Here is a 57120-nt window from a genome sequence, read left to right on the forward strand (position 1 = left end):
GGTGGGTACTGAGGGGTGTTGCACGGATGTCAAGGGGATGTCCTCGGACTCGACGGGCCTGGTGACTCGACGCTATGACGCCGATTCGCCCCGAATGACTTGTCCGTGCACAGCTCTGTGACCCGGAGTGCACGGTGTGCCTCCACACGGCGGCCCGGCGGAGTCCGCCGGGGTGGTGGCGCGGTCTGGATCAGATGTTGAGGAACCCGGGACGCACGCGCCTCGCGCCGTACGCGGGTTGGCAGACGTACGGCCGCGCGTACGTCACCGTGATCACGACCGCGGCCGGAGGGTGCGCCGGCGCAGGAAGCGGCGCACACGGGCCCGGGCCGCGGCCATGGCCGGCAGCACCTGGGCGGCGGCCGGTGGCAGGTCCAGATCGTCGGTCACGGACACCTCGACGCCCCCGCTGTACAGGGACGACAGGTTGTAGAGGAAGGTGCCCAGCGTCGCCAGGCCCGTGCCCAGGGCGACCTCCACGGTGACGACGCCGATCCCGATGGCGAGGACGGTGCTCAGGTCGGGCAGGACGTCCGGCGCCATGGCCTCCATCAGGACCCACAGGACGACCGTGGTGGCGAGCGCCAGGATGCCGACACCCGCGAGGAGCAGGAAGCTCGTCACCATCACCGACCAGGGGTCGCCCTCGGATATGCGCATCCGGATCGTCCGGGGCCCGGGGGCGGCGGCCGCGCCGGACCCGGCCGGACGGCTCCCGGCAGGGCGCCCTGTGTCCGGTCCGCCGGGAGGGACGGACCGTGGAGCGGCTCCGGCCGGGGCGGGGAACGCCGGCACGGACCCGACGCGCTCGGCTACGCCGGACTCCTGGGACTTCCGAGACTCCTGCGGCTCCTCTTCGGGGAAGCGGTGGGTTCCGTCGCACGGTGTCACCGCCGCCTGTTCTCCGGCGGTGGTCGGGGGCCTGCACTTGCCTCGAAACATGCCTGTCTCCCTGACTGGCCCGGCAGCTTCCGCAGTGCCCTCCCCGCAGCGAGTAGTGAGCCTCGGTCGGCCGCCCGGCGGCCTCCGGGGCCTGCTGGTCCGTGGCTACGACCGTATCGGCGACAGGGCGCCCCCGCACCTGGACGAGGTCCGGGGACCGGCCCCGCGAACCGGCCGCGACGGCGCGGGAACCGCCTCACGGCGGGCCGGACCGCGCCCGCCGGGCGGCACCGGACCACACCCGGACGACACGGCCGAACGGGTGTACGGGCGTGTCGGCCGTAGGGCGGACACGTGCCCCGAAGGGCGGAATCCCGACGTGCGCGGTGACGGCCGGTGTGCGGGTGCCCCGGCCGGCGTCCCGGCTCAGCCCGACCGAGCGCCCTCGGAGTCGCGCGCCCTCCACTGGTCCTGGGTCATCCGCCAGATGACGTGGAGTCCCACCTCGCCGGGGGCTGCGGGCCCCTCGGGCGCCGGTACGCGTCCGACCTCGGTGAAGCCCAGGCGGGCGGCCACGGCCCCGCTGGCCGGGTTGGCGGCGTCGTGATGGATCTCGATGCGGTCGATGCCGGCCAGCCGGAAGCCCTGGCGGACGAGCGCCCCGGCAGCCATCGTGGCGATCCCCTGTCCCGTCCAGTGGCGGTGGAGCCAGTAGCCGATGTCGAACCCGCCGGCACCGATGCGCCGGTGCAGACCGCAACTGCCGGTCACCACGCCGTCCACGGTGATCGCGTAACCGAAGGCCTGTCCGGTCTCCCACTCCTCGTGGGTGTGGGCCAGGAAGCCGGCGGTCCGCTGCCGGCCGGGGTCGGCCGCCCAGGGCATCCACGGCACGAGGTGGTCCAGGGACTCGGAGACGGCCCGGTCCAGGGCATCGAGATCGGTCGTCCGCCACCGGCGCAGTACGACCCGGTCGGAGGTGAGCGTTTCGGCAGGCTTGTCCATGCCCGGATGCTCTCGCAGCCAGGCTCGGAGCCACAACGCGATATGTCCGGGCCGCAGTTCGCGCGGGCGCGGCCCGCGGGGCGCCGTGGAGGCGCCCGGTGGGCAGCTGGCGAGGGGCGCATCCGCCGCCGGGCCGCGGTGTCCGAGGCCGGTACCGCGGGGCGTGCGGGGCGGGCTGGGCCGTATCCGGGCGGCCGTCACCCGACGCCGGTGCTCACCAGCGGCGCACTCCCGGCCGCCCTCATGAGCCGCGCGGCTCCAGCCGGCCCGGACGGGTCTGCCACCACGCCGGTCCACCGGACGCCACGGCGTAGTCACCCCTGGCGAAACGGCCTAGGCATCCGGCCGGGTGCCGCGGGTGGCGCCCGCCGACGCGGCCACCACGCACAGCACCGCCAGCCACTGCGACCAGAGCAGCGACTCGCGCAGTACGACGAGGCCGATGAGCGCCGCCATCGCCGGTTCGAGGCTCATCAGGATGCCGAACACGCGCGGGGGCATCCTGCGCAGCGCCTCCAGATCCAGCGAGTACGGGATCACCGACGACAACAGTGCGACGCCGAGCCCGGCGAGCAGGATCCACGGCTGGAGCAGCGCCGTACCGCTGTCGGCCACACCGAAGGGCACGGCCACCAGCGCCGCGACGGCCATGCCCAGCGCCAGGCCGTTGCCCTCCGAGGTGTGGCGGCCCAGTGCCGCGCCGAGCAGGATGTACAGACCCCAGCACGTTCCCGCGGCGAGGGCGAACAGGAACCCGACGAGGTCGAGGTCGCCGCGTCCCTCCATCAGCAGGACCACACCGCCTGCCGCGAGCAGGGCCCAGAACGCGTCCGGCCATCGCCGCGACCCGGCCAGCGCCACCACCAGCGGCCCGAGGAACTCCGTGGTCACCGCGATCCCCAGCGGAATCCGGGCCAGGGACAGGTAGAAGCACAGGTTCATCAGGCCGAGGACCACGCCGTAGCCGAGCACGACCGTCCAGGCGCGACGGGGCATACGCGGCGACGGCCGCCACAGCGCCACCAGCACCGCCGCCGCGAAGAACAGCCGTAACGCGACGGTCCCGAAGCTGCCCACCGCGCTGAACAGGTGCTTGGCCAGTGCCGAGCCCACCTGCACGCTGACGATGCCGAGCATCACCAGCGCCGTCGGCGGGAGCGCGCCGAAGCCACGTCCGGCCGACGCGGTCAGCGAGAACCGGGGGGAGGTGCCGCGTTCCGCCGTGTCGACGTTCATCATGGCCACGTCGTGATTATCGGCGGCCGGACGTGACCCGTCACATGTTTTGTCCGGCCGCGCCCGTGGCCTCCTGGGCGGAGGTCCTCGCGCAGGTCAGGACGGCATCCCCCTCGCGCCTGCGTTCGCGCCCGGCCCGGCAGCGGGCGGTGCCGTCGCTCACCGCCCGCTGAACACCAGGCCCGCACGCTGATCGCCGGCTTCCCGGACCGCGCGCGAAGGTGACCGGTGCCGGGACCGGGACGGTCAGAACGTCCACCGCGTGTGCGAGTACACCCCGTCGTTCCGGCCGAAGCCGTACGCCGTGGCCGGGGTCAGCGCGAACACCACCGCGTCCCCTCGCCGGAACGCGTCGCCGATGCCGTGGAAGGGGCCCTCGGGCGAGGTGATGTGCGGCCCGTACTTCGCCTCGTACGCCGTGATGACCTGTTCCAGAACCGCCCGGTCGGTGACGGGCTCCGCCGTGCCCTCGACGACCAGGTCAAGTCCTCGGGTGAGGGAGTTCCCCCCGGTGGTCAGCGCGCAGTGCGCGTCGTGGGCGAGGTTCCGGGCCTTCTGCTCGCCGGGACCGGTGGCGAAGTACAGCACTCCGTCGTACCAGGCGGCGATGACGGGGGTGACGTGCAGCCTGCCGTCGGGCCGCACCGTGGAGACCCAGAAGACCTCGGCGGCCTCCAGCCCCCGCTCGGCCTCGGCCCACTCGGTGGCGGTGACGTCCGCGGCACCCGGGCGGGGGTTGGTCGCGGAGCTGTAGCGGGCGTCGAGCTCGGCCGTGGGGTGGGTCGCTGGGCCTTGTGCGGGCATGGCGGATCTCCCTTCTCTCCCGGAGACACCTTCCCCTCCGCAGACACCCGTCCTTCCGGATCCCGCGCCGGACACGCCGCCCGGGACCCCGGCCGGCTCACGCGTCTCGCCGTGCCCCCGGGAGCCCGTCGATCATCAGGCCGATGGTGAAGTCGAAGCGGTCCTGCACGGTCCCGGCGGTCAGCTCGGCGGCGTAGCGCTTGGTCCGGGGGAAGGTGTCGGGCAGCGCGGCGAACCGGCGCAGCAGTTCCTCGCGGCCGACCACCCAGGTGTCGTCACTCCGGCTGAGCCGCTTGTTCGCCAGGGAGACCTCCAGGCTGTAGGCGTTGACGTAGAGCTGGAGCGAGTCGATCGCCCAGGCGGCGACCTGCGGGTCGATGCCCCCGGCGAGGAGGATGGCGAGCATCCCCTCGCTGACGCGCAGCGTGTCCAGATGGGACGGGGCGGCGGCGAAGGCCGCCCGGGAGATGCCCGGGTACCGCAGGTACTGGTCGCGCAGCTGGGCGCAGACGCCGGTGATCTGCTGCCGCCAGCGGGCGGGGTCCGGCTCGGGCAACTCGATCCGGGCACACAGGCGGCCGATGAGCAGCTCGTCCAGGTCCTCCTTGTTGACCACGTGGGCGTACAGCGACGACGGGCCCGTCTCCAGCTCGGTGGCCACGCGCCGCATCGTGAGGGCGTCGTAGCCCTCCTTCTCCACGATGGCGAACGCGGTGCTGACGATGGCCTCGACCGTGATGGGCTTCTTGCGCCCGCCGGACCCGCGCCGGGCCGTGGGTGCGGCCGGATCGGTGGCGAGCTGGTGCCGTGCTGCGCGCCGCTGCTGCGGGGTCGGTGACATACGGAGCAGTCTACCCAGCCGGCGAACGGTGTTCGGTGGGACCGCGAACAGCGTTCGGGCAAGGCGGTGGGCCGCGGGCGGTAGGCGGAGCGCGGTGGGCGGTGGGCGGCGCGGAAAACGGTGACGAACAGTGTTCTGAGTCACTCTGAACGCCGTTCCTGTTGTAACGAACACTGTTCACCTATAGAACAGTGTTCGTGTCCATCGACCAGCAGCACGCATCCCAAGCGCCCACCACCCCAGCGCCACCGCGCACCGCCTGGCTCGTCCTGGCCGTCGTGGTCCTCGCCGACCTCATGGATCTGATCGACTCCGGCATCGCCAACCTCGCCGGCCCCTCCATCCGCGCCGACCTCGGCGGCGGCGAGGTGACGGTGCAGTGGGTGCTGAGCGCCTACACCGCCGCCTTCGCGCTCGGCCTGGTCACCTCGGGACGGCTCGGGGACCTGCTCGGGCGCCGTCGGCTGTTCCTCCTCGGCATGACCGGCTTCACCCTGGCCTCGCTGGCCTGCGGCCTCGCCCCGGACCCGGTCTTCCTGATCGTCGCCCGTACGGCGCAGGGCCTGTGCGGATCGGTGATGATCCCGCAGGGCCTCGCCCTCGTGAAGGTCGTCTTCCCGCCCCAGCACCTGCGCAGGGCGCTCACCCCGGTCGGCCCGCTGATGGGCCTGACCACGGTGGGCGGGCCCATCCTGGCCGGCTGGCTGCTCCACCTGGACCTGTTCGGCAGCCAGTGGCGCCCCATCTTCCTGATCAACGTCCCGTTCGGCGTCGCCGCCGCCCTCCTGGGACGGCGCGTCCTGCCCCGCCACGGCGGGGAGGACCCGGCCGCCCGCCTCGACCTCACCGGCGTCGGCCTGCTCACCGCCGCCTCCGCCCTGCTCATCGTCCCGCTCATCCAGGGGCGCGATCTCGGCTGGCCCGTCTGGACCTACGTCATGATGGCCGCCGCGGTCGTCCTGCTCGCCCTGTTCGTCGTCTCCCAACGGCACAGCGCGCACCCGGTCATCGCGCCGTCGCTGTTCCGCAAGCGCAGCTTCGTCGTCGGCCTGGTGATCGTGGCCGGCTTCCACGCCTCGCTGAGCGCGTTCGTCCTCGTCGTCAACCTGCTGCTGCAACAGGGCATGCGCTGGACCCCGCTGCACACGGGCCTCGCGCTGGTCCCCTGGGCCCTCGGCACCGCCGTCGCCGTCCTGCTCTCCGGCGCCGTGCTCGCCGAGAAGCTGGGACGGGCCGGCCTGCGCGGGGGACTGGCTGTCGCCGTCCTCGGCCTGCTCGGCCTGTGGTGGTCCGTCGCCCACTGGGGCGCCGGCATCACCGTCTGGAGGCTGGCGCCCGCCCTGCTGCTCACCGGGTTCGGTTCCGGACTGGTGTTCGTGCCGCTGGTCGACTTCGTCATCGGCGACGCCACCGCCGAGGAGGTCGGCACCGGCGCGGGTCTGCTCAACGCCGTCCAGCAGTTCGCCGGGGCCCTCGGCGTCGCCGCCCTCGGCACGGTGTTCCTCGCCCGGGCCGGACACCCCTCCGGCCCTTCCTCGCTCGCCGCCGCCGAACTGGTCTTCGCCGTCGCCGCGTGCCTCGACGTCCTGACGTTGCTGCTGGTGGGCCTGCTGCCCAGGCACGCCCGGCGGGCGCACGGTTAGGCCCCGGTCAGGGACGACCGTCCGGCCACGCTCCTCCAGAAGTCCCGCATCAGCGGCGTCGGCGTCGGGTTGTCCATCGCCACCTGTGTGAGCAGGATCGCGACCGTGCCCGTGGCCGGGACGAGGTGCGCCGTCGTGCCCGTGCCGCCCACCCAGCCGTAGCGGCCGGGGACGTTCCAGGGGTCGGCCGGGGTGACGTCGACCTGGCCGCCGTAGCCCCAGCCCTGGCCCTCCAGGAACAGCGTGGCGCGGGCGCGCTGCTCCGCCGTGAGGTGGTTGCCGGTCATGCGGCTGACCGAGGTGCGGGTCAGCAGGCGCCGGCCGTTGCCCTCGCCTCCGTGCAGCAGCATGCGGGCGAAGGCCAGCCAGTCGTCGGCCGTGGAGACGAGGCCCCCGCCGCCCGAGTGGAAGCGCGGCAGGCGGCTCCACATCCCGTCGGGGGTGTCCGCCGGTTGCAGGGTGCCGTCCGGGGCCGGGTTGTACGACGAGGTGAAGCGGCGCCGCTTCGTCTCCGGGACCTCGAAGGCCGTGTCCCGCATGCCCAGCGGCTCGAAGAGGCGTTCCGCGAGGAAGTCGGGGAGCGTACGGCCCGACGCGCGGGCGACCAGGATGCCCTGGAGGTCGGAGGAGGTGCCGTACAGCCAGGCCTCCCCCGGGTGGTGCAGCATCGGCACCCGCGCGAGGAGGCCCAGCCAGGTGTCCGGGTCCGGCCAGTCCTGCAGGGCGCGGCCGTCCTTCTGCACCGTGAACAGGGACCGCACCGCCGGGAGGGAGAAGTCGTCGGGGAAGCCCCAGCCGGTGCGCGAGCTGAGCAGGTCCTCGACCGTGATCGGGCGGGCCGCCGGGACGACGTCGTCGACCGGGGCGTCGGGGGTGCGTACCACGACCGGCTCCGCCAGCTCCGGCAGCCACCGCTCGACCGGGGCGTCCAGGGCGAGCCGTCCCTCCTCCACGAGCATCAGCACCGCCGCCGCGGTGACGGGCTTGGTGAGGGACGCGATCCGGAAGAGCGAGTCCCGCGCCATCGGCGCCGTCCCGCCGGTGTCCAGCGAGCCGGCGGTCACCACCTCCACGTCGTCCCCGCGGGCGACCAGGCCGACGGCGCCCGGCACCTTCCCCTCGTCGACATACCGGTGCAGGGTGTCGCGCAGCGTGTTCATCGGTGGCCTTCCGGTCGAGTGGTCGTCATGTGTACGACTCCGCGGCCGACGGAAAATCACCGCTCCACCATGACGGTTCCGCGCCTCGGACGCCGGCCCTCGCGGGACGCGTGGTGCGTGGAACTCGGCGCAGCTCGAGAGTGCGGAGAGGTCGTGGTCGCGGACCTGCTCGGGCGCCCTCAAGCGTCCCGGAAGGCACGTTCACAGCGCCGCTGCCGACGCGTGACCACCCCAACGCCGCCGCGCTCGCCCGGCACCCGCGTCCCGCGAAAGCCCGTCCGGCCTGACCAGCGGTTCGCTGGCCGATGCGACGACATGAGCATGCCCGGTGTCGCGGACCCTTTCGGCTCCCGGTCAGAGCTGCGGCTCACCGTACTGTCCGGACCGGTGACCTGTTCACCGAGGCCGCCGTGACACCGGCCCCGCCGGCCGAGCCGGGTAGGCCGCGCCCGCGCGGAGATCCGGACGGGCGGCCGGACGTGTCGCGCACCCGCCTCCGCGAGGCCCTGCTCCGCTGACGCGCCTGCCCGCGCGAGCGGACCGTGACCGCGCCGCCCCGGGGACACCGGCACGGCCTCGACGCTCGCCGTGGGTGCCTGTCCGCCCGAACGCCGCCCCGGCCCGGTCACCCTGGCGATAGCGTGATCGTCATGACGGCTGAGAAAGAGGCGCTGGTCGGCGGCATGGCGAACGCGGGGGCGGTCTTCCGCCGGGGCGCGCTGGTCGAGCGCCCGGCCCCGCGCAACGCGCGCGCCCTGCACGCCTGTCTCCTCGCGCTGAAGGAGCGCGGCTTCGACGCGGCGCCGACCCCTGTCGGTCTCACCGCGGACGGTCGTGAGCGGCTGACCTTCATCCCGGGGGACGTGGCACTGCCGCCGTACCCGGACTGGGCGATGACGGACGCCGCCCTCGAATCGGTGGGGATCCTGCTGCGGCGCCTGCACGAGGCCGCCGCGGACGTCGTGGTGGACACCCGTGCCGAGTGGCCCCGGGACCTGGCCGATCCGGAGGGGGGAACGGTGCTGTGCCACAACGACGTGTGCCCGGACAACGTCGTCTTCCGCGACGGCCGTGCCGCCGCCCTGATCGATTTCGACCTGGCGGCCCCGGGCCGCCCCCTGTGGGACATCGCCATGACCGCTCGTCAATGGGTGCCCATGCTCGATCCCGTATCGGCAGCCGCCGTCCACCCACCGGGGCTGGACGTGCCCGCACGGCTGCGGATCCTTGCCGACGGCTACGGTCTCCCGGAGGAGGGGCGCGCCGAGTTGCCCGGCGTCGTCGAGCAGGCCACGGAGGTCTGCCGGGCCTTCGTCGCCCGCCGCGTGGCCGACGGCGATCCCGTCTACCTCCAGGCGCTGGCCGAGCGTGGTGGCTGGGAGCGCTGGGACCGTCTGCAGACCTGGCTGGCGGATCACCGCGAGACGTTCACGGCCGCCCTGCTGCACTGACCGGGTTCGGTGATGGGCGGATCCGGAACACCTCCGACCGTCCCCCAGCCCCTTGGCCTGCTCTTCGCCTGGGCCCCTTGGCACATATGCTCGTCACGGTGTGAGGGAGGCCGCCGCTCGGGGGCCGCCCCGCCCGCGGTTCGGGGCGGGGGGAACTGGCACCACCGGGGCGGCGTCCACTGGTGCACAAGAGCACCAGTGCACGCAGAGGGTGCAGAGGGTGCAGGAGACGCAGAGGAGCCCCACATGACCGGCGCGGCCACCCGTTACCTGTATCTCGTCCGGCACGGCGAGGCGACGCCCGACGAGAGCGGACTGACACCGGCCGGTCGGCGGCAAGCCGAACTGCTCGGCCGACGCCTGCGGGACATCCCCTTCACGACCGTTCACCACGGCCCCCTCCCACGGGCCGAACAGACCGCACGGCTGATCGGCGACCACCTCGAGAACGTGCCTCTGCGCGTCTCGGAAGTCGCCGGTGACTACGTGCCCTACATACCGCAGCGGGACGAACTTCCGGCCGGCCCGGCGGATTTCTACCTCCGTTTCCTCGCCGCCGCCGGCGAAGAGGAGCGCGAGCGGGGTCCCGCGCTCGCCCGCCAGGCGCTGGACCTGTTCACCGGGCCGGTGGACGGCGATGAGGACCGGCACGAACTGGTCGTCACGCACAACTTCCTCATCGCCTGGCTCGTCCGGGACGCCCTGTACGCACCGGAGTGGCGCTGGCTCGGACTCAACCACGGCAACGCCGCACTCACCGTCATCCGCTACGCCCCCGGCCGAGCCGCCTCCCTCCTCGTCTCCAACGACATGCGACACCTGCCCGCCGAACTTCGCTGGACGGGCTTTCCCCCCGAACTTCACATCTGAGGGCGCCCCCGGCGGGGGAGGGGAACGTCCGGCCCCGGGGGTTCGGCTTCCGTCGAGCCGCCACCGCGCCACGGTGTGAGGAGCCGTCACCGCGTCACGGTGATGAGGAGCCGCCACCAGGACCGTGATACTAATACCGGTATAAGTATTGGTTCGACGTGCTCCGTGGAGACGAACACATGGTGGAGATCAAGACCGATGCCGCACTGGAGGCGATGCGGGAAGCCGGGCGCGTGGTGGCCCGTGCCCTGGACGCGGTCCGGGAGGCAGCGGACGTGGGGGTGTCCCTGCGGGAACTCGACGAAGCGGCCCGGTCGGTGCTGGCCGAGGCCGGGGCCGGTTCCCCGTTCCTCGGGTACCGGCCGTCCTTCGCCCCGGTCGCCTTCCCGGCCGTGATCTGCACGTCCGTCAACGACGCCGTCTCGCACGGCATCCCCACCGGCTACCGGCTGCGCGACGGCGACCTGGTGAGCATCGACTGCGGTGCCGAACTCGACGGCTGGACGGGCGACGCCGCCATCAGCTTCACCGTGGGGACGCCGCGCCCCGGCGACCTCGAACTGATCGACGCCACCCGGCAGGCCCTCGACGCCGGCATCGCAGCCGCCCGGGTCGGCGGTCGCATCGGTGACATCTCCCACGCCATCGACACCGTCGCCCGCGGGGCGGCCTGCGGCATGCCCGCCGACTTCGGCGGCCACGGCATCGGCCGCCGGATGCACGAAGACCCTCACGTCCCCAACCGCGGCCGCCCCGGCCGGGGCTTCCCCCTCCGTCACGGCCTGGTCCTCGCCATCGAACCCATGCTCATGGCCGGCGGGCGGAACACCTACCGCACCGATGCCGACGGCTGGACCCTGCGCACCGTCGACGGCAGCAGGGCCGCCCACTTCGAGCACACCGTCGCCGTCACCGACCAGGGCCCCCGTGTCCTGACCCTGCCCTGACGCCCGCTGAGGCGCACGGTTCGGGGATGCCGGCCGGGTCGGCGCCGGCCTGCGGTGCGGCGACTTCGGACAACCCCCTGCGCGACCGACCGGATTCGGAGAACATGGGTGACCGTGATCGAAAGTCTGAGCGAAAAGATTCCGGACGATGAGGTCGGGGCACTCCTCCGGGTCCTGCACGGACAGCGGCGCCACGTTCTCGGCATCCTCGAAGGGCTCGACGCCGAGGATCTGCGACGGCCCGTGCTGCCCTCCGGATGGCACTGCCTGGGGCTGGTCCAGCACCTCGCGCTGGACGTGGAGCGGTTCTGGTTCCGCGCGGTCGTCGCCGGGGACGAGGAGGTCGTCCGCACTCTGACGAGCGGCGACGAAGCGTGGAGGGTGGAACCGGGGGTGCCGGCCGCCGACGTGCTCGACCGGTACCGGCAGGAGACGGAACTCGCCGATGCCGTGATCGACGGCACCGCTGCGGACGCCGGACCGGCCTGGTGGCCCCACGACCTGTTCGGTGAACCGCACCTGCACACCCTGCGCGACGTCCTGCTGCACGTCATCACCGAGACCGCCTGCCACGCCGGCCACCTCGACGCGGCCCGAGAGCTCATCGACGGCCGCCGCTGGCTGGTTCTGACCACCTAGACACCCCCCTTGGGACCGGCTCCCCGCCCCACCGGACCGTCGGGCGCGGACCGCCCGGCCGATCGGTCCCGGCTCCGCTCCTTCACAGGCTGCGAGCGGAGATGTCCCCGTGGGAGGTGGTGGCGCGGACGTCCAGCGCGGTGGTGCCGTCGTTCTTGAAGGCGTTGTGCACGCGGCCGAAGCCGGTTTCGGCGTCCAGGGTCGCCGAGACCCCGTTGGCGGCGGCGACCGAGATGTCGCCGGACTGGGTACGGAGCACGACCGTTCCCTTCGCGGCCTCGTCGATCCGGATGTCGCCCCTGGCGGTGCTGATGTCCGCCGACCCGTTCAGCCGGCCGACCTCCACGTCGCCGTCGACCGCGGTGAGGCGGACGCTCGCGGCCTCGTCGGCCTTGAACCGGCGGTACGCGCCGTCGAAGGTGACGTCGCCGAGGCGTCCGACTCCCCGGAACTCGGCGCCGGCGGCCCTGCCCTCGATGCCGGAGCCCGCGGGCAGCTGGACGGTGACCTCCAGGGAACCGGAGGGACCCAAGAGCTGGTTGCCGCCGGCCGGGGCCGTGATCCGCAGGACGCCGTCGGCGTAGGTGACGCTGGTCCGCTCGGCGGCCTTGGTGTCCCGGGACCTGGAGGGATCGGCGGGCCGGACCTCGACGGTGGTGTCGGCGCGGTCCGAGGCGATGACCTGGATGAGTCCGGCCGGGACGTCGATGACGGCGGAGACCGGGGCGGGGGTGTCGAACTTCTGCATCGTCTCTCCTGCGTGCGTTGATGTTTCCGACATTGGAAAAGCTACGTTGCTTTCCATAGTTCGGCAACGCACTTGTTGCACTTGAATGACAGACATGCAGCTCACAGGCCATCAAGTGTTGCAACGAGTTCGCAGGTAACGCAACGGGCATCGCTCACGCCATTGCAATGAGTGAGGGGTGAACGCTATGCTGAGGATCACCGACCGCCGTGACAGATCCCCATCTCCGAGGAGGCCCCGTTGCCGGGAGGCAGGCTCACCCAACAGGAACGCCGGCAGATCGCGCTCGGCCTGGCCGACGGCCTCGCCTACGCCGAGATCGCCCGGCGCCTCGGCCGTCCGACCTCCACGATCACCCGTGAGGTGATGCGCAACGGCGGCCCCACCGCCTACCGTGCCGAGCTGGCCCACCGCGCCACCGAACGCCGCGCACGCCGGCGCGGGCCCGCCTCCGCCCGGGACCCGCGGTCGGTCCCCCAGCCGCACGGACGCGACGCCGAGGCCGTGGCCGAGTACGAGGAGACGCTCACCACCGTCCTCATGGCCTCGGGACTGCCCAGGATGACGGCCCGGGTGCTGACGTGCCTGTTCACCACCGACGCGGGCAGCCTCACCGCGTCCGAACTCGCTCGGCGTCTCCAGGTCAGCCCGGCGTCCATCTCCAAGGCGATCACCTTCCTGGAGGGTCAGAGCCTGGTCCGCCGGGAACGCGACGAACGCCGCCGCGACCGCTACGTCGTCGACGACGAGCTCTTCTATCAAGCGACGATCGCCAGTGCCCGCGCCAACGACCAGCTCGTGGAAACGGCACGCCGAGGCGTCGCCGTCCTCGGCCCTCACACCCCCGCCGCCACCCGCCTGGAAAACGTCGCCCGCTTCCTCGACTTCATCAGCGAGAGCATCACCCGCGCCGCCGAGCAGGCCCGCGAAGTCCTCCACACCAAGCCCCTGACCACCCCGGACGACCCGGCCCGGCCCGGCCTGAACGACGGATAACCGCCCGGCCCACCCGCATACCCCTTCCCGCAGGCCGACCGGAGCCGACCGGAGCCGACCGGAGCCGGTCGGGACGTCGCCGTGGCGTCGCCGTCAGACGGTGTGGTCGCGGATGCGCCCCAGCAGGGCCCGCAGGTGTGCGCGGTCGTCCGCGTCCAGGGCGGCGGTCGCCTCGGCGAGGGCGAGGCGGTCGATCTCCTCCGCCTCGCGGTGACAGCGCAGGCCCTCCTCGGTCAGCCGCACCAGGAAGGCGCGCCGGTCCTGCGGATGGCGCACCCGCTCCACGAGGCCGTCGCGCTCGAGGCTGTCCACGATCGTGGTGGCGGTACGGGCCGCGATGCCCGCCATCTCGCTCAGGTCCCGCATCCGCAGCGGCTTGCGGGCCTGGGCCAGCATGCGCATGGCGCGCAGCCGGGCCACGGAGGCCCCCTTCTCCCTCAACCGGGTCTCCACGAACTGCCGTAGCCGGTACGTCGTCTCGTACAGCTCGTCGATCAGGATGTCGCTGCTGCCCTGCACTGCCATGGTGCCCAGTCTCCCCTGTCCCGCAGCGTGAAAGCCATATGCTGAGTAAGCACATAGTGCGTATGCTCAGCATATGCGCCGACGTCACTCCGTGCTGTCCGCCCTGCCCGCCCGCATCAGCCAGCGTCTGGTCGTCCCCGTCGTGTGCGTCAGCGTGACGTTCATCGCGATCGTCGACGGAGCGATCACGACGGTGGCCCTGCCCTCGATCGCCCGTCAGTTCCGGCTGACCACCGCCGCGCTGGACGGGGTGGTCGTGGTCTACCCGGTCTGCCTGGCCATGGCCGTACCCGCCTCGGCCTGGCTGGTCGAACGCTTCGGCGGCAAACGCGTCCTGCTGACCGCCCTGGCCGGTTTCCTCGGCTCGTCGCTGCTGTGCGGGGCGGCGGCCGGACTGGGCCAGCTCGTCGTCTACCGTGCCGTCCAGGGGCTGTCGGCCGGCGTCCTCTTCCCGGCCTCCGCCGCGCTGCTGTTCGGCACCTTCGACGCCGCGGAGCAGGTGCGCATCTCCCGTTACATGATCATTCCGCAGCAGATCGCCCCGGCCGCGGCCCCCGTGCTGGGCGGGCTGCTGGTGGACCACCTGTCCTGGCGGTGGGTCTTCTACGTCAATCTGCCGGTCGGCCTGCCGGCGGTGCTGTTCGGCACGCTGTTCCTGGCCGGTGACCGCGGCGGCCGGCCGGGCCGCTTCGACCTGCCGGGCCTGCTGCTGAGCGCGGGGGCGCTGGGCACCGCGATGTTCGGCGTCAGCGAGGGACCCAACCGCGGCTGGACCTCCCCCGCCGTCCTCGTCTCCCTGGTCCTCGGCGCGGTGCTGGTGGCCGCCGCCGTCGCCGTCGAACTGCGCACCGCCCACCCCCTGCTGCGGCTACGGCTGTTCACCGACCGGCTCCTCCGGGACACCAACCTGATCAATCTGGTCGGCCTCGTCCCCATCATGGGCGCCCTGTACCTGAGCCCCCTCTTCCTCCAGCAGGCCCAGGGACGCACGGCACTGGAGTCCGGACTGACCACCTTCCCCGAGGCGTTCGGCGTCCTGCTGACCGTGCAGATCGCCGGCGTCCTGTACGCCAGGGTCGGTCCGCGCCTGATCGTCGGCTGCGGCATGACCGGCGTCAGCGCGGTGCTGGTGCTCCTCGCCACCTGCGACGCGGACACCGGCCTGTGGGCCTTCCGGGGCTGCATGTTCCTGTTCGGGGCCGCGATCGGCTGCTTCTTCATACCGACCACGGTCGCCTCCCTGGCCACCGTCGACCGGGCGGACCTCGCGCAGGCCACCATGCTGAACACGGTCGTCCGCCAGACCGGCGGCGCGCTCGCGCCGGCCGCGGTGACCACGGCCCTCGTCCTCGGCACCGCGCCGGACACCGGCGCGTCACCACCCGTCACCGCCTACCAGCACGCGTATCTCGCCCTCGCCGCGATCGCGGCGGCGACGGCGGTCTTCACCTTCACCCTGCCCGACGGCCCCGCCCGTGCCGCCGCCCGCGGCAGCGGGGCCGGGACCGGCCGTCCCGTCGTCCGCGGGCGCCGACGCGACCGGGTCGGCTCCTGACCGTCCCCGGGGCGGTGGACACGGGCCGGGCGTCGCGGGTCAGGCGTCCGCCGGGCTCACGGAGCCGCGGGAAGGCACTCCTTCACCGCGCAGCCGGACGCCGGTGAAGGCCGGAAATCAGTGCTCGTCCCCGGACAGGTGGAAGTAGACGGTCCCCGACCACCAGGGCCCGTGCTCGGTCGTCTCCGACGAGAGCACCACGTCCTGGACCTCGGCCGGGCCCAGCCCCTCGATGGCGTCCGCCAGTCTCCGCAAGAGGGTCGGGACGCTGTCGCAGCCGGGGCCGGCGGGGTTGGCCTGCGAGAAGTGGCGCACGGTCCAATGCTTCGTAGTCTCCCTCACGGACCGATCGTAGAAGCCGCCGACATCGTGGAAGCTGCCGACGGCCCGTCAGCACGCGATGGCAGGGACCGGCGACCCGGCCCGGACCGACGAGACACCGGCCGGCCCACCCGCTCGTCACGGCCGCGTCCCGCCGGTGTTGGTGGCAGGTTCCGGTCAAAAGCTTCCCCAAGTGCCGGACACCTCCCGTCGCCGGTGGTCGGGTTCTCCACGACGGCTGTACAACCACCCGTTCTGGGAGGCCCGGTGTCAGCACCGACCCGCAAGAGACGATGGCTCACGATCTGCGCCATCACCGCGTCCGCCGCACTCGTCGTCACACCCGTGAGCGCCGCGTCCGGCAAGAGCAGGAAACCCTTCGGGGCGCGCGAACTCGCCCGAATCGCCGCCGAACGCGACACGTCCGCACGGGCCCTCGGCCCGCGGGCGAAGGCCGAGGACGACGACGGCAACGAGGCCGACGAGATAGCCGAGGGGGCCGACCAGTACGCCGAGGCCCGCACCTCGCCCGGCATCGTCGCCCCCGGCGCGTACGGCGCCGCCTGGACCGGCTTCACCCGCCTGCCCGGCACAGGCGGAAGCTGGCGCCACGTGACCGGCCTGCCGTACGACTCCGACGACTCCCGCTACCGGGACGTCGACTCCAACTCCAGCGGCGGTTCGGGCAAGGTGACCGGCCGGATGGCCGCGATCGCCGCCGACGACGACGGGTACGTGTACGCGGGCAGCGCCGGCGGCGGCGTCTGGCGGTCCGGGCGCGGCGGCGGCCACTGGAAGCCGATCAGCGACAGGCTGCCGTCCCAGTCCACCGGCGCGCTCGCGCTCGACGGCGCCGGACGGCTGTGGCTGGGCACCGGCGAGGCGACCACCAATGCCGACGCCTACCTCGGCAGCGGTGTCTACGTCCTGTCCCACCCGCACGACGGCACCTTCTCCTCCCGTGACCGGGTCGGCGGCGACGAGCTGGAGTCCACCACCATCCACGAACTGCGCTTCGGCGGCGGGAAGGTGTGGGCGGCGACCAGCGCCGGCGTGTGGAGCCACTCCGCGAGGACGCCGAAGGGCTCCTGGAAGCTGGAGTACGCGCCCAACCCCGACTACCTGCCGGGCGGCCCGAAGGACGACGACCCCGACGCCGCGTACAAGAACATCGCCAACGACATCGCGATCGACCCGAAGGACCCGGGCAAGGTCGTGCTCGCGGTCGGCTGGCGCAGCGGTGACGACTACAACGGCTTCTACACCAGGGTCCGCGGCACCTGGACCCGTATCACCAGCGGTTTCGGTGACCTGCCGACCGACGCGGACGGCGTCGGCAACGTCACCTTCGCCCGGTCCGCCGACGGCTCGCGCTACTACGCCGTCGACCAGTCGCCGGAGCAGCTGAACACCAACCCGGACAGCGGACTCGAGGGCGTCTTCGTCTCCCGGTCCGGCTCCCCGACCGGGCCCTGGACGAAGATCGCCGACTACAAGCGGCTGGCGGCCTCCGGCTCCGCGCTGACCACCGCCGGGTACATGCCGGGCGTACAGGCCTGGTACAACCAGTTCCTCACCGTCGACCCCAGTGACCCCGAGCACGTCTACGCGGGCCTCGAGGAGGTCTACGAGACCAAGGACGGCGGCAGTACCTGGTCGACCGTGGGCCCGTACTGGAACTTCCCCTTCAGCTGCTGGAGCATCGACCCGGCCAAGCAGACCGGCGACTGCCACCAGACCCCCCACTCCGACCAGCACGGCGTCGCGATCGGCCGCTACCACGGCGGGAGCTTCGTGTACGTCGGCAACGACGGCGGCGTCTACAAGCGCCCGGTCAACGGCTCGCAGGACGCCTCCGGCCACGCCACCGACTGGACCTCCCTCAACGACGGCACCATCGACACCCTCCAGTACTACTCGGTCGGCGTCGGCGAGGACCTCGACCACGGCGGCCTCTCGGTCACCGGCGGACTCCAGGACAACGGCCAGTCCATCCTGCGCGGCGACGACGCGGTCATGGGCTCGGACTTCGGCGGCGACGGCGGCGACACGCTCACCGACCCGGCCAACGGCTGCCACATCGCGGAGGAGTACGTCTACCTCGCCGTCCAGGTGACCCGTAACTGCGCGGTCAACGACGGCAGTTGGATCACCGATCCGGGCAAGGCCACCTCGTACGACGTCGCGCCGGCCGACAGCGCCACCGGCGAGGCCCGCTTCATCGCCCCGCTCGCGGCCGACACGAAGGACAGCTCGACGTGGATCGCCGGCGGCCGGCACATCTGGGTGCAGACCCACGGCTACGCCATCCGCGGCGGCGACGAATGGAAGAGCGTGTACGACCTCGGCGCCGGCCGTACGGCGACCGCCGTCGCGGCCTCGGGCGGCACGGTGTACGCGGCCTGGTGCGGCCCCTGCAACAACCAGGGTTTCGCCCGCGGCATCTCCGTGGGGAACGAGGACGGGAGCGGGTGGCACGACATCGCCCTGCCCGTGGACGGGACCGTGCCCAACCGCTACCTCAGCGGCTTCGCCGTCGACCCGAAGAACGCCGGCCACGTCTTCCTCGCGGTCAACGGCTTCTCCCGGCACTGGACCGAGGGCCCCGGCGCCGGCGTCGGCCACGTCTTCGAGTCCACCGACGGGGGAACCACCTGGAAGGACATCTCGGCGAACCTGCCCGACGTACCGGCCAACTCGGCGGTCGTCACGCCGAACGGCGGTCTCGCCGTCGCCACCGACCTGGGCGTCGTCTACCGCGCGCCCGGCCGCGGCACGTGGCGGCGGGTCGGCAGCCTCCCGGCCGTCGCCGTGCTCCAGCTGAAGCTGAGCCCCGACGGCCGCACCCTGTACGCGGCCACGCACGGCCGCGGCATCCACGCCATCAAGGTGCGCGACCTCACCTGACCGGCACCGCGTGGTGAAGGCAGGGGTGGCCCCGGGCCGTCCGGGGTCACCCCTGCCGCGAGTACGGGGTGACCGTCATGCCGAGGACGCACGCGACCCGTGCCGCTCCCGCCACGGGTCCAGGGAGGATTCCGGTGGCGGGTCGACCAGGTGGCCCGGCAGCTCGGCGGCACACCCCCCCGGGCCCGACGGCCCACGGGCGTCACTTCACGAGTTGCGGGTGAAGGGTCTCGATGCCCGTGGCCAGGCCCGCCTTGACGCGCTGTGACAGGTCGTCGGGCGGCACCTCGTACGCTCCGGACTCGACTCCGCCGAGAGCGAGCGCGGCCACGTCCTGCGGGCTGGACGTGGGCGCGTCGACGTCCGCCGCCATGTCGGTGTCGACGTACCCGTGAGGACCCCTCACACCGAAGCCGCGGGGCTTCAGCTCCGGCCGCAGGGAGTTCGTCTGCGACCGCAGGGCCGACTTGGCCGCGCTGTAGGAACATCCAGGAGAGGACGGGGTGCACGTTGTTCGGCGGTGTCGCCGAGTCGCCGCGTACGTGCGCCTGCACGCACCCGCGGTACCCCGACGCCGGAAGCCCGGCCGGCGCCGGCGGGCTGCGACGGCGCCCCCGCCGGCCCCGCCCCAGCCGCTGTCGGACCCGGGCGTAGCCGGCGACCGTGCGAAGCGCAGCGGGGAGCCGTCCGCTTTCAGTGGCCGGCGGGCGTGACCTCGGGAGCCAGCAGAACGGCGATTCCGCCCGCGTGCGCGACGGCGTCACTGACCCGCGGGTTGAAGAAGGCCGCGACCGCGCCCCGGTGATGAGGGCTGACGACGAGCAGGTCCGCCTTGAACTCCTCGGCCGCGGCGGAGATGACGGAGGGCACCTGCTGCGTCAGGCTGTGCGCGAGGTGCCCCTCCGCCTCCACACCGAGGCCGCGGAGGGTGGCCAGGGCCTCCTCCAGGATCGCCTCGCCCTGCTGCTCCTCCTCCAGGTTCACGACGGTGTCGCCGGCGACCATGGACGTCACGACGTGGAGCACGTGCACGGTGGCGTTCGCGGGTCGGGCCAGTTCGCCGGCCATCAGGAGTGCCGTCTCCCGGGCGGCACTGGGATCGATGGCCACCAGGATGCGTTCGAACACGGCGTTCTTCCTCTCTGCGACCGCTGCGACCGGGGGCCACGGAGGCCGGGGCTCGGGCGGTGTGGTGATGATGGACGAGGAGGGCGGGTCGACCTCAGATGTACAATATGACTGGTCGTCTTGGAAGTCAACATCGACAAAGCCCTCCCGGCCGCCCGTCAGGGCAGCAGTGGCGGGCCGACTATCCGGATGCCGTGCGCGGCGGCGCGCCGGGTCAGTTCCTCCGGGTCGGGACCCGGGCCGGCTTCCGGCTGGACGGTGCCGTCGAACGGCACACCCACGTCCGCCACGAACGCGTCGAATCCTCCGCCCGGAGTGTGCAGCGTCAGAAAGCGGGCCGTCGGGGAGGTCACGACGAAACCGTGCGCCAGTCCGCGCGGCAGCAGCGCGAGCCCGCCCGCCCCCACGCTGCGCACCTCGTTGCCGACCTCCACCCGCAGCGTCCCGTCCAGGATCAGAAACGTTTCCTCGTCGGACTCGTGCAGGTGCAGCGGCGACATGTAGCCGCGCTCGCCGGTGTGCTCCAGCAGCGCGTAGGCGCCCGCGGTGTCGGCGGCCCGCGCCCGCATCCGGACGAGACCGCCCAGGAACCGCACCGCCTGCTGGGTGTCGGGGTCCGTCAGGACGGGGGATGTGATGTTGCCGGACAGGGAAGTCACTGCTCTCCTCGCTTCCGCTGGGGTTCGGGTGACATTCGAGCAGAGAGCGGATCAGGTCGTCCAAGACGTATGTGTCATCGCCCCATGCCGAATCGGCATGTGCCGGAACGCCTGCCGGAACGCCTGCGCCGGCGCGTCTGCCGGCGTCTCCCGCTTGTCCCCGTGCCGTTCACGGACTTTTGACAACTTCAAGCAGACCGGCCATATTGAGACCATGCCTCAGGTGAGCGTCAGGGGAAAGCTGATCGAACACGCGGAGACCGTGTTCCGTCGTCAGGGCTTCAATGGCGCCAGCGTCGCGGACATCACCAATGCCGCGGGAGTGCCGAAGGGGTCCTTCTACAACCACTTCAAGAGCAAGCAGGAACTCGCCGCCGAGATCATCCGCCGCTACAGCCACGGCACGGATGTGACCATGCTCGCCACCGAAGGACTCTCGGCGATGGAGCGGCTGCGCGCACACTTCGCCGCGCAGGCCTCGCGTACCAGCGCCACCGGCGTCGAGTACGGATGCCTGCTGATGACCATGGCGAGCGAGGGACCCACGGTCGGCGACGAGGTCGGGGACGTCGTCCGGCGCAGCCTCGCCGCGTGGGTCGGCGTACTGGCCCCGGTGATCGAGGACGGGCAGCGGTCGGGGGAGATCACTCCCCGGGAACCCGCGACCGACCTCGCCGCTTTCCTGATCGACGCCTTCGAGGGCGCGGGGCTGCGTGGCAAGGCGACCCGGGACGAGGACGCGGCCATGCGGTCCCTGAACCTCGCCCTCAACGCCATCAGGGCCTGACCACCGCGCTCTTCGGTGAACGGGGCGACCGGCCCACCCCTCGTCCCGCGTGCCGGTGCGTGAGCCGGTGGCCAAGCGGTGGCCCGCGCCGGGCGAGCGCACCGGTGGGCCTCTCGACCGTCAGGGGCGCGGCGCTGCCAGGGCGATGCTCATCTCCTCGCCCAGGTGCGCGTGATCGGCCCCGGTCTTGGCCCGCAGCGCGGCGCCCTCGAAGAGGTCGAGCAGGAAGGCGGCCAGGGCGCCGGCGGGCCAGGCACCGGTGATCTCGCCCGACGCCTGGCCCTCCGCGATCGTGGCGGTCAGCGCGTCGGACCAGCCGTCCAGGGCCTCCCGGACGGCCTCCCGGACCTTCTCGCCGGCATGGGGGCCGTCACCGGCCGACGTGCCGAGCAGACATCCGCACTCGATTCCGGAGCCGCGGATACGCTCGACCTGCGCGGTCAGGTGTCTGCGCAGGCGCTCCACCGCGGGGCTCTGACCCCCAGGAACGAGTGGTCGGCGGCGCGCGCGTAGCGCAGGACGATCTCCACTGGGGAAGTCAAGTCGGCCTCCCCGGTCAAGAGCGAGGTCACAAACGTTCCACTACGGCACGCCATGCTGGGGCCGACGACCGGTGTGACGCACACGGACCATGCGCCCTCCGCGCACACTCGCCCCCTCACACATGGAGCTGCCCATGGCCACGTACAGCGCAGTCGAGGTCGCCCCCGACGGAACCCTGCGTCTCACCGAGCGGGAGCTGGTCCCGCCGGGTCCGGGGCAGGTGCGTATCCGGGTGGAGGCGTGCGGCGTCTGCCACAGCGACTCGATCGCCGTGCGTCCGCACGACGAGGGGGAGGCCGGCAGGGTTCCCGGACACGAGGCCGTCGGCCGCATCGACGCCCTCGGCGCGGGCGTCACGGGGTGGAGCGTGGGCGACCGGGTGGGTGTGGGCTTCCTCGGCGGCCACTGCGGAGTGTGCGCGGAGTGCCGGCTGGGCGACTTCGCCGGCTGCACCGACCAGCCGTACACGGGTGTGCACGTCGACGGCGGCTACGCCGAGTACATGTACGCCCGGCAGACCGGCCTGGTGGCCGTGCCGGAGGAGATGAGCGCCGCCCGGGTGGCGCCGCTGCTGTGCGCGGGGTTCACCGTGTACAACGCCCTGGTGGAGCACGTCCGGCAGCCGGGCGGCCTGGTGGCCGGTGACCTGGTGGCCGTGCAGGGCATCGGTGGCCTGGGGCACCTGGCCCTGCAGTACGCGCGTGCCCTGGCGCTGCGGGTGGTCGCGATCGCGCGCGGGGCCGACAAGGAGGAACTCGCCCTCCGGCTGGGCGCTCACCACTACGTCGACAGCAGGGCCTCGGACGCCGCCGAGCAGCTCACGAAGCTCGGGGGTGCCCGGATGGTGCTGGGCACGGCGGCGGGCGGGGACGTGAGCCCGCTGCTGGGCGGCCTGGCCCGCCGGGGACGGCTCGTCCTGGTGGGAGTGTCACCGGAGCCGGTCCGTGTGGCGCCGCGCCGACTGATCTTCGACGCCGTCCAGGTGTCCGGCTCCCTCACCGGAACCTCGGCGGAGAACGAGCAGAACCTGGCTTTCGCGCAGGCGCACGACGTGGTCCCGATGGTGGAGCGGACCTCGCTGGCCGACGCGCAGGCGGCCTATGACCGGATGCTGCGCGGTGAGGCACGGTTCCGCATGGTCATCGGCATCTGACGCCGGACAGCCCGACGCCTCGGACACGTCGGTGTACCGCCGGCGGCGGGTCGTGCGGTCACCGGCGCCCACACCAGGTGTGCCACATCGGCCGGGGACGGCCGAACCGGCACCGGTGGACCGGGTCAGGCCGAAGCATGGCCACATGTGCCGTGCACACACCGGGGCGTGGTCCCCTCGGGCACGGCCAGCACGAAGTGGAGTACGTCGTCGCCGTCCTCCGTGCCGTCCCGCGTACCGCCCGGGGCCCCCGCCGGCTCGACGTGTGCGCCGAGGGCGTCGCAGATGGCGGTCATACGGTGGTTGTCGCGCGTCGTGACGACCACCGCTCGCCGGACGCCGAAGAGCGGCGCCCGGGACACCGCCCAGCGTGCCAGCGCCGTGCCGAGGCCCACGTCCTGCCAGCCGTCCTCCACGAGCAAGGCCAGCTCGCCGCGGCCCTCGGTGCCGTGGGGCAGCAGGTGTGTGACGGCGACGACCACGTCAGGACGGTACACGGGACTCGTCACCCAGCTCGTCCCCTGCCGGGTCAGCCGGGCCCACTCGTGCGCACGCAGGGCGAAACGCCCGGTCTGGTAGCGGCCGAAGAGCGTCTGTGGGGAACAGCGGCCGTGCATGGCGTTCACCGCCGCGAGATCCGCCGCCTCGGCTCGCCGGGTCACGGTCGTCCGGCCCGAACGGGTGCGGATCCGGTGGCCCCCGGCTCCGGCCGTACCGGCGGAAGGGGCTGTCAGCGCATCAGGTGTCACGGTGAGGTCCTGTATCGGGCGCAGACGTCCGCGCCGTGGTCGACATGTGGGAACAGTCCAGCGGGGAAATGGGCCGCCCGCTTCCGTCGAACGACTGTCGATGGGGGGAGGAATGACTGACGCCCCGGCCGGTGTACCGCGGGAATGTGCCCTATCGGGCACCGATGGCGTCCGGCACCGGTCCCGGCACGCCAAACCCCTTAGTGTCGGGGTCGGTCGCCCGGCCGCCTGTGTCAGGCCGGTGTACCACTTCTCCCGTGCACACCCTACGAACCGGGACTTCACCATGTCGAACAGCGCAACCGCCTCCCCGCACGCCCCTGTGCGCGCCGAACAGCAGAGCCCCGGATACTGGAGGGTCACCTTCGACAATCCGCCCCTCAACCTCTACGACCCCGAGGTGGAGTCCGCCCTCGGGGAGGTGGTCGACCGGCTGGAGGCGGACCCCGACGTCAAGGTGGTCGTCTTCGACAGCGCCGTTCCCGACTTCTTCATGGCACACCTGAACCTGGGCAGGATCGCGGAGTTCGGGGAGGGGATGCCGGCCTGGTTCGACATCATCGGCCGCTTCGGCAACGCCCGCTACCTCACGGTGGGTTCTCTGCGCGGGCGTGCGCGAGGCATCGGCAACGAGTTCCTGACCACGCTCGACGTGCGGTTCGCCAGCCGGGAGAAGGCCGTGCTCGGCCAGCTGGAGATCGGTACGGGGATCATCCCCGGCTGCGGTGGCATCCAGCGCCTGGTGCAGCTCACCGGGCGGTCGCGGGCCCTGGAGATCATCGCCTCCGGTGAGGACTACGACGCCGACACGGCCGCTCTGTACGGCTGGGTCAACCGTGCCGTCCCCGACGCCGAACTGGACGCGGTCGTCGACCGGTTCGCGCGACGGATCGCCTCCTTCGACGCCGACGCCCTCCGCGCGGTCAAGGAGATCGTCGACGAGGAGGCCCCGCTGCACGGCCCGGACGATCTGGCGGCCACCCACCAGCGCTTCGCCGGGCTCCTCGCCCGGGACTTCGTCCAGCAGCGCCTGCGGCTGTCGGCGAAGGCGAGCCCGGAGACCGTCTACGACCTGGAACTGAACATGGGCGAGCGCCTCGGGCCCCGCGACTAGTCCAGGCGCTTCCCGGTTACGCCGCAGGGCCGCGTGCCGCAGGGCCGCGGAGTGTCCCGCGCACCAGCGCGGGCGCGACGGGTCGCCGACCGCCGGTCCGCGCCCGCGCTCCCGCCCGATCCCCCCCCGTCCGCCCATCAGTGTCGAAAGGCGCCCACCGTGGCCACCGAATCCACCCACAGCCAGATCACGACGCCCAACCTCCATGTCGAGGCCGCCGACGGCGTCACCTACCGCTACCGTCGCTTCGGCCGCCCCAACGCGAGCGACCTGCCGGTGGTCTGCCTGGTGCACTTCCGCGCCAACCTCGACAACTAGGATCCCGAACTCGTCGACGCCCTCGCCGCCCAGCGCGAGGTCGTCCTGGTGGATCTCGCCGGGGTCGGCGGTTCCACCGGGACCACGCCGAACACCGTGGAGGAGATGGCGCACAACGCGATCGCCTTCCTGGACGCCGTCGGACTGCGCCGCTTCGACCTGCTGGGCTTCTCCCTCGGCGGCTTCATCGCCCAGGAGGTCACCCTCTTCCGCCCGTGGCAGGTGCGTCGGCTGGTCCTGGCCGGTACGGCACCCCGGGGCGGCCGGGACATCCACCAGTACACGGCGGGCGCCATTCGCGAGGCTGCCCTGCACGACGCCCCCTCCGCCGCGAACCTGCTCACCCTCTTCTTCGAGAAGAGCGCGTCCAGCCAGGCCAAGGGCGTGGAGTTCCTCAAGCGCCTGGGACTGCGTACCGCCGAGCGGGACACCGCGACCGACCTGGCCGTCCGTGACGCTCAGTTGACCGCCATCTCCGCGTGGGGTGTCCGGGACGACTCGCGCCTGCAGCGTCTGGAGTCCATCCGGCAGCCGGTTCTGGTGGCCAACGGCGACAACGACGAGATGGTCCCCACCCGGAACACCTACCTGCTGGCCGAACACCTGCCCAACGCGAAGCTGAGCATCTACCCGGACGCCGGTCACGGATTCCTCTTCCAGTACCCGGCCGAGTTCGCCGCAGAGGTGAACGCCTTCCTCGGCGGCTGACGGCCCTCGTCCGACGAGCCGCGGCCGGGAGGGGACATCAAGGTGACCCCCTCCCGGCAGGCGACGTGCCGGGTGGGGGCGTCAGCGACGGGAGGTCGGTGGCAGGGGTGGTTCGAGGGTGCGCAGCAGACCGCGGGCGGGCGGCCCCGGCGGCAGCGGCTCGTCGTCCGTCACGGCGCAGGCGCGCAGGACGAGAGCGATCAGCCGGCGGGACGCCTTGTCCGCGTGGGACCCGCTGCCCATGACGACGCCGGCGTTGGCGAGCAGCAGCAGCGGCAGATCGTGCGGGGAGAAGTCGGGGCGCAGGACCCCGGCCTCCTTGGCACGCCGCACCAGCCGGGTGAAACCGCGCATGGCGCGGCGCCGGTGGGCCTCGAGTTCGTCGGAGGTCGGGAACGTCGTGTTCAGTACGACGGCAAGGCCCTGGTCCGCGCACTGCAGCGCGGCGACGTGCTCGACGTAACCGCGGAAGCCCACCCAGGGATCGGGTTCTTCCAGAGCCTTGTCCACGGCGTCGGCGTAGGCGCGTACCCGGGGTGTGAACACCGCGGCGACGAGTTCCTCGCGCCCGGCGAAGTTGCGTTGCAGCGTGGCGATGCCCACTCCGGCACGCCGCGCGATCTCGTTGAGCGAGACGTCCAGACCGCGCGTCGTGTACAGCTCGGCCGCGACCGTGAGGATCTTGGCGCGGTTGGCCTGGGCGTCGGCGCGGCGCTGCCGGAGTGGTGAGGTGTTGTCGGTGGGTGGCACGGTCCGACAGCTTACGGTGGTCCGTCAGGTGGGGACCGGGTGCGGTCCACCCTGCCCCCGCGCACGGCGTCAGGCTCGCGACGCACCGGGCCGGGACCAGGCCGCCGCACCGGCGAGCCGGCGCAGTGCGGGCGCGACCGCGGTGGCCAGGTGCCCGACGGACGAGGCGACCGCGTCGTCGGGCAGACCGCCCCAGTCCACCAGGGCCTGGAGGCGGTCGAAACGCACCGCTTCGTAGAGGGCGGTCGCCTTCTCGGTGACGCGTTCGGGTGTGCCGATCAGGAGATGTCCGGACGGGTCCAGGCCCGCCCGGAACTGTTCCGGTGAGACGGTGAGGCCATTTCCCCCCGGCCGCTTGGGCCGAAGGAAGTCCCGGTAGTACGGGTAGGTGTCGAGGGCGGTGGCGGTGCCGTCGGCACTGAAGAAGTGCACTCCGACGCCGAGACGCAGCCGGTGGCCGTGCCCCTCCGCCTCGCCTGCCGCCCGGTAGACGGCGGCGAGGTGGGCCAGGCGCTCCACAGGCCCGCCGATGTACCCGAGCATCATGGGCAGTCCGAGGCGTCCCGCGCGTTCGGCGCTGGCGGCGGTTCCGCCGACCCCGATCCACACCGGCAGGGGGTCCTGCCGTGCCCTGGGGACGACGGCGGCCCCGGCCAGCGCGGAACGGAACCGTCCGTGCCAGGTCACCCGGGGTTCGTCGCGAACGCGTAGCAGCAGTCCCAGTTTCTCCGCGAAGACCTGGTCGTAGTGGCTCAGGGGGACGCCGAACAGTTCGAACGGTTCCGGGTGGGCGCTGCGCCCCACGGTGATCTCCGCACGCCCCTCGCTGACGAGGTCGAGCGTGGCGAAGTCCTCGTACAGCCGCACGGGGTCGAGGGCGCTGAGGGTGCTGACCGAACTGGTGAGCCTGATGCGCGAGGTCCGGGCGGCGATGGCGGCCAGCACCACGGCCGGCGAGGAGACGGCGAAGTCCACGCTGTGGTGTTCGCCGATGCCGATGTGGTCCAGTCCGAGCCGGTCGGCGGTCACGCCGAGGCGGATCAGTTGGCTGTGCCGTTCGCCGGCGGTCAGAGGACGGCCGTCGACCGTACGGGGCTGGAAGTCGGCCAGTGACGCGATGCCGACATCCATCCGCGGATCCTGCGCGCTCATGCCTCTCCTTCCGGGCCGGTGTCCACCGTTCAGGAGGCGGACGGGGTGAGCCTGGTCGCCGTCTCCTCGTCCACCGCTGTCCAGCCCTGGCCGAGGTCGAGTTCGCCGATGTGGTGATACGTGTCGGGCCCCAGCCGGGTGAAGGTGTCGCGCAGGGGAACGGTCGCACCGTTCATCGTCATGGTGCCCTCGAACACCAGGGTGTCACCCTGCCAGCCCGAGGAACGCTGCCGGGCCCGGCCGCCGTTGCTGTCGAACCAGTCCGCGACGAACTCGTCGGAAGCGGCGTCGAACCCCCACACGTACGTGGCACGCAGCGGGTTCGGGTTGTCCGCGGTGGGCTGCTCCTCCGTGCTGAGCCGCACGTAGTGCGGGGTGAGTTCCCCGGAACCGGTCACCTTCATCTCGATCGGCTTCCGCGGGCCGAAGGGGGTGGCGTGGAACTGCCCCGGCGCGTCCCAGACGCCCAGGAAGAAGGTGAGTTCGTCCATCCGCGAGTCACTCATGGCTGTCTGCCTCTCTCAGGGGAGCCCGGACGGCCGTTCGCCGTCCCGGCGCCTGTCAGCATAACCATAAGTGGAGTGGGCACACCACTTAGTGGCTGTCGCGGTGTCTGCTCGCCCACGACGTCGTCGCCCCGAGCCGAGCGGGGTCTGGCGCGTGCGGCTGCGAGGCGACGCACGCCACCGGACCCCCGCTCCCTGATCCGTCCTGATCCAAAGCGAAAGACCCTAGGACCCGGACGCGAGCGCCGCGTTCCCCGCGGTGAGTTCACCGAAGAGGCGCCGCTCCGTCGCCATCGCCTCGCCGAACGGAAGGCGAGAGCCGGCCACGACGGAGTGCTTCGCCGCGTGCAGCGCCGGCGCCGGGTTCCCGGCGATGGCCTCGACCCAGCGCAGCGCCTCCTGCGTGAAGTCGGCTCCCGTCAGGATGGTGTTGACCCAGCCGACGTTCAGCGCCTCCTCCGCGAGGACCGGCCGTCCCGTCAGGATGGCCTCGGCCGCGCGGCCGGAACCGATCAGCCGAGGCAGCCGGACACTTCCTCCACCGCCCGGGATGATGCCGACGGCGACTTCCGGCTGCTGGAAGCGGGAGCGCGGGGAGGCGATCCGCAGGGTGCAGGCGAGGGCGATCTCATTGCCTCCGCCCGAGGCGAGACCGTCGACGGCCGCGACGGTGGGCTGGGGAATCTCCTCCAGCAGGCGCAGCGCACGCGACCAGGAGCCGAGTTCCTCCTCGCTCGCCAGGCCCGCACCGGCCCGCGCCAGATCGGACAACTCGGCGTGGTCGATGAAGGTGTCGTCCAGCCCGCTCGCCAGCATGACGACCTTCACCTCGTCGGTCTGCCGGCCCAGGTCCTCCAGCAGCGAGCCGAGTCGCACCATGGAACCGAAGTCCATGAAGTTGCCGGGTTCCCTGGTGAACGTCAGGACCGCCACAGCGCCGAACCGGTCCGAGGTCCATGTAGACATAGCCCGCTCCATATACGTGTGCGGACCGAACGGGCTCTGCGTGTCCCGCTCGGTCCTGCCGTCGGTGTCCTGAGCAACCCTGTCCGATGGTCCCGGCGCGACCATCAGTCATGTGACCAGTCACGTCACGAGGAGCAGGCCCGGTCCCGTCAGGAAGCGCGGGCGGGTTCGGGCGACGCCTTCACCAGGCCGGCCCGCTGCCAGTCGGCCACCTGCGCGTGAAGGAGCCGGCGAACCGCCGAGACGTCGGCGTTCCACGCGCTGCCGAGCACCGCGGCGGCGGCCCGGACATTCCCACCGTGCTGCCGCAGGGCGATCCACATGGCGCTGGCCTCGGGCGCGTAGGAGTAGGGAGCGCCCAGGGGCGACAACAGCGTGAGCGCCCCGTCCTCCGCGATGCCCGCCGTCACCCCGGGTTCGATCACGATGTGCACGTCGTCACGACTTCCTTTCCGGCGGCGCTTGCGGAAGGCACGCCTCATGTGTCCGAAGCCGCTTCGCTCACGTTCCCCCAAATGAGCCGAAGACACCTGGGTCCGCCGTGGGCGAGGCACCAACGTGCAACGCCCCTGCCCGAACCGTCGGGACCCCGGGGCGCGGGCGCCCCGGGGTCCCGGCCGGCTCAGAAGCCGGTGAGGGTGATCTTGCCGATGGCGGTGCCGGATTCCATGATGCCGTGCGCCTCCCGCAGGTTCGCCGCGTTGACCGGGCCCAGGTCCCTGGTCGCGGTGCTCACCATGACGCCGGCGTCCACCAGACGGGCCACCTGGGTGAGGATCTTGCCCTGCCGGTCCATGTCCGCGGTCCGGAACAGGGAGCGGGTGAACATGAACTCCCAGTGGAAACCGATGCTCTTCGCCTTCAGCAGGCCGACGGGCAGGTTCTCGACGTCGTCGATCGCGACGATCTGCCCGAACGGGGTGAGGACCTCGGCGTAGACGGTCAGGTTGCGGTCGGTCCCCGCGGTGCTGAAGACGTGGTCGATGCCGTTCGGGGCCACCTCGGCGAGCTGCGGCGGCAACGGCCGGTGATGGTCCACGATGTGGTGCGCGCCCATGCGGCGGGCGAAGTCGACCGTCTCCGGGCGGGACGCCGTGCCGATCACCGTGAGGTCGGTGAGCGCGCGGGCCAGTTGGCTCACCACGGCTCCGACACCGCCGGCGGCCGCCGTCACCAGCAGGGAACCCGTCTCGTCGATCAGGTCGTGGTGCAGCCCGATCCGCTCGAACAGACCCTCCCACGCGGTGAGGGAGGTCAGCGGCAGCGACGCCGCCTCGCTGAAGGTCAGGGTCGTCGGCTTCAGGGCGACGAGACGCTCGTCGACCACGTGGTACTCGGAGTTGGCGCCCGGCCGGTCGAGCGCTCCGGCGTAGAAGACCTCGTCGCCGGGCTTGAAGTTCTCCACCTGGGAACCGGTCGCGACGACCGTGCCGGCGGCGTCCCAGCCCAGCACCCGCTCACGGCCCTTCGGGTCCTGGTTCTTCCGGATCTTGTAGTCGACCGGGTTGACGGCGACGGCCTCGACCTGGACGAGCAGGTCCCGGGGGCCGGGTTCGGGCACGGGCAGCTTGACGTCGAGGAGGCTCTCGTCGTCGGTCACCGGCAGGGACGCGCGGTAGGCGACGGCGCGCATGGTGGTGGTCATGTCGCAGGGTTCTCCTGGTCGGCGGGTCTGATGGGGACGAGGCCGCCCGGGCGGCCGGACGGCAGGGGGGCCGGACGGCAGGGGGGCCCGACGGCTGTGCGGTCAGGGGGCTCGCGGTCAGGGGACCGCGCGGCTTCGGGTTGTGCGGCTCGGTACCGGATCACACCGCCGCGCGCCGGTCCGCCGCGGTGGCGCCCGTCCCGGCCGGGTCCACCGCGGCGAAGGCGCGCCGGGCGCGGGTCAGGACACCGTGACGTTCTCGAGCCGGACCGAGACGACGAGCGGGTCGGGGACCTTGTCGCCGTTGTCGTCGCGGCTGTAGATCATCCGTGTGGTGGGGATGACCAGGCCGGACACCTCCTGGTGGCCGGAGACGTAGTGCGCGGCGGGGGTGTTACCGGCGATCTCCACGCTGTAGTCGCGCCGGCGGATCAGACCCTGCGCGTCGACGTACACGGTCTGCTCGGTGCTGAGGGTGGCGATGCTGTCGGGGAAGGTGATGTGCAGGCGCCGGAACTTCTCCCCGTTCTCCGTCCACGGGCCGATCTCCTCCGTCCGCACGCCGGGGTAGGTCAGCGAGAGCGGCTCGGCGAGGTACGTCCACATGGCGCTGCCGGAGAAGTAGGCGAGCTGGAGCCTCGTCCACGGCGTCATCAGGTCGTGGCCGGCGAAGGAGGCGCGGGGATCGGTCAGTTCCTCGATCACGTTGCCGTCCGAGTCCTCCACCGCCACACGGTCGGCGGAGAACGCCGTGTGGTGGTCGGGGTGGAAGAACGGCTTCTGGGTGACGTACTCGCGGCGCAGGTCGACCGTGACGTCGACGTCGTCGAGGGCACCGGGGTGGCCCTTCATGCCCCACAGGGCGCCGCCGAAGAACTGCCGCGCGGTGATCCGGCTGGCCTCTTCCCAGCGGGCGCGTCCGCCGTAGGCGTCGAAGATGGTGCTGAGCAGGTCGGACATGGTGTTCTCCTGATGATGTGTCGGAGTCAGCCGAGGAAGGCGTTGACGTCCTTGGCGGCTTCGGCGGGGTACTGGAACAGCGAGGCGTGGGCGGCGTCGGGGTAGATCCGGATCTGCGCGTCCGGGATCAGACCGGCCATCAGGTAGCTGTTCCTGGTGGGGATCATCAGGTCGTCGTCGCCCTGGATGATGAGCGTGGGGCACTGGATGCCGGTGAGGCGCTGCAGTGCGGAGTGGTCCGGGATGCCCCACTCCAGTACGGCGTCGTACTGGGCGTCGCGCGAGGCGAGGCTGCTGGGCACGTCCCGGCCCTCGGTGCGGGCCGTGAACCGGCCCAGGAACTCCACACCCTTGGCCTGGCTGGTCTCGGTGTGGGCGAAGAAGATGTAGAGCAGGTCCTCGCCGGTGGGCACCTCGGCGCGGGCGTGCGTCTCGATGTCCTTGCGCCAGCCGTGCATGCCCGGGGCGCCCTTGGGGCCGGTCCCGGCGAGGACGAGACGGCGGACCAGGCGGGGCCTGACCAGCGCGATGTCCTGGGCGGCGAAGCCGCCGATGGAGAAGCCGAGCAGGTCGATCCGTTCCAGGCCGAGGGCGGCGGTGAAGGTGATGATCTGCTGGGCCATCTGCGCGATCGTGGTGGCGAAGGCGCCGGTGGAGGACGCGACACCGGGATAGTCGACCAGGATCACCTCGCGTTCGGCGGCGAGCGCGTCGACGAGGGCGGGGTCCCAGTTGTCGAGGTTGCCGGTGAAGTGCTGGAGCATGACGAGGGGGACCTCGCCGCCGGAACCGAGCCGGCGGTAGGCGTAGCGGACACCGTCGGCCTCGACGAACTGCGTAGGGGCGGTGTGGTGGGTGACAGCGGACATGTCTCTCCCTGCGAGAAGGCGGTCGGAATCCGGGGGTGGCGTGGCGGGGGCGGTTTTCCGCGGGCTCGCAGTCCGTTCCGGAACGGGCCACGCGCCGCCTCCGGAACAGCATGCGCAACGGGCAGTGGAAACTTTGTGGCGCGTGTCTTGACGGGGCCGTCTCCGCGTTGCTCCCCGCCCGCCGGGCGAGGGGGCCGGACGCCGGCGGAGGCCGTGAACGTCGCCTGGGCGGTGCCGGGTCGACCCGTGGAGGCCCGGCGCACCCGGCAGCGAGTCAGTGGGCGCGACGCCACGGTATGCGCACACACGTGCCGCACGGGGGGTGTTCACAGGGCCCACTCCTCCGCGTGTACGTCGGCCCGGCCGCGCAGCGGCAGCGCCACGGGCCGCGCCGAGCGGCGGGAGTGCACGTACGAGCGCCGCGGAGCGGCCGGACGGACCGCTTCCGCGGCACGGCCGAGCTCGGCCGCGTAGGCCAGTACGAGGTCGTGCGCGCCGTACCGGTCGCGGCCCCGGACGTCCAGTAGACGGGCGCGCACCAGCTCCCCGGCAGCCGCGGCCGCCGTCTCCCGCGAGACACCGGCAGCCCTCGCCAGCGCGGCCGTGTCGACGTCGGGAGCCCGGTGCAGGGGGAGCAGCCGGAAGACCCGCTTGGCCTCGGCGCCGAGCGTCCGGTAGGACCAGGAGAAGGCACCGCGCACGGCGTTGGCGCTGTCGTCCTCGTCGAAGCCTCCGAGGCCGCCCTGCGCGGCGGCCAGTCCGGCGGCCAGCCGGGTCAGCGGCTGCTCGGGACGGCTCGCCGCGCGGGCGGCCACGAGGGCCAGGGCGAGGGGCAGCCGGCCGCAGCGCGCCACGATCTCCTCGACGACGGCCACACCCGCGTCGGTCCGCGCGGGACCGACACGGCGCAGGAAGCACGCCGTCGCCTCGGCCACCGAGGGCACGTCCAGGGAGAGCAGCCGTGCTCCGTGCGCGGTGGCCAGACCGATCAGCCTGCTCCGGCCGGTCACCACGACCATGCACTCGGAGGTGCCGGGCAGCAGCGGCCGTACCTGCTCCGCGTCGGACGCGTTGTCGAGCACCACGAGCACGCGACGCCCGGACAGGGCGCTGCGGAACAGCGCCGACCTGGCCTGCGTGGAGGCGGGGACGCGGTGCCGGTCCACGCCCAGGGCTTCCAGGAACCCGTGCAGCACCTCACCCGGATCGGCGGGGGCGCCGTGTGCCGCGAAGCCGCCCAGATCCGTGTAGAGCTGCCCGTCGGGGAAGTCCGCCGCCACGCGGTGCGCGAAGTGGACCGCCAGCGCGGTCTTGCCGACCCCGGGGATGCCGTCGACGGCCAGGACACGCAGGCCGTCGCCGCCCTGGTGCGCGGTCTCCAGCGCCTGGCCGAGGGCCCGCTCGCGTCCGGTGAAGAAGGGCAGGTCCGGTGGCAGCTGGGCGGGCTCGATCCACGGTGCCCGGGACCGCGGGAGCGGCGCCGCGGGTCGCGCCTCGGTCCCGGCGGCCGCCGGTACCCGGAGCCGCGCCGGCCCGCCGCGCAGCACGCTCTGGTGGGCGGCCCGCAGCTCGGCCCCGGGGTCGACCCCCAGTTCCTCCGACAGCCGGGCCCTGACGGTCTGGTACAGCATGATCGCTTCCGCCTGCTTGCCGTCCGCGGCGAGCACGAGCAGCAGGGACGCCTGGAGCGCCTCGTCGAGCGGGCAGCGGTCCGCGGCCTGCCGGACGGGCAGCAGGACGGAGCCGGCCCGGCCGCAGTCCAGGGCCGCGGCGGCCGCCTCGCACACGGCCGGTGCGTATTCGTGTTCCACCATGGCGAAGGCCGGGTGCACCGCCGCGACGGCGCCCAGGTCCTCCGCGCAGTGGCCCTGCCACAGGTCCAGCGCCTCCAGATACAGGTCGACGGCCGCCGGGAGGCCGCCCGCGGCGGCCGTGGCGCGGGCCCGCCGGACGAGGTCGCGGAACCTGAGCAGGTCCAGGCCGTCCGCGTCGACACGCAGCAGGTAGCTCCCCGCCTGCCGGACGAGCCACCGGCCCGGCGACCTGATCGGCAGGCCCGGTTCCAGCAGCCGCCGCAGCGAGCCGACGTACCGGTGGACCGCGTTCACCGCGCTGACCGGTGGCTCACCGTCCCACAGCAGGCCGATGAGTTCCGTCAGCGGGACGGGCCGTCCCGCGCCCGCCAGCAGCGCGGCGAGGAGCAGGCGCTGCTGGCGCGGGCCGAGCGGGAGTTCCTCCTCGGCCCGCCAGGCCCGCACCGGCCCCAGCAGCGTGAAACGCACCGCTTGAGCCGGCCCCAGTTCTTCGCCGATGCGTAGACGCGGTGTCACGGGCATCGAGGCGTCCTCCTTTCACCGTCCGGACGGTGTCCCGGCAGCGGTCCGCCGCCTGCGCACCGCCGTGGCCCTCCACGAGGTGGGGCTCCGTCCGGCGGCCACGCCGGAAAAGTAGGCCGGGGCCGCCCGGGCGGTCATCAGTCGGTTGACTCACCGGGGTGGACGCCTCCCCGGCCCCCCGCCGCGGGGGCCGCCGCCACCCCGGGAGGACCCCTGCGAGCCGTGTCCCGGGCGGCCCGGCGGACGCCTCGCCCCGCCCCCGTGTCCGCCGCCGCGCGCCCGCGTCACGGCAGGAGGGGGGAGGGTCCACGGCAGCGCGCCGCGGAGTGAGTGGTCATTCGACTGATGCGTCCATCCGTGGCAGCGGTGAAGCTGGAACGGGGCGGCCGGTGTGTGACGCGCCGGCCGTCCCGCCCCACCGCTTGCGCACGGCCGAGGAGGACGAAGAGGGAATGAACGTTGCGGACGAAGGCGTGGAAGACGTGGACCTGCTGGTGGTGGGTGGCGGCAAGGCCGGCAAGACGCTCGCCATGGACACCGCGCGGGCCGGTGGCAGGGTGGTCATGGTGGAACGGGGCATGATCGGCGGCACCTGTATCAACGTGGCCTGCATCCCCACCAAGACGCTGGTGACCAGCGCCCGGCTGGCCCGCAGGGCCGGCAGCGCGGAGTCGCTGGGGATCCGGCTGGGGACGCCCCGGGTGGACCTGGAGCTGCTGCGCGCGCACAAGGACGGCGTCGTCTCCGGCATGGTCGAGCTCAACCACCGGCAGTTCCTCGACAGCGGCATGGACTTCGTCCTGGGCACCGCGCGCTTCGTCGCGGAGCGGACGGTGGAGATCGACCTCAACGACGGGGGCCGCCGTGTCGTACGCGGCACCGACGTGGTGATCAACACGGGGACGACGCCGCACATCGCTGCCATTGACGGGCTCGCCGAGGCGGAACCGCTGACCAGCGAGAGCATCATGGACCTGCGCCGCGTCCCGGACCGGCTCCTGGTCCTCGGCGGCGGTTACGTGGGCCTGGAGTTCGCCCACATGTTCGCCGCCTTCGGCAGCCGGGTGACGGTCCTGGAACGCGGCCCCCACCTGCTGCGCGGCGAGGACCGGGACATCGCCACGGCCCTCGCGGACTACCTCCGGGAGGACGGCGTCGAGCTGATCACCGACGTCACGGTGAAGGAGGTGGTCCGGGAGCGGGGGACGGTACGGGTGCTGCTGGAGGACGGGCGGACCCTGACCGCCGACGACATCCTCGCGGCGACCGGCCGGGATCCCGTCACGCGCGGCCTCGGCCTGGACGCGGCGGGGGTGCGGACCGACGACCGCGGGTTCGTACGGGTGGACGACAGGCTGGCGACCGACGCCCCGCACACGTGGGCGGTGGGCGACGTGGCCGGCAGCCCGCAGTTCACCCACGTGTCCCTGGACGACTACCGCATCGTCAAGGCCAACATCCAGGGCGGTTCCCGCAGCACGGCCGGCCGGCTGGTGCCATGGAACCTGTTCACCGACCCGGAACTCGCCCGCGTCGGTCTCACCGAGGAGCAGGCCCGCGCCACGGGCCGTTCCATCAGGGTCGCGAAACTGCCGGTCAAGGCCATCCCGCGGGCGCGCACCCTGCGGGACACGCGGGGTCTGTGGAAGGCCGTGGTCGACCGGGACACCGAGCAGATCCTGGGTGCCGCCCTGCTCGGCCCCGAATCGGCGGAGGTGCTGTCGGTGGTGCAGACGGCCATGTGGGCCCAGATGCCGTTCACCCGTCTGCGGGACGGCATGATCGCGCACCCGACCATGGCTGAGGGACTCAACGCGCTGTTCGCCTCCTGGGTGGACTGAGCGGCCGCGCCGTCCGCCGCCCGGCAGCGACCGGAAACGTTCCCGGTCGCCGCCGGCATGCCGGGCAATTGTGTACGTCAGGGACACCCGGACGGGAAATCAGGGACTCAAGCGACCCGACTTCCGGATGTGTCACGCGGCCCGCGTGCGCCTCGCGCGTCCTGCCGCGCGCCGCGGCCGCCGTCAGGACCGGTAGTTCTCCACCTGGGACTGCGGCCGCACACGGGCCTCGTCGGGGTCCTCGCCGAACTCGGCCCTGGCCCGCCGCTGCCGCAGCAGGTCCCAGCACTGGTCCAACTCCCTTTCGAGCGCGCCGAGCCGGTCACGCTCCGCGGCGCGGTCCGAGGCGCCCGCGGCGAGGGAGTCCCGCAGCCTGCGTTCCTCGTCCGCCATCTCGGTGATCCGGTGCAGGATGCGCTGGTCGGTTTCCATGGGTGTGCTCTCCTCGTTCATCAGGGTGCGGCGGCCCGGCCGGCGCGCCTCGGGACCCGGCCGGATGACGACATGTCACCCGGCTCGGCGCGGCGTGGGGCGCGGGACGCCCTCGGCCCCCGATTCTTCCCTCCTCGCCGTCCGGAGCGATCCGTTGTTTGACTTACCGGTTCGGACGGGGGCCGCCGCCCACACGACCGTGTCACCCGGAACGCCGGGGCCCGCTACCGCCGGCTCATCGGCGTCCCGGTGCCGGCCGTGTCGTCCGGTGTGCTCCGCGGCGGCGTCCCGGCGCGGCTGAGCGCGTCGTGGAGCTGGGTCCTGCTGCTGACCCCCAGCTTCGGGAACACCTGGTACAGGTGGAAGCCCACGGTACGGGCGGACAGCAGCAACCGCTCGCCGATCTGCCGATTGGTGAGCCCCGCCGCCGCCAGCCGCGCGATCTGCAACTGCTGCGGGGTCAGCCGCTCCACCGGGCCCGGTCCGCCCTCCGCGTCCCGCACGGGCACCCCGCAGGCCCGCAGCTCGCCCGCCGTCCGCTCCGCCCACGGATGGGCCTTCAACCGCTGGAACACCGTGAGCGCCCGCGACAGTTCTGCCCGCGCCTCGCTCATCCGACGCCTGCGGCGCAGCCACTCACCGAACTCCAGCGACACCACCGCCCGCTCGAACGGCCACTGCTCTCCCACCGGGTCGCCCACGACCGTACGGAACAGCCCTTCCGCCTCCTCCCCCTCGCACAGCAACGCCCGTGCCCGCCCCACGAGCAGCCGCAGGCGCGGCGACATCCCGTCGCCCACCCACCGCTCCACCGCGTCGACCACCGCCACCGCTTCCGCCGGCCGCCCCACCCGGACGGCGGCGGCGGCCAGGTCCCCCACCCCGTAGAGGGAGCAGTGGTAGTGCACCGGCCGCGGATCGGGCCCCGCCGTGAACAGCCCCCGCAGCAACTCGAACTCCACCGCGTGATCACCCTCGGCGGCGGCCACCGCCGCACGCACCATCGCCATGCGCACACCCAGCGCCCGGCTCTCCGACACGTCGAGCCCCCGCACGGCCCGCGCCATCAGCCCCCGGGCGTCCTCCCCGCGCAACGCCAGCACCATCGCGCTCACGTACACGGCGACCCACGCCGCCGCCTCCAGCCCCTTCTCCTCCGCCACCCGCCGCGCGTCCTCGGCGGACTCGCACGCCGCCTCCCACGCACCCGCGTCGAACTGCGCCAACGCCAGCGCCTGACCCACCATGGCGCTGGAGCCCGCGGTCGTCACCGTGTGCAGACGCTCCATCACCTCACTCAGCAGCCGCACCCCCAGCGCCGTCTCGTCCAGCATCCAGGCCGCGCTCCCCAGCACGCTCAGCCGTCCGGGCACGTCGCCCGCCTCGGCCGCGGCACGCTGGAGCGCCGCCAGCACACCACTGCGGTCGCCGAAGGGGTCACAGCAGGCACGGGCCCACACCTGTTCGTACGGGCTGCCCACGTCACCCGGAATACGTGCCAGCAACCCCCGCGCCTGCCGGCGGAAGGCCTCGTCACCGCTGCAGTAGAGGACCACCGCGCTGTGACTGACCGCGTCCAGCGCCGTCACCGGCGAGGCGTCCATCATGTCGGCGGCCAGCGGCAGCAGATGAGACAGCGCGGCCCTCTGCCGGCCCGTCGACGCCAGCGCCCACCCCCTGCGCAACACCGCCTCGGCCAGCATCGCGGTGTCGTCCGTCGCCGCCGCCACCTCGGCCGTCAGCGCCTCGACCCACCACGGCTCGCCCGCCTGGACGGCGAGATCGCAGGCGTCCAGCAGCCGCCGCGCCCGCGACCGCCCCTGTTCGCTCAACTGCGCCGCGCGCTCCAGTGCCGCCGCCGCCACGCGGTAGCCGCCTCGCCGGCGAGCGCGGTCCGCCGTCGCCACCAGCGCTCCCGCGACGGACTCGTCCGGCGCCAGGGACGCCGCGGCCAGGTGCCACGCCCGCCGGTCGGGATCCTCCGCCAGCCCCTCGGCCAGCCGCAGGTGCACCTCACGGCGCTCCGCGAACGACGCCGCCCCGTACACCACGGACCGCATGAGCGGATGCCGGAACGCGACCTTCCCGCCTGCCAGCCGCACCAGTCCCGCGTCCTCCGCGGCCGCCCACGCCTCGGCGTCGCCGCCGGGTACCGAGGCCGCCGCAGCCAGCGCCGCCCGCATGTCCGGCCCGTCCGCGGCCGCCGCGAACAGCAGCACCCGGCGTGTCGCCTCCGGCAGTCCGTCCAGCCGTTCCCCGTAGGCCCTCTCCAGCCGGGCCGGAACCGGGAATCCCGCCCCCACCGCCGTGTCCCACCCCACGAAGCCCCGTTGCGCCGCGGCCCGCGCCAGCTCCACCAACGCCAGCGGATTACCCGCCGCCAGCCGCAGCACCTGCCCGCGCAACCGGCCCCGAGGAACCACGGGCTGCGCGTCCAGCAGGCGTCCGGCCGCTTCCCCGGACAGGGGCCCGACCGGAACCGGCTCCGGGTCGGGCCACCCGGGTACGCACGCGCCGTCGCCGCGCACCGCCGCCAGCAGGCCCACTGGTTCGCCGGCGAGGCGCCGTGCGACGAACAGCACGGTGTCGAGGGAGGGTTCGTCCAGCCACTGGAGGTCGTCCACGACGACCGTGACCGGGCGGTGGCGCGCGGAGGCCAGCAGCAGGTTCAGGGTCGCGAGCCCCACGAGCAGCCGCCCGTCACCGCCGTCCGCGCCGGCGGTACGGACGGGCGCGTGCCGCAGGCCGAGGGCGCGGGAGAGGGCGGCGCGCTGCGGGGCCGGCAGCCGGGGCAGGTGGTCAAGAGCGGGACTCAGCAACTGGTGGAGGGCCCCGTACGCGAGCGTTCGCTCGGCCTGGCTGCCGGCACAGCCGAGGACGGTCCCGCGGCGGCCCGCCTCCGCCCTCACGGCGTGCAGCAGCGTCGTCTTGCCCATGCCGGGCTCACCCACGAGGAGGAGGGCGCCCGCCTCTTCGGCCCGGTCCGGGAAAAGGCCGCGCAGGACACGCGATATCTCCTGCTCGCGCCCGATGATCCCGTCCAGTGGGTCCTCTTCCCCGTGTCCACGGACCATGGTTCCTCCCGGCTCATCGCAATTGCTCGGAAGCTATCACGGAGTACCGGAGGGCCTGGGTTGTTCCTTTTCGCGGGAAAGCCAGGAAGGCGCCGGAGGTCCTTCTTTCCAGAAATAATCAAGAATTCCCGCGGAGAAAGAGGAGGTATTCCAGATTCTTTCCACAACCCGTCCGCGCGGGGCCGCCGCCCCGCGGGGGACACGATGGGCGATGTCCGCCGCCGACCGCAACCCGGTGATCCCGTCAACGTGGCCGAGACGCCGCCGGCAGGTTCCAGACGCCCGGGTGCGCGGCGCTCAGCCCGGCGGCAGCGGACCGGCAGGACGCGACGAAGGACTCGGCGACGGCGAGGCCGTCACCGCTCTGCCACACGACGCTCATCCGGTGGCGCAGACCGGGCAGCGGTACGAACACCACGTCCGTGTAGCCGGCGAAGCTGAAGGACGCCGGTACGACGGACACCCCGAGGCCCGCAGCGACCAGGTCGGGAACGGCGGAGGGGGCCGTGGGGACGGGGGTCAGCCGTACCCGTGCGGCGGCGGCCAGCTCGTTCAGCGAGTCCCAGCAGTGTCCGCGTTCGCGCACCGGGAAGAGAACCGGGTCCTCGGTCAGCGCGGCCACGGGCATCTCCGCTGCCCCGGCCCGGGCGTGGTGCCGGCTCAGCAGCGCGCTGGCGCCCTCGTCGAGCAACACCTGCGCGTGGTCGGCGGACAGGTCCCCGCCCCAGGTGAGCGCCGCGTCGACGCGGCCGTCGCGCAGTGCGGCGGCGACATCGCGGTCGTCCAGTCCCACGACCGAGAGCTGCACGTCCGGGTGCCTGGCGCGGAAGTGACGCACCGCCTCGGCCAGCAGTCCGCCGGGAGGGCTGGGCAGCGGGGCGGAGATCGTCAACGTGCGCGTTCCGTACTGTCCCGCCGCCGATCTGACCAGGCGGACGAGCCGGCGGTTCCGGGCGAGGGCCTGTTCGGCATGCGGCAGCACGAGCCGTCCTACCCCGGTCAGCCGGGCGCCCCGGGACGTACGGGTGAACAGGGGCGCCCCCAGCAGGCGTTCGAGTTGCTGCACCTGCCTGCTCAGTGCCGACTGGGCGACCATCAGACGGTCCGCGGCACGACCGAAGTGGCCTTCCCGCGCGACGGCCAGGAACGCCCGCAGCAGTCGCAGGTCGATGTCGGGCTCGGGATGCGTCACCTGGGGATCCGCCAGGGCGACGGGGGAGGAGTCTGTCACTTCTGACCTGCCTCGGTCTCTTTGTACGTAACCACGCGGGAGACGGATACGCGCGGGGCGGCCGTCCAACGGTGCGTGGCCGCGGCCCTGCCCAGGCTAGGAGTGCTCACGCGGCCCGTTCATCAGTCGACTGACTGAGCTTTCCGGGCGGACGGTCGCCGGCATCCCGGAGAGGGGGCGCCCGCGTGCCCCGCGCTCCGGGTGCCGGCCGATGAGCCGGCACCCCGTGTATGCCACGGCGCCGCTTCCCGCCGACGGTTCAGTCACACGACGGATGCCCGGAACGCGTCGGCCCGAAAGGCTGGTGGGAACACAGGCTCGTAGCGGAGGTGGCGATGGATGCGTTCGACGGGGCACGGCCGTGTCCCACCCCCGGGGCACTCCCCCCGTCGGGTCCGCCCGCGGCCGGAAGCCGCCCTGCCCTCCCGGCTCCCGGCCGGCCGCCGCGGTCCGGTGGGACCCCTCCTGTCTGGCAGCGGTACCCGGTATGCCGGTCCGAGGACCCGGAGCTGTTCTTCCCGGTCGGCGAGGAGGGAGCGGCACTCGGGCGGATCGACGAGGCGAAGGCGGTCTGCCGGCGGTGCCCGGTCGTCCACCCGTGCCGGGACCGGGCCCTCGACCACCACGAGCAAGCGGGCGTACGGGGCGGCCTCAGCGAGCGGGAACGGCGGAACCTCAGGAAACGGCCGGCCCGCGAAGCACTCGGGCGCGTGCCCCCCGGAATCGCCGCCGACCGGACACCACAACGACAGCGAGGACGCTGACCAGATGACCGAGCACCCTTCCGGCAGCGCCCACGGCAACCCCCTGGGCACCGTCGAACTCCTCACCACCCTCCGGTTCCGGCCGGCGTCCCCGGGACGCCACAGCATCGACTGCCGGTTCAGCTACAGCGTCGACGATCCCTTCGCCGTGCGCATGGACCTCCTCGTGACCACGGAGACCTGCGTCACCTGGGTGGTCGGCCGGGACCTGCTGAGCGCCGGCACCGACCGGCCCAGCGGAGAGGGCGACTGCAAGGTGTGGCCCGCCACGGGGCCGGGTGGGCGTCCGTCGCTCCACCTGAGACTGGAGAGCCCGCACGGGCACGCGACGTTCGCGGCCGACCTGACCGTCCTGCGCCGGTGGCTGGAACAGACGTATGCCCTGGTCCCCGCCGGAAGCGAGGGCGCACTCCTGGACTGGGCCGGCCTCACCGAAAGCCTGCTGCCGCCCGTTTGAACCATGGATCCCGGCCCGCTGGTCACACCTCCATGGTCAAATGCCCGATGCCCCGGCCCCGGCCCGTCACCACACTCGACGGCATACGCTGCCCCCCGCCGAGCGGGAGCAAGGCCCCGGCGAAGGATCCGACATGTACACCGACGCACCCAACCACGTCGTCGACGCCGCCAACGGCGTCCGCTACGCCTACCGGCGCTGCGGTCCCTCCGGTTCGCAACCACCGCTGCTCATGCTCCACCACTTCCGCGGCACCCTGGACAGCTGGGACCCGGCACTGGTCAACGCCCTGGCGGCGGAACGCGACGTCATCGCCTTCGACAACGCCGGGGTCGGTCTGAGCACCGGCCACACCCCCCGGACCATCGCGGAGACGGCCGTGGACACCCTCGCCTTCATGACCGCCATCGGGGTACGGCAGGCGGACCTGCTGGGATTCTCGATGGGGGGCTGCACGGCCCAGGAACTGGCCCTGCTGCGCCCCGCCGCCGTACGCCGCCTGGTGCTGGCGGCCACCGCCCCGCGCGGTGTGCCGGGCGTCTTCGGCTGGCCGGACGACATCTTCGCCCGCGCCGACGTCGACCGGCCGAGCCTGGAGGACTACCTGTACACGTTCTTCGACCACGAAGAGTCCGGTCAGCGCGGGGGACTGGAGTTCCTCGGCAGGTACATCGAGCGGGAGCACGACCGGGACCTGCCGGCCGGCCGGGAGGCCCGGCAGGCGCAGTACGAGGCGATGACCGAGTGGGGCGTCCCGGACAGCGCCGCCCTGCACCGGCTCTCCGCGATCGGGCACCCCGCGCTCGTGGTGCACGCGGACAACGACCGCGTCGTCCCGCCCGGCGCGTCCCGCCTGCTGGCGGGCCTGCTGCCCGACGCACGGGTGAAGGCGTATCCGCACTCCGGTCACGGCTTCCTCTTCCAGCACCACGAGGAGGTCGCGCGGGACGTGCTGGCCTTCCTGGCCCAGGCGCCCTGAAACCCGGCCGATACCAGTCGACCGACAGATGCGTCACCCGGCCGCCGGCAGCCACCATGTGAGCGCCGGCAGGGGCAACCGTCCTCCGGCGTGGGAGGAACGTTGTCGTTGGTGGGCCGTACGTCCGAATTGCATGCACTGGAAGCACTGCTGGCCGAGGCGGAGAACGAGGGAGCGGCGCTGCTGCTGCGGGGCGACCCCGGGGTGGGGAAGACCGCGCTGCTGGACGCCGTGACCACCCGCGCCCGCTCGGGCGGGGTGCGCGTGATCCAGGTCGTCGGGGTCGAGAGCGAACAGGAACTCGCCTTCTCCGCACTGCACCAGCTCCTCTATCCGCTGTTCGACCACCTCGCGGGACTACCGGCCTTCCAGAGCGGCGTGCTGGAACAGGCGCTCTCCATCCGTGAGGGCTCGGCACCGGGACGCTTCGCCATCTCGGCGGCGGCGCTGGCGCTCCTCCAGGCCGCGTCCCGGCGGTGGCCCCTGTGCGTGGTGGTGGACGACGTGCACTGGATCGACCGCTCCAGCGCCGAGGTGCTGACGTTCGTCACCCGCAGGCTCGGCAGCTGCCGGGCGGCCTTCATCATGGCCGCGCGCAGCGCCGCGCACGGCTTCCTCGACCCCACGGGCCTGCGTGTGCTCGACGTCGGGCCGCTGCCGGCCCCCGACGCGCTGGTGCTGCTCGACAACAGTCACCCGGGGCTGGCCGAGACGACCAGGCGGCGCCTGCTGGACGAGTCGGAAGGCAACCCGCTGGCGCTGGTGGAACTGGCGAGCCAGCTCACCGACGCGCAGCGGGACGGCGCCGAAACCCTGCCGGCGAACCTGCCGCTCAACAGCCGGCTGGAGAGCGTGTTCGCCGACCGCGTCCGGCAGCTCGGCTCCGTCACACGGTTCGCCCTGCTGCTGACGGCCCTGGACGGAGAGCGCCCCGGCAATCTGGCGGACATCCGGGCGGCCTTCGGCGCCGGCGGCGAGGAGTGGGACGACGGCCTGCTGGAGACGAGCGAGCGCACCGGACTGGTCCGTGTCGACCACGTCGCGGAACAGGTCACCTTCCGGCACCCCCTGGTCCGCTCCTGCGTGGTGCACATGTCCCCGGCCGGACGCCGCAGAGGCGCGCACCGGGCGCTGGCCGAGGTCCTGACGGCGGAGCCGGAACGGCGTGCCCTGCACCTCGCCCACGCCGCGGACGAACCCGACGAGGCGGTCGCCGTCGAACTCACCGGCGCCGCCGAGCGGGCCGTGGCTCGTGGCGGCGCCGCGGAGGCCGCCACGGCGTACCGCCGTGCCGCCGAACTCAGCCAGGACCCCACCGCACGCACCCGACGCCTGGAACAGGCCGCGTTCGCCGCCGGCATCGCCGGACTCCTGGGAACGGCCCACGAACTGGCCGGCCAGACCGCGGAGTCACTGCGGGGCGCGGCAGCCGCGGGCTACGTGCAGTTCCACCGGGAAGGAGACATCGACGCGGTCTACCGCATCCTGCCGCCCGCCATGGAGGCGGCGCGCGGAGACACCGTCCCGGCCGACGCGGACGCGTTCGACGACGCGTTCTACGTCCTGCTCAACGCGGCGGTGTGGGGCGGCCGTGCGGAACTGTGGCCACCCGTGTACCGCGCGCTCGACCGGGTCTCCGAGTCCGCCCGCATGTGCTTCGACTGCGTCGCCGACCCGGCACGCACCGCTCACGACGTGCGCGAACGCCTGGACAAGGCGACGGCCGAGCTGTCCCCCGACACACCCCTGTGGCGCGTCACCTGGCTGATCTACACGGCCATGTACCTCGACTGCTTCACGTACTACGACGGCGTGTGGCGCGAGGCCGTCGGGCACAGCGCGTACGACAGCCTGCGCTTCGGCGTGGTGGCCAGGACCCACGAGGCGTTCATGCGGGGGGAATGGGACAAGGTCCAGACGATCGCGTCCCGGGGCTTCGCGGACGCCACCGAGCACGACTACCACCTCATCCACATCATCTTCACGTACGGGCTGGCCATGGTCGCGTCCGGCCGCGGGGACGAGGAGGCGCTGCGCCGGCACTGCGACACGATCACCGCGTGGGCCCAGCCGCGCCGCATGCAGCTGCTGATGTCCACCGTGAACGAGACCTGGGCCCGCGCCGCGGTCGGCCGCGGGGACTTCGAGGAGGCCTACCTGCTGACCTCCGCGTTGACCCCGCCGGGAGAACTGCCCTCGCACTTCCCCCACTTCTCGCGCGTGTTCCTGGACCTCGTGGAGTCCGCGATGCGCACCGGCAGGACCGAGGCGGCCCGCGCACACGTCGAAGCCGGCCGGCAGGCGCGTGTGGACGTCATCTCACCGCACCACGCGCTCATCCTCGCCGCGGCCGCCGCGGTCGCCGCGCCCGACGACGAGGCGGGCGCGCTGTACGAGGCGGCCCTCGCGGTCCCGGACGCCTCCCTGTGGCCCTTCGAGTACGCCCGCCTGCGGCTGTGGTACGGCGAGTGGCTCCGCCGGCGCCGGGAGTACACGGCCGCCCGCGTCCAGCTGAGCGTGGCGCTCGAAGTGTTCGAGCAGCAGTTGAAGGCTCCGCTGTGGGCGCAGCGCACGCGGGACGAACTGCGCGCGTCCGGCGTGGGCGTCGGCGTCGCTGACGCCAGGACCGGGGTGCGGATGAGCGCACAGGAACGTCGTATCGCGGAGCTCGCGGCGAGCGGTCTGTCCAACAAGGAGATCGGCCGGCAGCTCAACATCTCCCCCCGCACCGCCGGCGCCCACCTCTACCGGGTGTTCCCCAAGCTGGGCATCACCTCCCGCGCCGCCCTGCGTGACGCGCTGAAGGCCTTCGACGAGGTGAACGGCACCTGACGGCCGTACCGGCAGGGGCACGTGTGGATGCGCCGCTGGTCGATTGCCCGATGGCGCAGTAGAGGGCCCCGAGCCGCCCGTTCGACACGTGTGCGCCGTACGTCGGCGACCGCGGCCCCTTTCCGGTAGCTGATGGGCAACCACACCATCGCCCAGCGCATGTACCGCCACGACCCGCAGCTCGACCGGAAGCTCGCCGCGCTCCTCGGCTTCCTCGGTACGGACGTACCGGACGAACTGCTGCGGAGCTGACCGGGACCGGCACCTGGGGACACCCGGCGAGGGCTGGGCGCGGCGCGGGATCGGGAGGCCGGGGGCCCCGGGGCCGGTCCGGCCTCCCTCGACTCCCGCGAGTCGTTCCCCGGCCGATCGCGCCACGGGGCCGCGCGACGCCCCGGCGCCACCGCCGGAGCGATCGAGTACCGCCGCCGCCTCAGGCGGACAGGAAGCGGTTGACGTCGTGGGCGAAGTCGTCGGGGTGCTGGAAGAGGAAGCCGTGTCCGGCGTCGCTGTAGAGGATCACCTTGGCGTCGGGGAGCTTCTGCGACATCGCGTAGGTGGCGTAGGCGTGGATCATGACGTCGTGGGCGCCGTTGGCGACCAGGACCGGCAGGGTCAGTTCCTCCTGCCGGTGCCAGTAACCCTTGAACGAGCCGATGGCGCCGAGCTGTCCGCGTACCGCCTCGGGGCCGACGACCGCCTGGGAGTCCTTGAGCCGGTACTCCAGCCGCTCCAGGGACGCCCGGCCCGCGGCCGTCGCCTCCTCGGTCTCGGGGAAGAAGAGGTAGAGGAAGTCCTCGGCGGCGTTGACCGGCTTCGCCATGGTCTGCCGGGTGCGGGCCGAGGGCGGCGGCATGTCGGGCACGCCGCCGGCCGAGCTGCCCGCCACCACCAGGTGACGGACGATGCCGGGGGCGGCGAGCGCCACGCCCTGGGCGACGATGCCACCCATCGACCAGCCCAGGACGTCGACGTCCGTCAGGCCGAGCGCGTGGATGAACGCGAGCGAGCCCTCCACCATGTCCTCGATCGAGGCCGGCGCGTCGCCGGTGGACAGGTTGATGCCCCGGTTGTCGAAGACGATGACTTCGCGTTCGGCGGCCAGGGGTTCGAGGAAGGCGGGGTCCCAGTGGTCGATGGTGCCACGGAAGCGCATGTGCATCAGCAGCGGACGGCCGCCCGCCCGGCCGAACCTGCGGTAGGCGAAACGCTCCCCCGAAGGTCCGTCGACGTAACGGGTCTCGGCCGCATCGGCCGCGTAAGCAGACATACCCAGGACTCCTGTTCAGGAAAGACGGCACCCGGACACGTGGGACATGTGCGTCACCGACCGGGCGTCTTCAGTCTCACCGCCCCTTGTGGAAACTTTGTGGCCGCGGACTTGACCCCGCGCCCTCCCGGGCACGTGCGGCCCAGGACGGCACCCCGCCGCGCGCGGGGGACTTCCTCCTCGGCTCCGGCGCGTCCAGGGCTGCCGGACCTCAGAGCGTCGCGAGGTACTGGTGGACCGAGCGGACCGCGCTGGCGCCGTCCCCGACCGCGGCGGCGACCCGCTTCATCGAGGCCAGACGCACGTCACCGGCGGCGAACACACCGGGCACGCTGGTCTCGTACGGCAGTGGCTCACGCCCCAGTTCCTTCCAGCGCGGTCCGAGGTCCGCCGCCGGCAGCTGCCGGTCCGTCGGTACGAACCCGTCCGGGTCCAGCACCACTCCACCGAGCCATGTCGTCGCCGGCCGGGCCCCGATGAAGCAGAACAGGCCCGCGCACTCGACACGGCGTGCCCCGGCGCCACCGTCCCGGGTGGTCAGGGACACTCCGTCCAGGTGCGGCCGGCCGTGCAGCGCCGTCACCTCGGTGCCGGTGAGCACGGTGATCCGGGGGTCGTTCACGATCCGTTCCACGAGGTACGCGGACATGCGGGCGCCCAGTTCGGGCCCCCGTACCACCAGGGTGACCTCGGAGGCGTACCGGGCCAGGTGCAAGGCGGCCTGGCCGGCGGAGTTGGCGCCGCCGACCACCGCGACCGGCCGGCCGGCGACCGCCTGTGCCTCCAGGTCGGTGGCCGCGTAGTAGATGCCGCAGCCGGTCAGTTCCGCCCAGCCGTCCAGCGGGAGCGCCCGGTACTCCGCTCCGGTGGCGACGATCACCGCCCGCGTCTCCACGCGGGTTCCGTCCACCAGGGTCACGACGTGGTCGCGGCCCTCGGTGCTCAGCCCCACGACACCGCACGGACTGGCGATGCGCACACCGAACTTCAGCGCCTGTACGGCCGCACGCGCGGTCAGGTCGGCTCCGCTGAGCCCGAAGGGGAACCCGAGGTAGTTCTCGATGCGTGCGCTGGTGGCGGCCTGGCCGCCGACGGCCACCCCGTCCAGCAGCACCGTCTCCAGACCCTCGGAGGCGCCGTACACCGCGGCCGCCAGCCCCGCCGGTCCGGCACCCACGACGGTGAGGTCGGCCGAGCCGCGCCCGGTACGGCGGTAGGCGAGATTGAGCCGCTGGCTGAGCACGCCCGGTGTCACACGGGGCGTCGCCTCGCGCGACGACAGCGCCGCGGGCAGGTCCTCCTCGGTGAGGCCGGTCGAACGCATCGCGTCCGCGCCCTGCGGGGAGCCGCTGTCCAGCCACCGGTGCGGCACGCCCTGACGGTCCAGGAAGGTGCGCATGGCCAGGCCCTCGGCCGTGCCGGCGTCGCCGACGATGCGCAGTGTCTGCTGCGTCGCCTGGCGCAGCAGCCGGCGCCGGGCGAGGATCGCGCGCAGGAACAGGTCGGAGAGTTCGGTCTCCTGGGCCATCAGCCGGCGGAAGGCCGCCGGCCGCACCCGGTGGATCGTGCCGCCGGCGGCGACGCGTACGGTCAGCCCGCGCCGCTGTCCGGTGAGCAGGTTGAGCTCGCCGGCGAACTGGCCGGGGCCGTGCGTCATGAAGAGGTGCCCGTCACCGCCCTCCGCGGACGGGATGACCGCCTCCAGCGTCGCCGTCCCGCACAGGAAGAGGTCGACCGAGTCGTCCTCCACCTGGTACAGGACGTCTCCCGCCCGGACCTCCTCGCGGGTCGCGTACCGGGCGGCCCGGGCGAGCTGACCGTCGTCCAGCCGCACTCCGGCGGCGGCGGCGAGATCGTCGGGGCGGTCACCGATCTCGGGGAATGAGGTTGCCATGCCCGAAGAATGCCACCGGGTCACACCGCCGGGCGACGGATCGCCCCGTGTGTGCGGCTCCGGCGGCGCACATGTGCACACGAGGGCAGTCTCCCTGCACCAACGGCCCCGCACGTCCGGAGTATGTTCGACGGTGTGCCCCGGCAGTGGGGCACGTACACCCGAGGAGTGTGTTCCGTATGTCCGCCCGGCCCGTGGTGCGGGGTCTGCACCACATCAAGATCCCCGTGTCCGACCTGGAGCGGAGCATCGCCTGGTACGGCTCCGTGCTGGGCGCGCGTCGCATCCCGGAGTACGACCACGTCACCTCGGACGGACGGCTGTTCGCCGTCATCCTCGACGTCCCCGGTGTGGACGTGCCCGTGGAACTGCGTCTCGACCCGGCGACCGCCGGACGGCTGGCCGGCTTCGACCCGCTGACCTTCACGGTGACGGACCGGGCGGGACTCGACGGCTGGATCCGTCACCTCGACACGCTCGGCGTGCCCCACTCACCGGTCATCGTCGCCCTGGTCGGCCATCTCCTGGTGGTCCCCGACCCCGACGGTGTCCGGCTGCGCTTCTACACCGACGAGCCCCACGGACTGGGCCCGGAACACGTGGACTTCGCGTCCCCCTGGCTGCGCCCCGGCACGCATGCCTGATTGGCGGTGACATCCCCGGCGGCCGGAGGAGCCCCGGCGCTCACCACCCCGTCCCTCACGTGCCCCGCCCCGCCCCGCCGCGCCGGCGCCGTGACGGGTCCGTCGTTCCAGAAGCCCGTCATCGCCCGCGCCGTCTCCCGGGGGCGCCGCGGGTGCGGTGAGCGCCCCGTGTCCGCCACGCTCGGGACGCGGTTGCCGCAGGTCCTGCCACACCTGCTCCCTCGTCATCGTGGTGAGCGCCCCGGGCGATCCGGCCGCCCATGGCGTGGCCCGCCAGATGCGGTCGGGTGCCGAGCGCTTCGGAAGGGACATGGACGCCACGGCGTACAGACCATGTCGGGTGGGCCGGACCCGACGCGCCGGAGCGGGACTTGGGGCCCCGGGCCATGCCGGGCCCCGTCGTCACCGCCGGCGGTCAGGTGTCATCAGCGCGCGCACGCGGTCGCTGTCCCGCTGGGCGGTCTCCCGTTCCTCGGGGGTGGGCCGCTCCAGTCGCACCGGCATGTCCTTGTGGTGCGGCGTGCCGGCGATCGGGTCGCGGTCGGTGGCGTCGGTGAGCAGGTTGATCCGCGGGCCGTGGACGACACGCCCGCCGCGGCCGTCGGGGACCGACATGCCGAAGCCGTGGGGCAGGGCCACCTGCCCGGCCCGCAGCGTCTCGTCGGCCTCGGCCCGCGCGACGAGGCGTCCGGTCCTCGACACCACGGCCACCCAGTCGCCCGGGGCGACACCGGCCGCGGACAGGTCCTCGGCGCGGGCACGCAGGGCGCCGTCCGGGTCGGTCCTGCGCCAGGCGGGCGGGCGCAGGATCTGGTTGGCGTTGTGGCTGCGCCGCTGACCGTTGACCAGGGACAGCGGAAAACCGGGGTCACGGCGGTCGGCGGCCGGGTCGAGGGACGTGAGCCAGGTGAGCAGTTCCGGCACGGCGAGGGCGACGCGTTCGCTGCGCATCAGGCTCCACACCTCGTCGTACTCGTGCGCGCTGAAGGCGAGACCGCTCGGCGACCGCAGGACGCGGTCGAAGAGTTCCTCGCCGAGCGCGGTCCCGGACGACTCGCTGCCCAGCGCCCGTTGGACGGCGGGTCCCAGCCGGTGCGCCGCGGTGTGGCAGCCCGGCCACAGGACCGCCGCGGAGGCCGCGCCCTCGGGCAGCGTGCGGCCGAGGGTGCGGTACAGCAGCGCGGGGGCGATGCCCGGAGCCTCGCGCAGGGTGGCGGCGGCGTGCCGCAGCAGGTTCGGCCGGTCGGTGCGGGCCAGTTCCGTGAGCCGGTCGAGCTCCGCCCGGTCCGGCAGGGCGCCGAGTTCCTCAAGGAGCCGGGTGTAGATCTCGGCCTCCACCAGCGTGCCCGGCAGCGGGGCGAACAGCGGCCGGCGGAGCTGGAAGTAGTTCGTCGGCCACTCGAAGTCGAAGAACGTCCACTCCCACTTCTCGTGCTGCGAGGCCGCGGGCAGCACGTAGTCGGCCAGCGCCGCCGTCTCCGTGTAGGCGACGTCGACGACCACCGACAGTTCGCACTCCGTGAGGGCGCGCTCGACGGACACCGTGTCCGCCGCGGTGTTGGCCGGGTTGGAGGAGTCCACCCAGACGGCACGGGCCCGGTGCGGATGGTCGGCGAGGACCTCCTCGGCCAGGGTGTTCATGGGCAGGTACCCGCCGATGTACTCGAACCCGGTGATCTGCGAGCGCTCCCCGCGGGACTCCTTCCACAACGGGATCAGCCAGGAGTGCAGGGCATTGGTGCCCGGCCGGCCGAAGTGCCCGGTGACCAGGTACAGCAGCTTCTCCAGGTAGCTGTTGAGCGTGGAGTTGCGCCCCTGCTGGACGCCCAGTTCGACGCGGACGGTCATCGCCCGCGCCGCCAGGATCAGCTCCACGGCCCGCTCCACGTCCGGCCGCTCCACCTCGGCGTGGGCGATCCACTCGTCCACGGGGATGCGCAGCAGGGCCTCGGCGACCTGTTCGTAGCCCTCGGTGTGTGCCCGCAGGAACGCCTCGTCCGCGCCGCCGCGCCGCACGACGAGGGCGAGGATCGCCCCCAGCAGGTAGGCGTCGGTTCCGGGCCGCAACGGCAGGTGGACGTCGGCCACCTCCGCCGTCTCGGTGCGCCGCGGGTCGATGACGATCATCTTCCGGCCGGGGTCGTTCTTGATGGCGTTGACCTCGTTGCGGGCACGGTTGAAGCCGTGTGCCAGCCACGGGTTGCAGCCGATGGCCACCAGCAGGTCGCACTCCTCGACGCCCTCGGACGTGTGGCAGACCTGCCCGCCGAACAGTCTGCCGTTGACCCAGAAGTCCCCGGTCTTCTCCTGCGACAGGGCGCCGAAGAACCGCGTGGAGTTCATCCAGCTCATCAGCGCGTTCCCGTACGCGCCACCGGAGTGGTTGCCCTGACCCCCGCCGCCGACGTAGGCGAGCGCGCCGGGGCCCGACGGCTCGGTGGTGTCCCTGATGTCCCGCAGGCGTCCGGCGATCTCGCTCAGCGCGGTGTCCCAGTCCACGGGCTCGTGACCGCCGTCGGGGCGGCGGCGCAGCGGCGTGGTGAGACGGTCCGGGTGGTCGCCGTACCACGTCAGCCGCTGCGCCTTCTGGCAGAGGTAGCCCCGGGTGCGCGGGTTCTCCCTGTCGCCGCGTACGCGGGTGATCGCACGCCCGTCGACCGCGACCTCGAGACCGCAGTTGACGTAGCAGAGGCTGCACGCCGTCTTGTGCCAGTCGGTCATACGTGCTTCCCGCTTCCGCGCCGGCCCCGCACCGGGTCACCGTCCGCTCGGCGAGCGGCGACGTCCAGGTGTCTGGGGGGTACACCTTCCGGGCCATTAGGTTTCTTCACCGAACTCTCCCTGTCAAGGCGGTGACGAGGCGTGTTCCGGCGCGTGCCGGGCGCGACGGGCGGGTGCTTGGGCGTGTCGCGAGTCTGCCGGGTGGTGGACCTGGAATCCGCCGGGTGGTGGACCTGAGAGCCCGCCGCCCGTGAGTGGCCGTCCCGGCCGGGTGTGCCGCCGGACCGCACAAGGTGTCGTCGGCCCCGACGGCCATCCGTCCGCGGTCCGGCGCTCACAGCGCGCCGTTGCGGATGGCGTGGGCCACCGCCTGCGTCCGGTTGCGCAGGCCCAGCCGGGTGATGACGTCGTGCAGCACGTTCTTGATCGTGCGTTCCGAGTAGTTGAGGCGTCCGGCCACCTCCGCGGTGCTCAACCCCTCGGCCAGCAGCCGCAGGACGTCCACCTCCCGGGCGGACAGGTCGGACGAGCCCGGCGGGTGCCCGGGCAGCGAGCGCAGGCGCTCGACCAGGGCCCGCACCAGGGTGGGCGGCAGCGGCGACTCCCCCCGCAGCGCCCTGCGGCTCGCCCGCACGATGTCGGCGTAACCGACCTCGCCGCGCAGCAGCACACCCACCACACCGCGGTCGACCGCGTACCACAGGTGCCGCTCGCTGATCGAGTCCACCACCAGCAGCACCGGCAGTCCCCGCCCCTTGTCCGACCCGGTGACCTCCTCGACACGTGTGAGGGTCGCCAGGGAGACCTTGTGCGCCAGCACCAGCGCCACGTCCGCGCCGTGCCGGTCCTCCCACGGCACCACGCGCACACCCGACGCCGCTCGGAGGTAGGCCTGCGCGCCCTCCTCCGTGAGCACGTCGCTCGCCGTCACGGTGAGCGTCACCGGCCTGGCGTCCGGCTCCTCGGCCCCTTCGAGGGCCCCCGCCGCCGGCGCGTCCGGCACGGACGTCAGACGGAACCGGCCGGCCGGACCCGGACGCTCCCGCACCGGTACCTCGACGGCACTTCGTGTCATGTGTGATCACCGAGTTCCTGCACTGCGCGATCGGGTTCCCGCCGGGAGCCGATGCCCGGCCGCGGGAACACCTTGTTCGGATGGGAGGCCACCGTCCCTGGCCGGATGGCACCCGGGCCGCCGGGCCGCCGGCCGGACCGCACGACCAGGAGGGCGGGGAGTCCCTCGCAGCGGGACTCGTCGGTGTGCCCGGGTGGCCCGCACCGCCGGATCGCGGAGTGGGCCACCGTGGCAGCGGCGGGGACTACTTGGCGAGGAAGGCGAGGAGGGCGTCGTTGACTTCCTCGGCGTGGGTCCAGAGCAGGCCGTGGGGGGCTCCGTCGATCTCGACGTAGTCGGCGTGGGGGAGGGCCTTGTGGAACGGGCGGGCGGTGGAGTCGATGGGGAGGACGTTGTCGGCGGTGCCGTGGAGGATGAGGGCGGGGACGTCGATCTTGGGGATGTCGTTGCGGAAGTCGGTGGGCCAGGTGAGGGGCGCGGCCCAGGCGGCGTGGGCGCCGCCGCGGGTGGCGACGTTCCAGCTGTTGCGGACTGCTTCTTCGCTGATGCGGGTGCCGAGGTTGTCGGCCAAGTTGTAGAAGTCGTTGTAGAAGGTGGTGTAGTAGGCGTAGCGGTCGTTCCTGGCGGTGTCGGAGACGCCCTGGAAGAAGGCCTGGTCGCCGGCGCCGGCGGGGTTGTCGTCGGACTTGAGGAGGAAGGGTTCGAGGGAGGCGAGGAAGGCGGCCTTGGCGATGCGGGCGGAGCCGTAGGTGGCCAGGTAGCGGGCGACTTCGCCGGTGCCCATGGAGAAGCCGACGAGGGTGGCGCCGTGGAGGTCGAGGGTCTCGACGAGGGTGTTGAGGTCGGCGGCGAAGGTGTCGTAGTCGTAGCCGGTGGTGGGCTGGCTGGACTGGCCGAAGCCGCGGCGGTCGTAGGTGATGACGCGGTAGCCGGCTTCGAGGAGGGCGGTGGTCTGCTTCTCCCAGGAGTGGCCGTCGAGGGGGTAGCCGTGGATGAGGACGACGGGTCGTCCGGTGCCGTGGTCCTCGTAGTAGAGGTCGATGTCGGTGGTGTTCTCCTGGCCGACGGTGATGTAGGGCATGGTGGGGCCTTTCGGGTGTGGGGCGGTGCGGGGAACCGCACCGCCGGGCGACGCAGCCACCGTCTCCCGACAGTGGACCCGGCCGAATCCGTCTAACGACTTAACTCCTGGACCTCGGGGCCACATCGCGGCCCGCGTGGCAGGCCGGCACACCTGGTCCGCCCTTAGCGGCGCCCCCGGTGTCCGACTCCGACGAGGACGGACCCGGGCCCGTCGAGGGCTCACCGGGGCGGTCGGCGGCGGCCCTCGCACGGCCGGGAAACCTCCGGGTAGTCAAATGACCGATACGGCCGCCGAGCTGGCCGCCGGCGCCCCGCGGCTGGCCGCCGAGCTCACCGAAGGCGCCCCCCGCTACCGCGTGACGGTCTCCAGCCGGGCCGGTTTCCCCCCTGGCCTGGGCCGCCGGCGGCAGGTCGGGATCGTCCAGGCTCCTGAGGGCGTCGGTCCAGGCGCGCCGGGCTCCCGCCACGTCCTGGGCGTCGAGCCGTACGTCGCCGAGCGCCATCAGCTCCTCCGCCACGTTCCAGGGCCGCTTCCAGCGGGCGCAAGGCACGAACGTTGTCCCCCGGGTGAGGTGCACGACCCCGACGTTCCGCAGGACGTGTGCCAGACCGGCCTTGGAGTGCCCCTGTTCGAAGTGGCGGCGTGCCTGTGGCAGGTGGTGCAGCGCGGCGGGCGGATCACCGAGGTGGTGCAGGGCGCCGGCCAGGCCGTGGTGGGTCCGCGCCATGCCCGCCACGTCCTCGGCCTCGCACGCCGCTCCCGGGGCGGCCCGCATGGTGACGGCCCAGTCGTGCCACCACCCCATGCGCTGCTGACACATGCGCAAGGTCACGGCGAGTTCCCACGGCGTCCGGCCGTCGCCGTGCGCGGCGGCGGTGTCCACCGCACGCAGCACCGCCCGTTCCCGTGTGTACCAGGCCGTCGCCGCGCCGGTGTCCGTCAGCGGCTCCGGGGTCACGGACGGCAGGGGCGCCGCGGGGGCGGCCGGCTGGGGTCCGGGCCGCAGCAGGAGGTTCGCGGCGTGCGCGGTCTGGCGGTAGTGGTCGTACATGCGGGAGCGGACGGCCGGACGGTCCCGCTCGTACGGGGCGGCCAGTTCGGCGGCGTACGCGAGGACCAGCTCGTGGGCCCGGTACCGGTCGCGTGCCCGCACGGTCAGCAGTCTGGCCCGTACGAGTTCGCCCACGGCCTGGACCGCTTCCCGCGGGGTGATGCCGGCCATGCCGGCGAGTGCGGCGGCGGTGACGTCGGGGCCGGGGTGCAGGGGGAGGAGCCGGAAGAGGCGCGCGGCCTGGGGGCCGAGTGTGCGGTAGGACCAGGAGAAGACGCCTCGCACGTCGTTGTCGAGGTTGTCGTCGCTGAAGCCGTCCAGGTCGTGGTCGGTGGTGGACAGTTCGTGCTCGATGTCCTGGAGGGTGCGCTCGGGGTGGGCGGTGGCCCGGGCGGCGACGATGGCGACGGCGAGGGGGAGGCGACTGCAGCGTTCGACGAGCGGGCGGATCTCGTGCGGGGTGGCGTCGGGGCGGCTGGTGCGGACGCGTTCGAGGAAGATGCTGGTCGCTTCGGCGGCGGAGGGGACGTCGAGGGTGAGCAGCTGTGCTCCGTGGGCGGCGGCCAGTGCGGTCAGGCGGGTGCGGCTGGTGACGATGACCATGCAGTTGCCGGTGCCGGGCAGCAGGGGTCTGATCTGGGCGAGGTCGCGTGCGTTGTCGAGGACGACGAGGACGCGCCGGTCGGCCAGCACGCTGCGGTAGAGCGCTGAGCGGGTGTCAGAGCGGGCGGGGATGCGCTGGGGGGCGACGCCGAGGGCGTCGAGGAAGCCCTGGAGGATGTCGGCGGGTTCGGTGGGGTTGCCGTCGGGGGCGAAGCCGCGCAGGTCGGCGTAGAGCTGTCCGTCGGGGAAGTCGCGGGCGACCTGGTGGGCGAAGTGCACGGCCAGGGCGGTCTTG

General features: G+C 72.8%; 48 protein-coding genes and 3 pseudogenes (1 of these 51 only partly in view). 19 read left to right on the forward strand and 32 right to left on the reverse strand.

Translation table 11 applies throughout. The features are described 5' to 3' along the window. Positions 1 to 273 precede the first annotated feature (273 nt). The 5 genes from LG395_RS41840 to LG395_RS38665 form a co-directional block, all read right to left on the reverse strand. Positions 274 to 942 (reverse strand): DUF3566 domain-containing protein, encoded by a 669-nt coding sequence (locus LG395_RS41840; protein ID WP_225813911.1) that lies wholly within the window; start codon positions 940 to 942, stop codon positions 274 to 276. A gap of 366 nt (positions 943 to 1308) precedes the next feature. Beyond that, positions 1309 to 1887, reverse strand: a complete 579-nt coding sequence (locus LG395_RS38650; protein WP_225813912.1) for a GNAT family N-acetyltransferase — start codon at positions 1885 to 1887, stop codon at positions 1309 to 1311. A gap of 333 nt (positions 1888 to 2220) precedes the next feature. After that, positions 2221 to 3126, reverse strand: a complete 906-nt coding sequence (locus tag LG395_RS38655; protein ID WP_225814039.1) for an EamA family transporter — start codon at positions 3124 to 3126, stop codon at positions 2221 to 2223. 243 nt (positions 3127 to 3369) lie between these two features. Continuing rightward, positions 3370 to 3927 carry a pyridoxamine 5'-phosphate oxidase family protein gene (locus LG395_RS38660; protein WP_225813913.1) on the reverse strand — a complete coding sequence of 186 codons (558 nt, stop codon included), beginning with the start codon at positions 3925 to 3927 and terminating at the stop codon, positions 3370 to 3372. A 97-nt stretch (positions 3928 to 4024) separates the two neighbouring features. Then, positions 4025 to 4768, reverse strand: a complete 744-nt coding sequence (locus tag LG395_RS38665; RefSeq protein ID WP_225813914.1) for a TetR/AcrR family transcriptional regulator — start codon at positions 4766 to 4768, stop codon at positions 4025 to 4027. Positions 4769 to 4965: 197 nt separating this feature from the next. Between LG395_RS38665 and LG395_RS38670 the strand changes: the two genes are divergently transcribed. Continuing rightward, positions 4966 to 6411: an MFS transporter gene (locus LG395_RS38670; protein ID WP_225813915.1), complete on the forward strand. Its 1446-nt coding sequence runs from the start codon at positions 4966 to 4968 to the stop codon at positions 6409 to 6411. On the opposite strand, the gene LG395_RS38675 is transcribed toward LG395_RS38670, so the two are convergent. Then, the gene (locus tag LG395_RS38675) at positions 6408 to 7571 is read right to left on the reverse strand and encodes a serine hydrolase domain-containing protein (RefSeq protein ID WP_225813917.1); all 1164 of its coding nucleotides are present in this window, start codon (positions 7569 to 7571) and stop codon (positions 6408 to 6410) included. The genes LG395_RS38670 and LG395_RS38675 overlap by 4 nt on opposite strands. Positions 7572 to 8221: 650 nt before the next feature. Between LG395_RS38675 and LG395_RS38680 the strand changes: the two genes are divergently transcribed. The 4 genes from LG395_RS38680 (at position 8222) to LG395_RS38695 (ending at position 11478) form a co-directional block, all read left to right on the forward strand. Next, the gene (locus tag LG395_RS38680) at positions 8222 to 9022 is read left to right on the forward strand and encodes a phosphotransferase (protein ID WP_225813919.1); all 801 of its coding nucleotides are present in this window, start codon (positions 8222 to 8224) and stop codon (positions 9020 to 9022) included. A 246-nt stretch (positions 9023 to 9268) separates the two neighbouring features. Next, positions 9269 to 9892 carry a histidine phosphatase family protein gene (locus LG395_RS38685; RefSeq protein WP_225813921.1) on the forward strand — a complete coding sequence of 208 codons (624 nt, stop codon included), beginning with the start codon at positions 9269 to 9271 and terminating at the stop codon, positions 9890 to 9892. Positions 9893 to 10071: 179 nt separating this feature from the next. After that, positions 10072 to 10839: a type I methionyl aminopeptidase gene (map, locus tag LG395_RS38690; RefSeq protein ID WP_225813923.1), complete on the forward strand. Its 768-nt coding sequence runs from the start codon at positions 10072 to 10074 to the stop codon at positions 10837 to 10839. 114 nt (positions 10840 to 10953) lie between these two features. Beyond that, positions 10954 to 11478, forward strand: coding sequence for a DinB family protein (locus tag LG395_RS38695; RefSeq protein WP_372463524.1), 525 nt, complete (start codon positions 10954 to 10956; stop codon positions 11476 to 11478). Between the two features lie 82 nt (positions 11479 to 11560). Here LG395_RS38695 and LG395_RS38700 read toward each other — a convergent pair whose 3' ends face one another. Then, complete coding sequence (locus tag LG395_RS38700; RefSeq protein WP_225813925.1) at positions 11561 to 12226, reverse strand: DUF4097 family beta strand repeat-containing protein; 666 nt, start codon at positions 12224 to 12226, stop codon at positions 11561 to 11563. 240 nt (positions 12227 to 12466) lie between these two features. Between LG395_RS38700 and LG395_RS38705 the strand changes: the two genes are divergently transcribed. Continuing rightward, complete coding sequence (locus tag LG395_RS38705; protein ID WP_225813926.1) at positions 12467 to 13222, forward strand: helix-turn-helix domain-containing protein; 756 nt, start codon at positions 12467 to 12469, stop codon at positions 13220 to 13222. 93 nt (positions 13223 to 13315) lie between these two features. On the opposite strand, the gene LG395_RS38710 is transcribed toward LG395_RS38705, so the two are convergent. Beyond that, complete coding sequence (locus LG395_RS38710) at positions 13316 to 13747, reverse strand: MarR family winged helix-turn-helix transcriptional regulator (protein WP_225813927.1); 432 nt, start codon at positions 13745 to 13747, stop codon at positions 13316 to 13318. 91 nt (positions 13748 to 13838) lie between these two features. Here LG395_RS38710 and LG395_RS38715 point away from each other — a divergent pair, with 91 nt between their 5' ends. Next, entirely contained in the window at positions 13839 to 15302 is a 1464-nt protein-coding gene (locus LG395_RS38715; protein ID WP_225814041.1) for a DHA2 family efflux MFS transporter permease subunit, read from the forward strand. Between the two features lie 117 nt (positions 15303 to 15419). Here LG395_RS38715 and LG395_RS38720 read toward each other — a convergent pair whose 3' ends face one another. Further along, positions 15420 to 15644 (reverse strand): hypothetical protein, encoded by a 225-nt coding sequence (locus LG395_RS38720; protein ID WP_225813928.1) that lies wholly within the window; start codon positions 15642 to 15644, stop codon positions 15420 to 15422. A 246-nt stretch (positions 15645 to 15890) separates the two neighbouring features. Here LG395_RS38720 and LG395_RS38725 point away from each other — a divergent pair, with 246 nt between their 5' ends. Further along, complete coding sequence (locus tag LG395_RS38725; protein ID WP_225813930.1) at positions 15891 to 18530, forward strand: glycosyl hydrolase; 2640 nt, start codon at positions 15891 to 15893, stop codon at positions 18528 to 18530. A 202-nt stretch (positions 18531 to 18732) separates the two neighbouring features. Here LG395_RS38725 and LG395_RS38730 read toward each other — a convergent pair. From LG395_RS38730 to LG395_RS38740, 3 genes and pseudogenes are all read right to left on the reverse strand, one after another. Next, positions 18733 to 19042: pseudogene (locus LG395_RS38730) on the reverse strand (Rossmann-fold NAD(P)-binding domain-containing protein); the annotation flags it as partial. A 181-nt stretch (positions 19043 to 19223) separates the two neighbouring features. Further along, on the reverse strand, positions 19224 to 19658 hold the full coding sequence (locus tag LG395_RS38735) for a universal stress protein (RefSeq protein WP_225813933.1): 435 nt from the start codon (positions 19656 to 19658) through the stop codon (positions 19224 to 19226). A gap of 158 nt (positions 19659 to 19816) precedes the next feature. Further along, positions 19817 to 20317: a cupin domain-containing protein gene (locus tag LG395_RS38740; RefSeq protein ID WP_225813935.1), complete on the reverse strand. Its 501-nt coding sequence runs from the start codon at positions 20315 to 20317 to the stop codon at positions 19817 to 19819. 214 nt (positions 20318 to 20531) lie between these two features. Between LG395_RS38740 and LG395_RS38745 the strand changes: the two genes are divergently transcribed. Beyond that, positions 20532 to 21104 (forward strand): TetR/AcrR family transcriptional regulator, encoded by a 573-nt coding sequence (locus LG395_RS38745; RefSeq protein WP_225813937.1) that lies wholly within the window; start codon positions 20532 to 20534, stop codon positions 21102 to 21104. Positions 21105 to 21224: 120 nt separating this feature from the next. Here LG395_RS38745 and LG395_RS38750 read toward each other — a convergent pair whose 3' ends face one another. Then, positions 21225 to 21569, reverse strand: a complete 345-nt coding sequence (locus tag LG395_RS38750) for a TetR family transcriptional regulator C-terminal domain-containing protein (RefSeq protein WP_225813944.1) — start codon at positions 21567 to 21569, stop codon at positions 21225 to 21227. Positions 21570 to 21780: 211 nt separating this feature from the next. Here LG395_RS38750 and LG395_RS38755 point away from each other — a divergent pair, with 211 nt between their 5' ends. Beyond that, entirely contained in the window at positions 21781 to 22800 is a 1020-nt protein-coding gene (locus LG395_RS38755; RefSeq protein ID WP_225813949.1) for an alcohol dehydrogenase catalytic domain-containing protein, read from the forward strand. Positions 22801 to 22925: 125 nt separating this feature from the next. On the opposite strand, the gene LG395_RS38760 is transcribed toward LG395_RS38755, so the two are convergent. Next, positions 22926 to 23462: a GNAT family N-acetyltransferase gene (locus LG395_RS38760; RefSeq protein ID WP_225813951.1), complete on the reverse strand. Its 537-nt coding sequence runs from the start codon at positions 23460 to 23462 to the stop codon at positions 22926 to 22928. 373 nt (positions 23463 to 23835) lie between these two features. On the opposite strand from LG395_RS38760, the gene LG395_RS38765 reads away from it, so the two are divergent. The 3 genes and pseudogenes from LG395_RS38765 to LG395_RS38775 form a co-directional block, all read left to right on the forward strand. Then, entirely contained in the window at positions 23836 to 24663 is an 828-nt protein-coding gene (locus LG395_RS38765) for an enoyl-CoA hydratase/isomerase family protein (protein ID WP_225813952.1), read from the forward strand. Between the two features lie 159 nt (positions 24664 to 24822). Continuing rightward, positions 24823 to 24981, forward strand: a complete 159-nt coding sequence (locus LG395_RS38770; RefSeq protein ID WP_225813953.1) for a hypothetical protein — start codon at positions 24823 to 24825, stop codon at positions 24979 to 24981. 18 nt (positions 24982 to 24999) lie between these two features. Further along, positions 25000 to 25689, forward strand: a pseudogene (locus LG395_RS38775) (alpha/beta fold hydrolase); the annotation flags it as partial. Between the two features lie 81 nt (positions 25690 to 25770). On the opposite strand, the gene LG395_RS38780 reads toward LG395_RS38775, so the two are convergent. From LG395_RS38780 to LG395_RS38820, 9 genes are all read right to left on the reverse strand, one after another. Continuing rightward, entirely contained in the window at positions 25771 to 26439 is a 669-nt protein-coding gene (locus tag LG395_RS38780) for a TetR/AcrR family transcriptional regulator (protein WP_225813954.1), read from the reverse strand. 69 nt (positions 26440 to 26508) lie between these two features. Continuing rightward, positions 26509 to 27591: an LLM class flavin-dependent oxidoreductase gene (locus tag LG395_RS38785; protein ID WP_225813955.1), complete on the reverse strand. Its 1083-nt coding sequence runs from the start codon at positions 27589 to 27591 to the stop codon at positions 26509 to 26511. A gap of 29 nt (positions 27592 to 27620) precedes the next feature. Continuing rightward, positions 27621 to 28097 (reverse strand): hypothetical protein, encoded by a 477-nt coding sequence (locus LG395_RS38790; protein WP_225813956.1) that lies wholly within the window; start codon positions 28095 to 28097, stop codon positions 27621 to 27623. Positions 28098 to 28322: 225 nt separating this feature from the next. Beyond that, entirely contained in the window at positions 28323 to 29063 is a 741-nt protein-coding gene (locus LG395_RS38795) for an enoyl-CoA hydratase/isomerase family protein (protein ID WP_225813957.1), read from the reverse strand. A gap of 149 nt (positions 29064 to 29212) precedes the next feature. Next, a complete protein-coding gene (locus tag LG395_RS38800) occupies positions 29213 to 29497 on the reverse strand; it encodes a hypothetical protein (protein WP_225813964.1) in 285 nt (94 codons plus the stop codon). Positions 29498 to 29685: 188 nt separating this feature from the next. After that, complete coding sequence (locus LG395_RS38805) at positions 29686 to 30708, reverse strand: zinc-binding alcohol dehydrogenase family protein (protein WP_225813966.1); 1023 nt, start codon at positions 30706 to 30708, stop codon at positions 29686 to 29688. A gap of 240 nt (positions 30709 to 30948) precedes the next feature. Beyond that, entirely contained in the window at positions 30949 to 31668 is a 720-nt protein-coding gene (locus tag LG395_RS38810) for a hypothetical protein (protein ID WP_225813968.1), read from the reverse strand. A 26-nt stretch (positions 31669 to 31694) separates the two neighbouring features. Continuing rightward, positions 31695 to 32537 (reverse strand): alpha/beta fold hydrolase, encoded by an 843-nt coding sequence (locus LG395_RS38815; RefSeq protein WP_225813971.1) that lies wholly within the window; start codon positions 32535 to 32537, stop codon positions 31695 to 31697. 326 nt (positions 32538 to 32863) lie between these two features. Next, positions 32864 to 34873 (reverse strand): AfsR/SARP family transcriptional regulator, encoded by a 2010-nt coding sequence (locus tag LG395_RS38820; protein ID WP_225813973.1) that lies wholly within the window; start codon positions 34871 to 34873, stop codon positions 32864 to 32866. Positions 34874 to 35325: 452 nt separating this feature from the next. Between LG395_RS38820 and LG395_RS38825 the strand changes: the two genes are divergently transcribed. Continuing rightward, positions 35326 to 36714, forward strand: a complete 1389-nt coding sequence (locus LG395_RS38825) for a dihydrolipoyl dehydrogenase family protein (RefSeq protein WP_225813975.1) — start codon at positions 35326 to 35328, stop codon at positions 36712 to 36714. 183 nt (positions 36715 to 36897) lie between these two features. Here LG395_RS38825 and LG395_RS38830 read toward each other — a convergent pair whose 3' ends face one another. The 3 genes from LG395_RS38830 to LG395_RS38845 form a co-directional block, all read right to left on the reverse strand. Then, positions 36898 to 37146 (reverse strand): DUF2630 family protein, encoded by a 249-nt coding sequence (locus LG395_RS38830; RefSeq protein WP_225813977.1) that lies wholly within the window; start codon positions 37144 to 37146, stop codon positions 36898 to 36900. Positions 37147 to 37370: 224 nt separating this feature from the next. Continuing rightward, the gene (locus LG395_RS41365) at positions 37371 to 40220 is read right to left on the reverse strand and encodes an ATP-binding protein (protein ID WP_263983577.1); all 2850 of its coding nucleotides are present in this window, start codon (positions 40218 to 40220) and stop codon (positions 37371 to 37373) included. A gap of 244 nt (positions 40221 to 40464) precedes the next feature. Then, the gene (locus LG395_RS38845) at positions 40465 to 41451 is read right to left on the reverse strand and encodes a LysR family transcriptional regulator (protein ID WP_225813979.1); all 987 of its coding nucleotides are present in this window, start codon (positions 41449 to 41451) and stop codon (positions 40465 to 40467) included. Between the two features lie 470 nt (positions 41452 to 41921). Here LG395_RS38845 and LG395_RS38850 point away from each other — a divergent pair. The 4 genes and pseudogenes from LG395_RS38850 to LG395_RS38865 all read left to right on the forward strand — a co-directional run. Next, positions 41922 to 42215, forward strand: a pseudogene (locus LG395_RS38850) (WhiB family transcriptional regulator); the annotation flags it as partial. Between the two features lie 4 nt (positions 42216 to 42219). Beyond that, positions 42220 to 42672: an SsgA family sporulation/cell division regulator gene (locus LG395_RS38855; protein ID WP_225813986.1), complete on the forward strand. Its 453-nt coding sequence runs from the start codon at positions 42220 to 42222 to the stop codon at positions 42670 to 42672. A gap of 133 nt (positions 42673 to 42805) precedes the next feature. Beyond that, on the forward strand, positions 42806 to 43651 hold the full coding sequence (locus tag LG395_RS38860; RefSeq protein ID WP_225813988.1) for an alpha/beta fold hydrolase: 846 nt from the start codon (positions 42806 to 42808) through the stop codon (positions 43649 to 43651). A 111-nt stretch (positions 43652 to 43762) separates the two neighbouring features. Continuing rightward, a complete protein-coding gene (locus LG395_RS38865; RefSeq protein ID WP_225813990.1) occupies positions 43763 to 46483 on the forward strand; it encodes an ATP-binding protein in 2721 nt (906 codons plus the stop codon). A 433-nt stretch (positions 46484 to 46916) separates the two neighbouring features. On the opposite strand, the gene LG395_RS38870 is transcribed toward LG395_RS38865, so the two are convergent. Beyond that, complete coding sequence (locus tag LG395_RS38870) at positions 46917 to 47753, reverse strand: alpha/beta fold hydrolase (protein WP_225813992.1); 837 nt, start codon at positions 47751 to 47753, stop codon at positions 46917 to 46919. Between the two features lie 211 nt (positions 47754 to 47964). Beyond that, the gene (locus tag LG395_RS38875; RefSeq protein WP_225813994.1) at positions 47965 to 49647 is read right to left on the reverse strand and encodes an FAD-dependent oxidoreductase; all 1683 of its coding nucleotides are present in this window, start codon (positions 49645 to 49647) and stop codon (positions 47965 to 47967) included. A 179-nt stretch (positions 49648 to 49826) separates the two neighbouring features. Here LG395_RS38875 and LG395_RS38880 point away from each other — a divergent pair, with 179 nt between their 5' ends. Continuing rightward, positions 49827 to 50291, forward strand: coding sequence for a VOC family protein (locus LG395_RS38880; protein ID WP_225814000.1), 465 nt, complete (start codon positions 49827 to 49829; stop codon positions 50289 to 50291). Between the two features lie 402 nt (positions 50292 to 50693). On the opposite strand, the gene LG395_RS38885 is transcribed toward LG395_RS38880, so the two are convergent. From LG395_RS38885 to LG395_RS38900, 4 genes are all read right to left on the reverse strand, one after another. Further along, the gene (locus LG395_RS38885; protein WP_225814007.1) at positions 50694 to 53012 is read right to left on the reverse strand and encodes a molybdopterin-dependent oxidoreductase; all 2319 of its coding nucleotides are present in this window, start codon (positions 53010 to 53012) and stop codon (positions 50694 to 50696) included. Positions 53013 to 53346: 334 nt separating this feature from the next. Next, positions 53347 to 54087, reverse strand: a complete 741-nt coding sequence (locus LG395_RS38890; RefSeq protein WP_225814010.1) for a helix-turn-helix transcriptional regulator — start codon at positions 54085 to 54087, stop codon at positions 53347 to 53349. 244 nt (positions 54088 to 54331) lie between these two features. Then, positions 54332 to 55168, reverse strand: a complete 837-nt coding sequence (locus LG395_RS38895; RefSeq protein WP_225814012.1) for an alpha/beta fold hydrolase — start codon at positions 55166 to 55168, stop codon at positions 54332 to 54334. Between the two features lie 100 nt (positions 55169 to 55268). Continuing rightward, a protein-coding gene (locus LG395_RS38900) for an AfsR/SARP family transcriptional regulator (RefSeq protein WP_225814014.1) crosses the window boundary here: on the reverse strand, positions 55269 to 57120 show its 3' portion. 1031 nt of this gene lie beyond the right edge of the window; only the last 1852 of its 2883 coding nucleotides appear in the window; the start codon falls outside the window, past its right edge; it ends in the stop codon at positions 55269 to 55271.

It is taken from the genome of Streptomyces spinosus (assembly GCF_020400655.1).
Lineage (GTDB): Bacteria > Actinomycetota > Actinomycetes > Streptomycetales > Streptomycetaceae > Streptomyces > Streptomyces argyrophylli.

What these genes read in the sequence shown, in the direction of transcription:
- LG395_RS38895 (WP_225814012.1), bottom strand. Translation starts at nt 55,168, where the DNA reads ATGCCCTACATCACCGTCGGCCAGGAGAACACCACCGACATCGACCTC.
- map (WP_225813923.1), top strand. Translation starts at nt 10,072, where the DNA reads ATGGTGGAGATCAAGACCGATGCCGCACTGGAGGCGATGCGGGAAGCC.
- LG395_RS38855 (WP_225813986.1), top strand. Translation starts at nt 42,220, where the DNA reads ATGACCGAGCACCCTTCCGGCAGCGCCCACGGCAACCCCCTGGGCACC.
- LG395_RS38815 (WP_225813971.1), bottom strand. Translation starts at nt 32,537, where the DNA reads ATGTCCGCTGTCACCCACCACACCGCCCCTACGCAGTTCGTCGAGGCC.
- LG395_RS38805 (WP_225813966.1), bottom strand. Translation starts at nt 30,708, where the DNA reads ATGACCACCACCATGCGCGCCGTCGCCTACCGCGCGTCCCTGCCGGTG.
- LG395_RS38795 (WP_225813957.1), bottom strand. Translation starts at nt 29,063, where the DNA reads ATGTCTACATGGACCTCGGACCGGTTCGGCGCTGTGGCGGTCCTGACG.
- LG395_RS38785 (WP_225813955.1), bottom strand. Translation starts at nt 27,591, where the DNA reads ATGAGCGCGCAGGATCCGCGGATGGATGTCGGCATCGCGTCACTGGCC.
- LG395_RS38700 (WP_225813925.1), bottom strand. Translation starts at nt 12,226, where the DNA reads ATGCAGAAGTTCGACACCCCCGCCCCGGTCTCCGCCGTCATCGACGTC.
- LG395_RS38710 (WP_225813927.1), bottom strand. Translation starts at nt 13,747, where the DNA reads ATGGCAGTGCAGGGCAGCAGCGACATCCTGATCGACGAGCTGTACGAG.
- LG395_RS38665 (WP_225813914.1), bottom strand. Translation starts at nt 4,768, where the DNA reads ATGTCACCGACCCCGCAGCAGCGGCGCGCAGCACGGCACCAGCTCGCC.
- LG395_RS38765 (WP_225813952.1), top strand. Translation starts at nt 23,836, where the DNA reads ATGTCGAACAGCGCAACCGCCTCCCCGCACGCCCCTGTGCGCGCCGAA.
- LG395_RS38875 (WP_225813994.1), bottom strand. Translation starts at nt 49,647, where the DNA reads ATGGCAACCTCATTCCCCGAGATCGGTGACCGCCCCGACGATCTCGCC.
- LG395_RS41840 (WP_225813911.1), bottom strand. Translation starts at nt 942, where the DNA reads ATGTTTCGAGGCAAGTGCAGGCCCCCGACCACCGCCGGAGAACAGGCG.
- LG395_RS38745 (WP_225813937.1), top strand. Translation starts at nt 20,532, where the DNA reads ATGCCTCAGGTGAGCGTCAGGGGAAAGCTGATCGAACACGCGGAGACC.
- LG395_RS38885 (WP_225814007.1), bottom strand. Translation starts at nt 53,012, where the DNA reads ATGACCGACTGGCACAAGACGGCGTGCAGCCTCTGCTACGTCAACTGC.
- LG395_RS38660 (WP_225813913.1), bottom strand. Translation starts at nt 3,927, where the DNA reads ATGCCCGCACAAGGCCCAGCGACCCACCCCACGGCCGAGCTCGACGCC.
- LG395_RS38655 (WP_225814039.1), bottom strand. Translation starts at nt 3,126, where the DNA reads ATGATGAACGTCGACACGGCGGAACGCGGCACCTCCCCCCGGTTCTCG.
- LG395_RS38810 (WP_225813968.1), bottom strand. Translation starts at nt 31,668, where the DNA reads ATGTCCGACCTGCTCAGCACCATCTTCGACGCCTACGGCGGACGCGCC.
- LG395_RS38870 (WP_225813992.1), bottom strand. Translation starts at nt 47,753, where the DNA reads ATGTCTGCTTACGCGGCCGATGCGGCCGAGACCCGTTACGTCGACGGA.
- LG395_RS38685 (WP_225813921.1), top strand. Translation starts at nt 9,269, where the DNA reads ATGACCGGCGCGGCCACCCGTTACCTGTATCTCGTCCGGCACGGCGAG.
- LG395_RS38880 (WP_225814000.1), top strand. Translation starts at nt 49,827, where the DNA reads ATGTCCGCCCGGCCCGTGGTGCGGGGTCTGCACCACATCAAGATCCCC.
- LG395_RS38650 (WP_225813912.1), bottom strand. Translation starts at nt 1,887, where the DNA reads ATGGACAAGCCTGCCGAAACGCTCACCTCCGACCGGGTCGTACTGCGC.
- LG395_RS38890 (WP_225814010.1), bottom strand. Translation starts at nt 54,087, where the DNA reads ATGACACGAAGTGCCGTCGAGGTACCGGTGCGGGAGCGTCCGGGTCCG.
- LG395_RS38820 (WP_225813973.1), bottom strand. Translation starts at nt 34,873, where the DNA reads ATGCCCGTGACACCGCGTCTACGCATCGGCGAAGAACTGGGGCCGGCT.
- LG395_RS38825 (WP_225813975.1), top strand. Translation starts at nt 35,326, where the DNA reads ATGAACGTTGCGGACGAAGGCGTGGAAGACGTGGACCTGCTGGTGGTG.
- LG395_RS38680 (WP_225813919.1), top strand. Translation starts at nt 8,222, where the DNA reads ATGACGGCTGAGAAAGAGGCGCTGGTCGGCGGCATGGCGAACGCGGGG.
- LG395_RS41365 (WP_263983577.1), bottom strand. Translation starts at nt 40,220, where the DNA reads ATGGTCCGTGGACACGGGGAAGAGGACCCACTGGACGGGATCATCGGG.
- LG395_RS38830 (WP_225813977.1), bottom strand. Translation starts at nt 37,146, where the DNA reads ATGGAAACCGACCAGCGCATCCTGCACCGGATCACCGAGATGGCGGAC.
- LG395_RS38790 (WP_225813956.1), bottom strand. Translation starts at nt 28,097, where the DNA reads ATGAGTGACTCGCGGATGGACGAACTCACCTTCTTCCTGGGCGTCTGG.
- LG395_RS38675 (WP_225813917.1), bottom strand. Translation starts at nt 7,571, where the DNA reads ATGAACACGCTGCGCGACACCCTGCACCGGTATGTCGACGAGGGGAAG.
- LG395_RS38860 (WP_225813988.1), top strand. Translation starts at nt 42,806, where the DNA reads ATGTACACCGACGCACCCAACCACGTCGTCGACGCCGCCAACGGCGTC.
- LG395_RS38755 (WP_225813949.1), top strand. Translation starts at nt 21,781, where the DNA reads ATGGCCACGTACAGCGCAGTCGAGGTCGCCCCCGACGGAACCCTGCGT.